At 63.7% G+C, this 57,671-nt stretch carries 45 protein-coding genes and 3 pseudogenes (1 of these 48 running past the window's edge); 19 read left to right on the forward strand and 29 right to left on the reverse strand.

The features are described 5' to 3' along the window. Positions 1 to 17: 17 nt before the first annotated feature. The 3 genes from DFS13_RS27085 (at position 18) to DFS13_RS27095 (ending at position 4,469) form a co-directional block, all read left to right on the forward strand. Positions 18 to 800: an alpha/beta fold hydrolase gene (locus tag DFS13_RS27085; protein WP_258399103.1), complete on the forward strand. Its 783-nt coding sequence runs from the start codon at positions 18 to 20 to the stop codon at positions 798 to 800. A 194-nt stretch (positions 801 to 994) separates the two neighbouring features. Further along, the gene (katG, locus tag DFS13_RS27090) at positions 995 to 3,205 is read left to right on the forward strand and encodes a catalase/peroxidase HPI (RefSeq protein WP_006492918.1); all 2,211 of its coding nucleotides are present in this window, start codon (positions 995 to 997) and stop codon (positions 3,203 to 3,205) included. 232 nt (positions 3,206 to 3,437) lie between these two features. After that, positions 3,438 to 4,469 carry an NAD(P)H-quinone oxidoreductase gene (locus DFS13_RS27095; protein ID WP_012493482.1) on the forward strand — a complete coding sequence of 344 codons (1,032 nt, stop codon included), beginning with the start codon at positions 3,438 to 3,440 and terminating at the stop codon, positions 4,467 to 4,469. Positions 4,470 to 4,536: 67 nt separating this feature from the next. On the opposite strand, the gene DFS13_RS27100 is transcribed toward DFS13_RS27095, so the two are convergent. Both DFS13_RS27100 and DFS13_RS27105 read right to left on the reverse strand, forming a co-directional pair. Then, positions 4,537 to 5,535, reverse strand: a complete 999-nt coding sequence (locus tag DFS13_RS27100) for an alpha/beta fold hydrolase (protein WP_048989384.1) — start codon at positions 5,533 to 5,535, stop codon at positions 4,537 to 4,539. Between the two features lie 151 nt (positions 5,536 to 5,686). Beyond that, the gene (locus tag DFS13_RS27105; RefSeq protein WP_012493484.1) at positions 5,687 to 6,493 is read right to left on the reverse strand and encodes a type 1 glutamine amidotransferase domain-containing protein; all 807 of its coding nucleotides are present in this window, start codon (positions 6,491 to 6,493) and stop codon (positions 5,687 to 5,689) included. Positions 6,494 to 6,878: 385 nt separating this feature from the next. Between DFS13_RS27105 and DFS13_RS40910 the strand changes: the two are divergent. The 3 genes and pseudogenes from DFS13_RS40910 to DFS13_RS27120 all read left to right on the forward strand — a co-directional run. After that, positions 6,879 to 7,133, forward strand: a pseudogene (locus DFS13_RS40910) (catalase); the annotation flags it as partial. Between the two features lie 2 nt (positions 7,134 to 7,135). Further along, positions 7,136 to 7,342: pseudogene (locus DFS13_RS40915) on the forward strand (ankyrin repeat domain-containing protein); the annotation flags it as partial. A 78-nt stretch (positions 7,343 to 7,420) separates the two neighbouring features. Next, the gene (locus DFS13_RS27120; RefSeq protein ID WP_012493485.1) at positions 7,421 to 8,344 is read left to right on the forward strand and encodes an SDR family oxidoreductase; all 924 of its coding nucleotides are present in this window, start codon (positions 7,421 to 7,423) and stop codon (positions 8,342 to 8,344) included. Positions 8,345 to 8,643: 299 nt separating this feature from the next. On the opposite strand, the gene DFS13_RS27125 is transcribed toward DFS13_RS27120, so the two are convergent. Continuing rightward, the gene (locus tag DFS13_RS27125; protein ID WP_227743165.1) at positions 8,644 to 9,006 is read right to left on the reverse strand and encodes a Xaa-Pro peptidase family protein; all 363 of its coding nucleotides are present in this window, start codon (positions 9,004 to 9,006) and stop codon (positions 8,644 to 8,646) included. 186 nt (positions 9,007 to 9,192) lie between these two features. On the opposite strand from DFS13_RS27125, the gene DFS13_RS27130 reads away from it, so the two are divergent. The 6 genes and pseudogenes from DFS13_RS27130 to DFS13_RS41230 form a co-directional block, all read left to right on the forward strand. Further along, positions 9,193 to 10,545 (forward strand): MFS transporter, encoded by a 1,353-nt coding sequence (locus tag DFS13_RS27130; RefSeq protein WP_227743193.1) that lies wholly within the window; start codon positions 9,193 to 9,195, stop codon positions 10,543 to 10,545. Between the two features lie 33 nt (positions 10,546 to 10,578). Beyond that, positions 10,579 to 11,769 carry an acyl-CoA dehydrogenase family protein gene (locus tag DFS13_RS27135; RefSeq protein WP_006490338.1) on the forward strand — a complete coding sequence of 397 codons (1,191 nt, stop codon included), beginning with the start codon at positions 10,579 to 10,581 and terminating at the stop codon, positions 11,767 to 11,769. Between the two features lie 31 nt (positions 11,770 to 11,800). Continuing rightward, positions 11,801 to 12,319: a flavin reductase gene (locus tag DFS13_RS27140; RefSeq protein ID WP_006490344.1), complete on the forward strand. Its 519-nt coding sequence runs from the start codon at positions 11,801 to 11,803 to the stop codon at positions 12,317 to 12,319. Between the two features lie 2 nt (positions 12,320 to 12,321). Beyond that, a complete protein-coding gene (locus tag DFS13_RS27145) occupies positions 12,322 to 12,996 on the forward strand; it encodes an ethyl tert-butyl ether degradation protein EthD (RefSeq protein ID WP_181461629.1) in 675 nt (224 codons plus the stop codon). A 43-nt stretch (positions 12,997 to 13,039) separates the two neighbouring features. Then, on the forward strand, positions 13,040 to 13,960 hold the full coding sequence (locus DFS13_RS27150; RefSeq protein WP_111442322.1) for a LysR family transcriptional regulator: 921 nt from the start codon (positions 13,040 to 13,042) through the stop codon (positions 13,958 to 13,960). 74 nt (positions 13,961 to 14,034) lie between these two features. Next, positions 14,035 to 14,216, forward strand: a pseudogene (locus DFS13_RS41230) (2Fe-2S iron-sulfur cluster-binding protein); the annotation flags it as partial. Here DFS13_RS41230 and DFS13_RS27155 read toward each other — a convergent pair. After that, on the reverse strand, positions 14,144 to 15,064 hold the full coding sequence (locus DFS13_RS27155; RefSeq protein WP_043206112.1) for a LysR family transcriptional regulator: 921 nt from the start codon (positions 15,062 to 15,064) through the stop codon (positions 14,144 to 14,146). The pseudogene DFS13_RS41230 and the gene DFS13_RS27155 overlap by 73 nt on opposite strands. A gap of 447 nt (positions 15,065 to 15,511) precedes the next feature. Here DFS13_RS27155 and DFS13_RS27160 point away from each other — a divergent pair, with 447 nt between their 5' ends. Then, a complete protein-coding gene (locus DFS13_RS27160; protein ID WP_232542567.1) occupies positions 15,512 to 17,233 on the forward strand; it encodes a carboxylesterase/lipase family protein in 1,722 nt (573 codons plus the stop codon). Between the two features lie 182 nt (positions 17,234 to 17,415). Here the strand turns inward: DFS13_RS27160 and DFS13_RS27165 are convergent, their stop codons facing one another. The 17 genes from DFS13_RS27165 to DFS13_RS27245 form a co-directional block, all read right to left on the reverse strand. Continuing rightward, positions 17,416 to 18,354 carry an MBL fold metallo-hydrolase gene (locus DFS13_RS27165; protein WP_111442323.1) on the reverse strand — a complete coding sequence of 313 codons (939 nt, stop codon included), beginning with the start codon at positions 18,352 to 18,354 and terminating at the stop codon, positions 17,416 to 17,418. A 77-nt stretch (positions 18,355 to 18,431) separates the two neighbouring features. Beyond that, positions 18,432 to 19,475, reverse strand: coding sequence for a 4-hydroxy-2-oxovalerate aldolase (gene dmpG, locus DFS13_RS27170; RefSeq protein WP_006498893.1), 1,044 nt, complete (start codon positions 19,473 to 19,475; stop codon positions 18,432 to 18,434). Next, on the reverse strand, positions 19,472 to 20,434 hold the full coding sequence (locus DFS13_RS27175) for an acetaldehyde dehydrogenase (acetylating) (protein WP_006490293.1): 963 nt from the start codon (positions 20,432 to 20,434) through the stop codon (positions 19,472 to 19,474). Before DFS13_RS27175 ends, dmpG begins: the two co-directional genes overlap by 4 nt. Positions 20,435 to 20,663: 229 nt before the next feature. Beyond that, on the reverse strand, positions 20,664 to 21,431 hold the full coding sequence (locus DFS13_RS27180; protein ID WP_006498891.1) for a 2-keto-4-pentenoate hydratase: 768 nt from the start codon (positions 21,429 to 21,431) through the stop codon (positions 20,664 to 20,666). Between the two features lie 14 nt (positions 21,432 to 21,445). Beyond that, positions 21,446 to 22,225, reverse strand: a complete 780-nt coding sequence (gene mhpD, locus DFS13_RS27185) for a 2-keto-4-pentenoate hydratase (RefSeq protein ID WP_006498890.1) — start codon at positions 22,223 to 22,225, stop codon at positions 21,446 to 21,448. Between the two features lie 30 nt (positions 22,226 to 22,255). After that, positions 22,256 to 23,041, reverse strand: a complete 786-nt coding sequence (trpC, locus tag DFS13_RS27190; protein ID WP_006490265.1) for an indole-3-glycerol phosphate synthase TrpC — start codon at positions 23,039 to 23,041, stop codon at positions 22,256 to 22,258. A 62-nt stretch (positions 23,042 to 23,103) separates the two neighbouring features. Continuing rightward, positions 23,104 to 24,195, reverse strand: coding sequence for a porin (locus DFS13_RS27195; RefSeq protein WP_060210897.1), 1,092 nt, complete (start codon positions 24,193 to 24,195; stop codon positions 23,104 to 23,106). 145 nt (positions 24,196 to 24,340) lie between these two features. Next, a complete protein-coding gene (locus tag DFS13_RS27200; RefSeq protein ID WP_006490332.1) occupies positions 24,341 to 25,579 on the reverse strand; it encodes a dienelactone hydrolase family protein in 1,239 nt (412 codons plus the stop codon). 51 nt (positions 25,580 to 25,630) lie between these two features. Then, positions 25,631 to 26,344: an SDR family NAD(P)-dependent oxidoreductase gene (locus DFS13_RS27205; RefSeq protein ID WP_111442324.1), complete on the reverse strand. Its 714-nt coding sequence runs from the start codon at positions 26,342 to 26,344 to the stop codon at positions 25,631 to 25,633. Next, on the reverse strand, positions 26,334 to 27,368 hold the full coding sequence (locus tag DFS13_RS27210) for an amidohydrolase family protein (RefSeq protein ID WP_006490340.1): 1,035 nt from the start codon (positions 27,366 to 27,368) through the stop codon (positions 26,334 to 26,336). The genes DFS13_RS27205 and DFS13_RS27210 overlap by 11 nt, the downstream gene beginning before the upstream one ends. Before the next feature lie 25 nt (positions 27,369 to 27,393). After that, positions 27,394 to 27,927, reverse strand: a complete 534-nt coding sequence (locus DFS13_RS27215; protein ID WP_048989370.1) for a 3-hydroxyanthranilate 3,4-dioxygenase — start codon at positions 27,925 to 27,927, stop codon at positions 27,394 to 27,396. A 48-nt stretch (positions 27,928 to 27,975) separates the two neighbouring features. Beyond that, positions 27,976 to 28,401 (reverse strand): RidA family protein, encoded by a 426-nt coding sequence (locus tag DFS13_RS27220; RefSeq protein ID WP_006490306.1) that lies wholly within the window; start codon positions 28,399 to 28,401, stop codon positions 27,976 to 27,978. Further along, positions 28,398 to 29,888: a 2-hydroxymuconic semialdehyde dehydrogenase gene (locus DFS13_RS27225; RefSeq protein WP_006490292.1), complete on the reverse strand. Its 1,491-nt coding sequence runs from the start codon at positions 29,886 to 29,888 to the stop codon at positions 28,398 to 28,400. Before DFS13_RS27225 ends, DFS13_RS27220 begins: the two co-directional genes overlap by 4 nt. Positions 29,889 to 30,005: 117 nt before the next feature. Further along, a complete protein-coding gene (locus DFS13_RS27230; protein WP_048989368.1) occupies positions 30,006 to 30,311 on the reverse strand; it encodes a zinc ribbon domain-containing protein in 306 nt (101 codons plus the stop codon). Continuing rightward, on the reverse strand, positions 30,308 to 31,474 hold the full coding sequence (locus DFS13_RS27235; RefSeq protein WP_048989366.1) for a thiolase family protein: 1,167 nt from the start codon (positions 31,472 to 31,474) through the stop codon (positions 30,308 to 30,310). Before DFS13_RS27235 ends, DFS13_RS27230 begins: the two co-directional genes overlap by 4 nt. Positions 31,475 to 31,498: 24 nt before the next feature. Beyond that, complete coding sequence (locus DFS13_RS27240; protein ID WP_080353751.1) at positions 31,499 to 32,854, reverse strand: MFS transporter; 1,356 nt, start codon at positions 32,852 to 32,854, stop codon at positions 31,499 to 31,501. Positions 32,855 to 32,963: 109 nt separating this feature from the next. Continuing rightward, entirely contained in the window at positions 32,964 to 34,586 is a 1,623-nt protein-coding gene (locus DFS13_RS27245; RefSeq protein WP_006490266.1) for an ATP-dependent acyl-CoA ligase, read from the reverse strand. Between the two features lie 86 nt (positions 34,587 to 34,672). Here DFS13_RS27245 and DFS13_RS27250 point away from each other — a divergent pair, with 86 nt between their 5' ends. The 3 genes from DFS13_RS27250 (at position 34,673) to DFS13_RS27260 (ending at position 36,754) form a co-directional block, all read left to right on the forward strand. Further along, the gene (locus tag DFS13_RS27250) at positions 34,673 to 35,581 is read left to right on the forward strand and encodes a LysR family transcriptional regulator (protein WP_006490331.1); all 909 of its coding nucleotides are present in this window, start codon (positions 34,673 to 34,675) and stop codon (positions 35,579 to 35,581) included. 388 nt (positions 35,582 to 35,969) lie between these two features. After that, positions 35,970 to 36,197, forward strand: a complete 228-nt coding sequence (locus DFS13_RS27255; protein WP_006490334.1) for a DUF2945 domain-containing protein — start codon at positions 35,970 to 35,972, stop codon at positions 36,195 to 36,197. Continuing rightward, positions 36,194 to 36,754, forward strand: coding sequence for a DUF488 family protein (locus DFS13_RS27260; RefSeq protein ID WP_060210899.1), 561 nt, complete (start codon positions 36,194 to 36,196; stop codon positions 36,752 to 36,754). Before DFS13_RS27255 ends, DFS13_RS27260 begins: the two co-directional genes overlap by 4 nt. Before the next feature lie 18 nt (positions 36,755 to 36,772). Here the strand turns inward: DFS13_RS27260 and DFS13_RS27265 are convergent, their stop codons facing one another. Genes DFS13_RS27265 through DFS13_RS27275 form a run of 3 tightly spaced genes read right to left on the reverse strand, consistent with a single transcriptional unit; the run spans position 36,773 to position 41,587 of the window. Then, on the reverse strand, positions 36,773 to 37,945 hold the full coding sequence (locus tag DFS13_RS27265; protein WP_058903380.1) for an HlyD family efflux transporter periplasmic adaptor subunit: 1,173 nt from the start codon (positions 37,943 to 37,945) through the stop codon (positions 36,773 to 36,775). Next, the gene (locus tag DFS13_RS27270; protein ID WP_006490348.1) at positions 37,942 to 40,161 is read right to left on the reverse strand and encodes a type I secretion system permease/ATPase; all 2,220 of its coding nucleotides are present in this window, start codon (positions 40,159 to 40,161) and stop codon (positions 37,942 to 37,944) included. Before DFS13_RS27270 ends, DFS13_RS27265 begins: the two co-directional genes overlap by 4 nt. Next, complete coding sequence (locus DFS13_RS27275) at positions 40,154 to 41,587, reverse strand: TolC family protein (RefSeq protein WP_230205442.1); 1,434 nt, start codon at positions 41,585 to 41,587, stop codon at positions 40,154 to 40,156. Before DFS13_RS27275 ends, DFS13_RS27270 begins: the two co-directional genes overlap by 8 nt. Here DFS13_RS27275 and DFS13_RS40920 point away from each other — a divergent pair. Continuing rightward, positions 41,472 to 41,885, forward strand: coding sequence for a hypothetical protein (locus DFS13_RS40920; RefSeq protein ID WP_230205444.1), 414 nt, complete (start codon positions 41,472 to 41,474; stop codon positions 41,883 to 41,885). The genes DFS13_RS27275 and DFS13_RS40920 overlap by 116 nt on opposite strands. Positions 41,886 to 42,097: 212 nt before the next feature. Here the strand turns inward: DFS13_RS40920 and adhA are convergent, their stop codons facing one another. Then, positions 42,098 to 50,200 carry a cable pilus-associated adhesin AdhA gene (gene adhA, locus DFS13_RS27280; protein ID WP_111442325.1) on the reverse strand — a complete coding sequence of 2,701 codons (8,103 nt, stop codon included), beginning with the start codon at positions 50,198 to 50,200 and terminating at the stop codon, positions 42,098 to 42,100. A 1,214-nt stretch (positions 50,201 to 51,414) separates the two neighbouring features. On the opposite strand from adhA, the gene DFS13_RS27285 reads away from it, so the two are divergent. After that, complete coding sequence (locus tag DFS13_RS27285; protein WP_006490854.1) at positions 51,415 to 52,152, forward strand: sulfite exporter TauE/SafE family protein; 738 nt, start codon at positions 51,415 to 51,417, stop codon at positions 52,150 to 52,152. A gap of 289 nt (positions 52,153 to 52,441) precedes the next feature. Next, positions 52,442 to 53,821: an amino acid permease gene (locus DFS13_RS27295; RefSeq protein ID WP_048989361.1), complete on the forward strand. Its 1,380-nt coding sequence runs from the start codon at positions 52,442 to 52,444 to the stop codon at positions 53,819 to 53,821. Between the two features lie 33 nt (positions 53,822 to 53,854). Here DFS13_RS27295 and DFS13_RS27300 read toward each other — a convergent pair whose 3' ends face one another. The 4 genes from DFS13_RS27300 to DFS13_RS27315 form a co-directional block, all read right to left on the reverse strand. Then, positions 53,855 to 54,433 carry an NnrU family protein gene (locus DFS13_RS27300; protein ID WP_034202058.1) on the reverse strand — a complete coding sequence of 193 codons (579 nt, stop codon included), beginning with the start codon at positions 54,431 to 54,433 and terminating at the stop codon, positions 53,855 to 53,857. Between the two features lie 300 nt (positions 54,434 to 54,733). Continuing rightward, positions 54,734 to 55,273, reverse strand: coding sequence for a TfoX/Sxy family protein (locus DFS13_RS27305; protein ID WP_006490858.1), 540 nt, complete (start codon positions 55,271 to 55,273; stop codon positions 54,734 to 54,736). After that, positions 55,270 to 56,379: a malate/lactate/ureidoglycolate dehydrogenase gene (locus tag DFS13_RS27310; protein ID WP_006498874.1), complete on the reverse strand. Its 1,110-nt coding sequence runs from the start codon at positions 56,377 to 56,379 to the stop codon at positions 55,270 to 55,272. The genes DFS13_RS27305 and DFS13_RS27310 overlap by 4 nt, the downstream gene beginning before the upstream one ends. A 60-nt stretch (positions 56,380 to 56,439) precedes the next feature. Next, positions 56,440 to 57,671: the 3' portion of a M20 family metallopeptidase gene (locus tag DFS13_RS27315; RefSeq protein WP_006490856.1), read on the reverse strand. It continues 223 nt past the right edge of the window; the window shows 1,232 of its 1,455 coding nt (coding positions 224-1,455); its start codon lies beyond the right edge, outside the window — the gene reads right to left on this strand; it ends in the stop codon at positions 56,440 to 56,442.

Below are 57,671 nucleotides of genomic sequence, written 5' to 3' on the forward strand. Positions count from 1 at the left end.
GCGAAGGTCGACCCGCGATCACTTCGTCGAGGCGCCCTGAAGCCCTATCATCGACTTGCCCCTCGGCGTCAACCCCGCACTGCTATAGATACCTGCTCTTTTTCCTGTCGCACGGGTACCGGGTCATCGCGCATGACCGCCGCGGTCACGGACGCTCCAGCCAGGTGTGGGACGGTCATGACATGGATCATTACGCGGACGACGTCGCCGCTGTCGTGAACCATCTCGGCGTGCAAGGCGCGGTTCATGTCGGCCACTCCACCGGCGGTGGCGAAGTCATTCACTACGTCGCCCGTCATGGCGAAGACCGCGTCTCGAAGGCCGTGCTGATCAGCGCTGTGCCGCCGCTGATGGTCAAGACAGACAAGAACCCGGGCGGCCTGCCGAAGGACGTGTTCGATAACCTGCAGGCGCAACTGGCCGCGAACCGTGCTCAGTTTTATTACGACGTTCCGGCCGGCCCGTTCTACGGCTACAACCGTGCCGGCGCGAAACCGTCGCAAGGCGTGATCTGGAACTGGTGGCGCCAAGGCATGATGGGCAGCGCCAAGGCGCATTACGACGGCATCGTCGCGTTCTCGCAGACCGACTTTACCGAGGACCTGAAGAGCACCACGATTCCCGTGCTCGTGATGCATGGTGATGACGATCAGATCGTCCCCTATGCCGATTCCGGCTTGCTGTCGGCGAAGCTCGCTCGGAACAGCACGCTGAAGACCTACAAGGGCTTCCCGCACGGCATGCCTACGTCCAACGCCGACACGATCAACGCCGATCTGCTCGCGTTCCTGCGAGGGTAATCGCGACGGGTGCCGGAAAAGAAACACGCCCGGCACCCGCCTGCCTCCTTCCGGGAAAGCACACTGCCTCCCCGAGAAACACTCACACATTATTCAAGTGTCCGTTCGCGCGGCTCACAGCACGCGGGAGCATTGCTCCCGGCGACCGCTCCGTGCATAGCGATACACCCACACGTCCTCATACAGAGGTGCTTATGTCGAACGAAGGGCAGTGCCCATTCAACCATGCCAACGGCGGCGGCACGACCAATCGCGATTGGTGGCCAAACGAATTGCGCCTGGATCTGCTCAGCCAGCACTCGAGTAAAACCGACCCGCTCGACCCTGGCTTCAACTATGCCGAAGCCTTCAACAGCCTCGACCTCGACGCGCTCAGGAAAGATCTGGCTGCCCTGATGACCGACTCCCAGGACTGGTGGCCGGCGGACTTCGGCCACTACGGTCCGTTATTCGTACGGATGGCCTGGCACAGTGCCGGCACCTATCGCATGGGCGACGGGCGCGGCGGCGCCGGGCGCGGCCAGCAGCGCTTCGCGCCGCTCAACAGCTGGCCGGACAACGTGAGTCTCGACAAAGCTCGCCGCCTGCTGTGGCCGATCAAGCAGAAGTACGGTCAGAAGATCTCGTGGGCCGATCTGCTGATTCTCACGGGTGACGTTGCGCTTACCACGATGGGATTCAAGACCTTCGGCTACGCCGGTGGCCGCGAGGACACGTGGGAGCCGGATCGCGACGTCTACTGGGGCAGCGAGACGACCTGGCTTGGCGGCGACCTGCGCTACGGCAAGGGCGGCGCCTGCGAATCGCAACACGGTGGCAACGCCGGGCGCAACCTCGAAAATCCGCTTGCCGCGGTGCAGATGGGCCTCATCTACGTGAATCCGGAAGGTCCGGACGGCAATCCCGATCCCGTCGCGGCAGCGTACGACATCCGGGAGGTCTTCGGACGCATGGCGATGAACGACGAAGAAACCGTGGCGCTGATTGCCGGTGGTCATGCCTTCGGCAAGACGCACGGCGCGGGTCCGGCCGACAACGTCGGTCTGGAACCCGAGGCTGCCGGTCTCGAGCAGCAAGGGCTTGGCTGGAAGAACAGCTTTGGCACCGGCAAAGGCGCGGACACGATCACGAGCGGCCTCGAAGTCACGTGGAGCGACACGCCGACTCAATGGGGCATGGGCTTTTTCAAGAACCTGTTCGGATACGAATGGGAACTCACGAAGAGCCCCGCAGGCGCTCACCAGTGGGTGGCGAAAAACGCCGAACCGACGATCCCGCATGCACACGATCCGTCGAAAAAGCTGCTGCCCACCATGCTGACCACCGATCTCTCGCTGCGCTTCGACCCCGTCTACGAGAAGATCTCGCGTCATTTCATGGACAACCCCGACGTGTTCGCCGACGCGTTCGCGCGCGCGTGGTTCAAGCTCACGCACCGCGACATGGGACCGCGCGCCCGATACCTCGGGCCGGACGTGCCGACCGAAGAGCTGATCTGGCAGGATCCGATTCCTGCGGTCGATCATGTGCTCGTCGACGACACGGACGTTGCCCCGCTCAAGGAGACGATCCTTGCCTCGGGGCTTTCCGTGGCCGAGCTCGTGTCCACCGCATGGGCGTCGGCATCGACATTCCGCGGCTCGGACAAGCGCGGCGGCGCCAACGGCGCGCGTATCCGCCTCGCGCCGCAGAAGGACTGGGCCGTCAACGAGCCCGCACGATTGGCCAAGGTTCTGAAAGTTCTCGAGCGCATTCAGGGCGAGTTCAACAGCACGCAGCCTGGCGGCAAGAAGATTTCGCTGGCCGATCTGATCGTACTGGCCGGCGGCGCCGGCATCGAGCAGGCGGCGAAGCGCGCTGGCCACGACGTGGTTGTGCCGTTCGCGCCCGGCCGGATGGACGCCTCTCAGGAACAGACCGACGCGCACTCCTTCGCGGTGCTCGAACCGGTCGCAGACGGTTTCCGTAATTTCGTCAAGGGCAAATTCGCGGTGCCGGCCGAAGCGCTGCTGATCGACAAGGCGCAACTGTTGACGCTGACCGCCCCACAGATGACGGCGCTCGTCGGCGGACTGCGCGTGTTGAACGTCCAAACCGGCGACGAAAAACACGGCGTTTTTACCGACCAGCCCGAAACGCTGACCGTCGATTTCTTCCGCAACCTGCTCGACATGGCGACCGAATGGAAGCCGATTGCCGGCGAAGACACCTATGAAGGACGTGACCGTCGGACCGGTGAGCTGAAGTGGACCGGTACGCGCGTGGATCTGGTGTTTGGTTCGAATGCCGTGCTGCGGGCATTGTCCGAAGTCTATGCGAGTGCAGACGGCGAGGCGAAGTTCATTCGTGACTTCGTGGCGGCCTGGGTCAAGGTGATGAATCTCGATCGATTCGATCTCGCCTGACAAAAAGCGGTGGTACATCGATGCGAGCGGGCTGCCGGGGGAACCGGCCCTGTCCGCTCGCATCCAGTGGCGATGACTATCGCTGTTCGGCCCGACATGGCAAGTGCCGGGCCGTGAAGCTCGTACGCGGAGGTACGACGCGACAATGCCGCTGTTCCGAATCGTACTACTGCTTCCGGCCCGGAGTCGGGCCGGCACGCAGTCGTCACTCCAAATCTATCCGAGAAACGCAATGCCTGCTGACGCTTTCACACCTCCTACCGAAATGACCGCGATCGAAATCGTCCATCCCGGCGGTCCCGACGTACTCGTTCCAGCCCGACGTCCGGTGCCGCGCCCCACCGACGAACAGGTCCTGATCCGCGTTCACGCCGCTGGCGTCAACGGTCCCGATGTCTTCCAGCGCAAGGGCTTCTACAATCCGCCACCGGGCGCATCGGACATCCCGGGCCTCGAGATCGCGGGCGAGGTCATCGACGTGGGGAGCGCAGTGAAGCGCTTCAAGCGCGGCGATGTCGTGTGCGCGCTCGTTACCGGTGGTGGTTATGCCGAATATGCAGTGGCCGATCACCGGGTCACCATGACGCTCCCGAAGGGACTTGGTGTCGTCGAAGCCGCGGCAATGCCGGAAACGTTCATGACGGTCTGGCTCAATCTTTTTCAGCGCGGCAAATTACAAGCCGGCGAGTCGGTTCTCATCCATGGCGGCGCTTCAGGTATCGGCACCACGGCGACAATGCTAGCCAAAGCATTCGGTGCGTCGAAGGTCATGACCACCGTCGGATCGGAGGTTCATCGCGAGGCCAGCCTGCGTCTTGGGGCCAATCACGCGATCAATTACCGGGACGAGGATTTCGTCGAAAAGGTGAACGAGTTCACGAATGGAAACGGTGTCGACGTCATTCTCGACATCATTGCCGGAGACTACGTCGCACGTAATTACACGATCGCTGCAATGAACGGCCGCATCCTGCAGGTGAGTGTATTGAAAGGCCCCGCCAAAGACCTCGATCTGTGGCCGATGATGACGAAACGCCTGACGCATATCGGTTCGACGCTGCGCTCACGAACACCCAACGAGAAAGCGGAAATTATTCGTGAACTGGAGATGCATGTCTGGCCGTTGATCCAGGCGGGAATGGTCAAACCCCAGGTTTACAAGACCTTCCCGTTGAAGGACGCGCGCGGGGCTCACGAGTTGATCGATTCCGGCGTGCACATTGGCAAGATCGTTCTCGTCACCGACGCGCTCCCGGCAGAGTGAGCCCGATCGACAGATCGGCGCGGTATCGGAAACAGGCGGCCTCTTGCTGGAGAGGCCGCCTTGACCTTTAGCTCTTGATGAACTTCAGAATGTCCGCGTTGATGACATCCGCATTGGTCGTCAGCATCCCGTGCGGGTAGCCCGGATAGATTCTCAACCTCGCGTTCTTGAGCAGCTTTGCGGACAGCACGCCGGCATCCTTGTATGGCACGACCTGGTCGTCGTCACCATGCAGGACCAGCGCCGGTTGCGTGATCTTCTTCAAGTCTTCGGTGAAATCCGTTTCCGAGAAGGCCTTGATGCAGTCGTATTGAGCCTTGATTCCACCCATCATGCCCTGACGCCACCAATTGCGGATGACGCCTTCGGACACCTTCGCGCCCGCCCGGTTGAAGCCGTAAAACGGTCCCGACGGCACGTCGAGGTAGAACTGCGCCCGGTTGGCGGCAAGCTGCTTCCTGAAGCCGTCGAAGACTTCAATCGGCGTTCCGCCGGGGTTGCGCTCGCTCTTCACCATGACCGGTGGCACTGCGCTGACCAGAACGATCTTTGAAGTCCGCTTCATGCCATGACGCGCTACGTAGGCAGCAACTTCCCCGCCCCCGGTCGAGTGCCCGATGTGGACGGCATTCCTGATATCGAGCGCCTCGGTCAGGTCCGCGAGATCGGCAGCGTAGTGATTCATGTCATTGCCGTCGGCTGTTTGCGTGGATCGCCCATGCCCACGACGATCATGGGCGATGACGCGATAACCATGCTCGACGAAGAACAGCATTTGAGCGTCCCAGTCATCCGCCGACAGCGGCCAACCGTGACTGAAGACGATCGGCTGGCCTTTGCCCCAATCCTTGTAGAAGATCTCGACGCCGTCCTTCGTCACGATCTTGTTACCACGGTCAGCCTCTCCTGCCGACGGATAAATCGGATGCTTGGCTGATGCGGCACCGGCCGTGCCACTCGAAGAAAACAAGGGCAGCGCCATCGAGGCAGCCGCTACTGCACCCGCTCCGATCATCAGTTCGCGACGAGATTTGCTGATGACGTCGACTTCATCCTTACCGCTCATGACAGCCTCCTTTGGTAATCGAAAAGCGGCTACACCTGACCACCCGATACCCGAGCCGCGTACGATCACGCTCCCGGTACCCCCCGTTGCGCAAACTCGATGACCACGCGCCCCGTTTCCTGCTACTTGCTCTGCCGGCATCGGCAGCCAGTCAATTCGTTTCCCTGAGCCGCTTGACGACCGCCTCGGCAATTTCCTTGCTCGATTGCGGGTTTTGCCCGGTGATGATGCGGTCGTCACTGACGACATAGGATGTAAAGGGAAGAAACGCCTTCTTGTAGCGCGCACCACGGCTCACAAGTGCATCCTGCAAGAAGAGCGGAACCTGTGACTTCATGCCGGACAGCGTCTCCTCCATGTCGGAGAAGCCCGTCACCGGCACGCCCGCGAGGAGAGACTTGCCTTCGGCGTCCTGGAGCGGCAACAACGCGGATACGCCATGGCAAACGGCCGAGACGACGCCCCCCTGACGATAAATCTGCTCGCTGACGGCCTTCAGCGCCGCGTTGTCGGGGAAGTCCCACAACGTACCGTGCCCGCCAGTGAAGTAGATCGCCTTGTAGTCGGCGGGATCGACGGCCGCGGCCGGCAAAGTCGCCTTCAATCGCGCCATGAAAGCAGGATCGGCCAAATGTGCGCGTGCCGAATCATCCAGGTAGAAAGACTTCAGGCTGCGCTCGTCGATCGGGACTTCACCCCCCGCCGGACTCGCAAAATCCATTTGCAGCCCGGCTGCCTGGGCGACGTCATAGAAATGCGTCAACTCGGTGAACCAGAGGCCGGTCGTATCCGATCGAGACGGATACTTCGAGTGATTGGTCATCACGACCAGAACCTTGCCGTTCAGCTGTGGCACGCCCTCGTTCCGCGCAACGTCGGCTGCATAGGCGTATCCGCCCGTCAGCACGGAAATCATGATGGCCAGGAGCCAATGCCTCAAAAGCCAACGCTTGAACATTCTCGATTCCTCATATAAGTCGGCGCGACTTCGGGTCGTGACTCGATCGCACCGCGCTGAAGCAACGACGTGAAAGGATGCAGACGAAATCCTAGGATTGAAGTTAAGTTGAATGTCAAGTGATCACGGCGCGCCATCGCCACACCGCCACGCGTCCGGATGCCGTGGCGCTCGGCCGCGTCCGTCTCGAGAATCAGCATCACCACCGATCGATACGACGTTGTCGTGTCGCCGATCCGGTCGCATGCCCGCACCAACCCGGCTTCGAACCGACTGAGCATCCATGGCCGTGGATCGCGTTAGCTGATGCAGGCAGGTGCCTCACCGACATAATTTTTATTAATTTAGCTTAGCTAAATACATTTTCGGCGAGAACGAGGAATGCCTTTCCCCGTCGCGGACAGTGCCGGGCATCGAGCCGTCGGGAGACCGAATACTGCAGGGTCGGATGTTCTCGCACACCGATACGCAGATGTACCGCCTCGGCGCGAACTTCAATCAGCCGCCGATCAACCGTCCGCGCGTACGCGTCACGAACAACAACCAGGACGGTGCGCTGAACTTCGGCGACCGCAAGGGCGAAGCGAACTACGAGTCGTCAACGCTGAACGAACTCGCGCAGAACCCGCGTGACAAGTCAGAACAGCGCTGTCGTTCGCCGCGCTGTTCGGCCGCCTCGACCTGCTGCCGGTACTCGTCGCACATGGCGCGAACCCGGATCACGTCGATGCGCTCGGTTGTACCGCGCTACAGAACGGGATCCTGCAAGGCAACGACGCCACGGTTGCCGCGCTCGAAAAGGTTGGCTCCGCACCGAGTGCGGATGTAACGTTGCGATCGTTGCCGTAACCGCTTGACTTTGAACTTGCCTTCAAGGTTAGCCTAGTGTCCATCGTCATTCGACACAAGGTCACGAAGGTATCCGACATGCAAACGATACTGGGAGCGAACGGTCAGATCGCCACGGAACTGGCGCGGGAATTGCGCCGCCTCAACACCGGCGAAATCCGCCTCGTCAGCCGCAATCCGCGCAAGGTCAACGACACCGATAGCTTGGTGTCGGCCAATCTGCTTGATGCGCGACAGACCGCCCAGGCGGTGAAAGGCAGTGACATCGTCTACTTCACGGCGGGCCTGCCCCCGGACACGGAGCTGTGGGAAACGCAGTTTCCGGTGATGTTGAAGAACGCGCTGGATGCGTGCCGCGCGGAAGGTGCTCGATTCGCCTATTTCGACAACACCTACATGTACCCGCAGAACAACCGGCTGCAGACGGAGTCGACACAGTTCGCGCCGGTAGGCCGCAAGGGCAAGGTGCGCGCGGCAATGGCGTCGATGGTGCTCGAAGAGATGGCGCGTAGCGACATCCCGGTGCTGATCGGCCGGGCACCCGAGTTCTATGGCCCGGGCAAGACGCAGAGCTTCACGAATGCGTTGGTCATCGACAAGCTGAAGGAAGGCAAGAAGCCGAAGGTGCCGTTGCGTGACGACACGCGGCGCACGCTCATCTGGACGCCCGACGCGAGCCGTGCGCTCGCGACGCTCGGCAACTCGCCGGACGCGTTCGGGCAGACCTGGCATTTGCCGTGCTGCGACGACCGGCCGACATACCGGGAGTTCGTCGACATGGCCAGCGCCGCGTTTGGACGACCGCCCGCCTATTCGATCATCGGGAAAGGGGCGTTTTGGATCGCGGGCCTCTTCTCCCCGCAGGTACGTGAGATCCGGGAGCTTCTGCCTCGCTACGAGCAGGACAATCTCTTCGATTCCACGAAGTTCAAGCGCCGATTCCCCGAGTTTGAGGTGACAACTTACCGACAGGGCCTTGAACTGATTCGACGGGAATTCTAAACGTTTGGGGCACGCGGACACCGTCACCCCCTCGTTGCGCGATCCAGCGGGCTTGGCGGGCTCACCGGGCTTAGTCGTGGGGCAGCGTCACACCCGCCTCAATAAAGGAACGTCAACGATGACGCGATTCAGCGATGCGCCGATCATCGGGCAGTCGCGACAGGCGTGACATCGACCGACCCGCCCCCAACCTCGTCGCCCCTGCCACCCACTCCCAGTCCTTCGGGCTGGCAAGATATCTCGCCGCCGGCCGGATGCGGTTCGTCTGCGCCTGCCCGACGGCGACCGCCGAGCGTTCTTCAAGAATGCATCGGAAGCGTCAGCGCACCGATGCTCACCGGGCCACCGGTCAGCATGACAGGGCCATCGTCGCCGATCAACACGGTGTCGGAATGGCGAAAGCCACCGATGCCTTCAACATAAATTCCGGGCTCGATGGTCAGGCACATGCCTGGCTCGATGATGCGTTCGTAACCGTCAGCGAAAAACGGCGCTTCGCGCCCGGTCACGTCCATACCGTGCCCAGTGCGGTGCAGCAGTCGGTCACTCATACCGGCGCGCCGGAAATACGTGCGCGGGCTTGAGTGCGGTCCGCGGTTGCTCATTGCACGCGGCAAATCGACCGAAAAGGTGACGGTCAACAAGCGCAGTTGATACGCCATGTAACGCAAGGGTTAGTACGTACGGCGGCGAGCGCGACATGCACCAGATTCATGTCGTCCATTTTTGTCTCGAATTTGACCGCGATTGTGGACGCTCATATCGTGGGGCACATCGAATCGATACGACTCGCGCCGCTTCTGGAGCATCAGGGAAGCGGGAACCATCACTTCATGTCTTCCCCCACCATGAACCCTGAAGCTCTGAACTCCGATCTGGGCGCGCTCGCTCATCCCCGATCCGCGCGGTCCGCGAGCAACGTGCGTCGTGCCGTTACCACGGCCGTACTCGGCCAAATCCTCGAGTGGTACGACTTCTTCTTGTACGGCACCGCGGCCGCGCTCGTCTTCGGCAAGCTGTTCTTTCCGGTCGGCACCGATCCGCTGACGGGCACCATCGCTGCATTCGGCGGGTTCACGGTCGGCTTTATCGCCCGGCCGATCGGTGGCGTGCTATGTGGCCATATCGGCGACCGGTACGGCCGCAAGGCCGTCATGACACTTACGCTGCTCACGATGGGTACGGCCACCGTCCTGATGGGCGTTCTGCCAACGTATCGGCAGGTCGGCATCGCGGCACCCGTCATGCTGGTGCTGTTGCGCATTCTTCAGGGGCTTGCCGCCGGCGGTGAATGGAGCGGCAGTATTTTACTGATCCACGAGAACGCGCCGCGATCCAGGCGCGGTGCACTCGCCGCCTGGAGCCCCTGTGGCGCCGCACTGGGCTTCGTATTGTCCACGGGCGCGTTCCTGCTGGCGAAAAACGTTCCGGCGGACGACTTCCACAGCTGGGGATGGCGCCTTCCGTTTCTGGCCAGCGCCGCACTCGTCGTCCTCGGCCTCTGGATGCGCCGCTCGATTGGAGAAAGCGCCGCGTTCGCCGAAGTGAAGGCGACGCGCCATGAAAGCCGGATGCCTGTCATCGAAGTGTTGCGCCAATGTCCGCGCGAAGTGCTCACTGTGTTCGGCCTGCGGTTTGGCGAGGGCGCGGCATCCTACCTCTTCTTCGCTTTCTCGATCACCTACGCGCAGTTTCTCGGCATCACGTCGAGCTGGATTCTCGGCGGTCTGTGCATCTCCATGCTGCTGATGATCCCCGTCTCCCTGTTCTTCGGCTGGGTGACCGACAAGGTCGGACGCAAGCCGGTCTATCTCGCCGGCGCGATCGCGATCATGCTGGTGGCATGGCCCTACTTCGTGCTGTTGGGTTCGGGCGAGTATTGGAAGGTAGTGGCCGCGCTTATCCTCGCCAACAGCGTCACGCTGGGCATTCTCCAGGGCGCACAGCCCGCGTTCATCAGCGAGATGTTGCCGGTGCACCTGCGCTTTTCGGGACTCGGCATCGGCCGCGAAGTCTCGTCCGTGCTCGGTGGCGGCCTCTCGCCGATGATCGCGACCGCGCTGCTCGCGCACTATCACAGCGCCGTGCCGGTCGCCATCTATCTGGGCGTACTCGGACTCGTGACCGTCGTCGCCACGTTGCTCGCACGCGAGACATTTCCGAAAGCGATGCGCGCTGCTGTTCGTCAGCAGCCCGAATGACATCCCCACACCAGCAACCGCGAGGTATCACTCATGCAAGACCTTCAAAGCGAAGCCATCATCGAATCGCATAACGACTATCCGCAGTATGCCGCGCCGCTATCGCTCGATGCGCTGATTGAAGAAGTCGAGCGTCGCCGTGACGAATTCGACAAGGTATCTCATGTGCCGCGCGATATGATCGGCAAGATGAAACGCGCGGGCATTTTTCGCGCGAGCACGCCGAAACGTTTCGGCGGCGATGCGCTGCCGCCGGCGCGCTTCCTCCAGATGCTCGAACGCATCGCGATTGCCGACGGCTCGACCGCGTGGGTCGCGGCGTTCGGCTCCGCCAATACCTACCTTGCGTCATTGCCGGTTGAAACGCAAGCGCAGATCTACGCATCGGGACCCGACCAGGTCTTCTCAGGGGGCTTGTATCCGCTGCAAAAGGCCGAGCGCGCACCCGGCGGCTTTCTCGTGTCGGGACAATGGCGCTTCGCCAGCGGCTGTAAAGGTGCGGACTGGATCGGCGTAGGAATCGGCGGTGTGCCTGCTGGCGCGGACGACAAGAACGCCGGCAAGCCGTTCACGGCGGTCTTTCCGGCAAGCGAAGTCGAGATCGTCGACAACTGGAACGTGGTCGGCATGCAAGGCACGGGCAGCCACGATCTGCGCCTGAAAGACAAATACGTCGACGAACAATGGACCTTCGTGCGCGGCGGCACGCCGCTGATCGATGAGCCTCTGTATCGGTATCCCGCCATCGCCTACCAGGCGCAGGTGCATGCGGCAGTCAACCTTGGCCTGGCGCGTGCCGCACTCGATCTGCTGGCGGGGATGTCTGGCGTGACGAAGACCACCACGGGCGCGCCACGTCTTGCCGATCGCGCGTACTATCGTTCAGGGCTCGCGCAGGCGGAAGCCCAGTTGCGCAGCGCGCGGGCATTCTTCTTCGAGTCCGCGGAAACATCGTGGCAAACGGTGCTGGCTGGCGATCCGGTGCTGCCCGCGGAAGCAAATTTGCTGCGTCTGTCTGCCACCCACGCGGCTCACACCTGTGCGGATATCGTGATGCAGGCGTACAAGATGGCGGGCATCGGCGCGATCTATCGCGAGAACCGCATGCAGCGTCTTGTACGGGACTCGATCGTCGTCACCCAACACGCTTTCCTCGGCGAAGGCAACTACGATGCATCGGGTGCGGTTTTCGTGGGTATTCCTCCCGTCACGCCGTATCCCTGAATATGCGCCTCTCCCCGAAAGGACAGCAGCCATGACCCACGATCAAGCGCGTGCACAGTTTCGCAACGCAATGGCCTCGCTCGGCGCGGCCGTCAACGTCATCACCACGGACGGCCCGCACGGGCGCTGCGGTATCACCGCAAGCGCCGTATGCTCCGTAACCGACACGCCACCAACGATGCTCGTCTGCATCAACCAGTCGAGTTATGTTCACGACGTACTGCTCGGCAATGGCCGCGCGTGCATCAATGTGCTGGGCGCGCACGCGCAGGCGCTGGCGCGTGTTTTCGCGGGCATGGACGGATGCTCGATGGAAGAGCGCTTTGCGCGCTGCGGCTCGCGCCCGGGCGCCCTGCAGCTCCCCGTGCTCGACGATGCGATCGCGAGTCTTGAAGGCCGCATCGTAGACAGCAAGCAGGTTGGCTCGCATTCGGTGCTTTTCGTACAGGTCGAACACATCGCCTCGCACGAAGACGGCGACGGCCTCGTGTACTTCGCCCGGCAGTTTCATCGGCTCGCGCGCGTGGCCGCTCCATGCGAGGTGGCGTGATCATGCAAGTCTGCCTGTTTCTGATCGGGGGGAGTGGACAGCCATCCCTGCTGGATGTCGCGCCCCTGCAGCGCACTGAAGGATTACGCGGCCTGGTCGTGCATGAACCGATAAGCCAACGGGTCGACCCGCGCATCGCACCAGCTGCCGATGCGCCGTCGAGCGTGCTGCAACTCTATTTCGACGAACTGGCGACGCTCGAGGCGGCCGCGGCCTGCGACGGTCCGATTCACCACGCTCTGCAGGCGCAATCGACAGTCGAGCACTTCACGCAGCAGGCTATGGCGGTACGCACCCTGGCACCATCCACGCCGGGGGGCGAAGCACGCGTGCAGCGGTGCACCTATCTCGTCGCTTACGACGGCCCGGCGGATGACTTCGACACATGGCTCGCGCATTACCTGCAGCATCACGCGCCGCTGATGTCGACCTTGCCCGCACTGCGCGAGCTGGAGATCTATACGCGCATCGACTGCACCATCGGCCTGCCGTGCGCGCGCGCGGAAGCGATGCAGCGCAACAAGGTCGTCTTCGACGATGCGTCGGCGCTCGCCGACGCGCTCGCTTCGCCGGTGCGCGACCTGATGCGCAGGGACTTCCACACCTTGCCGCCCTATCGAGGTGGTACGCCGCATTTTGCAATGCGCAGCACATACGGTAATCTCGCCACACATTGATGGCCGCATGGCGCGACCAGCGCTCGTTCGTGAGTCAACCCGTATGACGAAGCCCAACTCCGGTATCGCCGATCTGAACCTGCTGCGCGTGTTCCTTGCCATCTGGGATCTGCGCAGCCTGACCGCTGCCGGCGACCGTCTGGAATTGACCCAGCCCGCGGTGAGCCATGCCCTGCGGCGCTTGCGCACCATCTTCGACGATCCGCTTTTCGTGCGCACGCCCACCGGCATGGTGCCGACCGATGCCGCGCATCGGCTGTATCCGCCGCTCGCGCAGGCGTTGTCGATCATCAACGAGGCGGTCCAGCAACTCGCCAAGTTCAATCCCGCGACCGCCCGGCGCGTGTTTCGCATTTCGATGTCGGACATGTCGGAATTCTATTTTCTGCCGCCGCTGGTCGCGCTGCTGGAACGCGACGCGCGCGGCATTCGAATCGAAGTGGTCAATGTTCCGGTGGAATCCGTCAGCGCCGCCATGCGCGCCGGCGAAATCGATCTGGCGCTCGGCTACGTGCCGGGCCTCGACGCGGGATGCGTCAGCGAGACCCTATTCGTCGACGAGCATGTCTGCGTGGTGCGCGCCAATCATCCGCTAGGCAAGGCGCGGCCGACACGCGACGATCTGACCGCCTTGCGCTACGTCTACGCGAGCACCAACGCCACGGGCCATCGCATGGTCGAGCAATGGCTCGACGAGCTGAACTTCAAACGCGATGTCGTGGTACGGCTGCCGCACTTCGTCGTGGCGCCCGAAATCGTGATGAACTCGGACCTGGCGGTGATCTTCCCCAAGAGCCTTGCGCAGCGCTTCAATCGCGGGAGGGCCTTTCGCATTCTGCCATTGCCATTCACCCTGCCGCCCATCGAGATCCAGGTGCACTCACACACGCAATTCACGAGCGACCCGGGCGTCGCATGGTTGCGCGACACGATCTATTCGATGTTTCGTCAACCCGACGGCTGACGCGCATTGGCTGCGTCGATATCAGGCCATCCTTTCGGCGAATTCGACCGCGCCGACTGTCACCTTGACACTGTTCGTCATGCGAAGGCGTTTGCGGCTCCTGCATGGTGGACGTCGTGAGCGGCGAGCCGGAACATCGCGATCAGGTCCGAGTCAAGCGGAACGCTCCAGCTCCGACCGGGATCACATCGTTTTGAAACTCGCGAGGGTGTCGGTCATCAGGTCGCGCATCCACGCGTTGCCTTCATCGTCGTGAAAGTGTTCGTGCCAGTGCATCGTCACCGCGACTTTCGGCAACGGCACCGGCAGCGCGTAGATGTTGAACGCGTCGCCTTTGTTGAGAATACGCGCGAGTTTTTCCGGCAGCGTGGCGAACAGATCAGTGGCAGCCAGCACGCCGGGCGCCGCCACGAAATGCGGCAACACCAGCGCAATATTGCGCCCGACGCCCTGTGCGCGCAGCGCATCATCCAGCGCGTCATGGCTGTGTTCGAGCGAGCGAACCTGAACGTGCGACGCGGCAAGAAACTGCTCCAGTTTCAGTTTTTTGCCGTCGGGCAGATCGTCGCGTTTGCGCGTCATGCACACATACGATTCCTCGAAGAGCACGCAATGGCGCGTGCGTGGCAGTAGCGACGGCAGGTTGCCGATTGCGAAATCCAGCCGACTCGCGCGCAACGCTTCTTCGATTTCTTCGACCGGCAATGGCGCTACAACAAGTTTCACGCGCGGCGCGGCGTCATGCAGCACGGCGCAGATCGCTGGCAGATACGCCATCTCCCCCGCATCCGACAGCGACAGGCGAAATGTTCGCGTGCTGGTCGCCGGATCGAAGCGCTCGGCGTGACGCAACGCTTGCCGCACGGTGTCGAGCGCGCTCCCGACGATTTCGGCCAGCTCGAGTGCGACGGGCGTGGGCTGCATGCCCGTGCGGGTCCGGACGAACAGCGTGTCGTCGAACAAAGTGCGCAATCGCCCAAGCGAATAGCTGACCGCCGGTTGAGACAGTGCCAGACGCTCGCCCGCGCGCGTCAGACTGCGCTCTTCCACGATAGCCTGGAAAACGCGCAAAAGATTCAGATCGATATGGTCGATGGATGTCATGACGGACAGCTTGATACAGGGGCCGAACTGATTTGACGGCGCGCGGTGAAGCGATTTGACGCATGGTCATCGAAAAGCGAGACCGGTGTCAACGAGAGGATTCGCCGAGCGCATCGCCAGGCTCGCGTGACTCGCCCGTCAACCCGAGCGGACATCATGTCAAAGAGAGTCGTGCTCGTGAGCGATGCGGGCTAACTCGCGGGCTTGCACAACGTCTCAGCGGGGCTTCCGGCCTGATGACGGGACGCCCGCTTCGTCACGTCCGATCGGCATTGCTCACGGCGCACGTGCATGAACCCGATTCATGCCGGCCATTATTGGCCGGAATTTGACGGCATAAAGTCGTCCTTCGATACTCGATTCCGCTCTGCGCCGCAGCGCTCGCCGACACAAGAACCATGGTGACAATTAAAACGTTCCACGCTTGAACGATGGATTCAAGGAGAGATGACAGCCATGATTTCACGGAAACACAACCCGTTGAAAAAAGCCAAAGCCTGCGCTTCACCGATGCACGATAGCGGAAGGCGTTTGCCCGTGCTGTTCGTTTCGTCAACGCTCGCCGTCTTGCTGTCAGGTTGCGGCGGCGACGGCTCCTCCGTCACTTCGGACCCCACGATCGCCGTGACCGCCGACGGCGCCGTACAAGGCACCCTGAACAACGGCGTGATCGCATTCAAGGGTATTCCGTTCGCGGCTCCGCCAGTCGGCGACTTGCGCTGGAGACCGCCGCAGCCCGTGGCCGCATGGAGCGGCGTGCGCCAGGCCACGTCTTTCGTTCACGACTGCATGCAGACGAGCGGCCCGAACGCGACGCTGACGGTCACACCGTCTGAAGATTGCCTATACCTGAATGTATGGCGCCCGCAAAGCGGCAACGGCAAGAATCTGCCCGTCATGGTCTGGATTTACGGTGGTGCATACGTCATTGGCGGCACGTCGATGCCGACATATGACGGCACGCAGTTCGCCAGGCAAGGCGTCGTCATCGTCACCGTGAACTACCGTCTCGGCCGGTTCGGTTTCTTCGCACATCCGGCCGTGACGGCGGCCGCCGCGCAATCCGGCGAGATGTTGGCCAACTACGGCTACATGGATCAGATCGCCGCGCTCAAATGGGTACAGCGCAACATCGCGAACTTCGGCGGCGACCCGGCAAACGTCACGCTCTTCGGGGAATCCGCTGGAGGAGAATCGGTTCACAACCTGCTGACTTCACCACAGGCATCGGGACTGTTTGCAAAGGCGATCGTCGAGTCCGGCAATGGACGCGTCAACCAGTACTTCGGGCGCACGCTCTCGCGCAACGCGAAAACAGTCGGCGCGTCCGCGGAGGAACAGGGTTCCGCGTTTGCTGCAGGATTCGGCATCACCGGCAGCGACGCCCGTTCCTTGCACGCCTTGCGCGCGCTCTCGGCCGATCAGGTTCTCGACGGGCTGGACACTACGACGCTGAATACCGCACATAGCCTCGCGACGTTCTCCGGCAGTTCCATCATCGACGGCAAACTCGTGGTCGACGAACCCGAGAATCAGTACAAGGCCGGCCAGTTCGCGAAGGTTCCGCTCCTGCTCGGCGTCAACAATGCGGACCTCGGATTTGCCACGCGCGGACTCACGACCAAGGAGCAGGCCTATGCGATCTTCGGTCAGCAAAACCTGAGCGCGGCTGCCGCGGCGTTCGACCCGACGGGCACGGCGTCCGTTTCGACAGTGGAGAACCAGATCGCCCGTGTCATCACCATGGACGAACCCGCACGGTTCGTTGCACGAACCTTTACCGCGCGGGGTGTGCCGACTTATCTGTATCGCTTCTCGTACGTTGCCCAGTCGATACGCGGCAAGGTCAGCGGCGCGACGCATGCGGCCGAGATTCCCTATGTGTTCGACACGCTCTCCGCCGCGTACGGCACAGCCGTGGCCAGTCAGGACGAACAGGTCGCGCACGACATGATCGCCTACTGGACGGCATTCGCCAGAACGGGGAATCCTTCCGACGCCGGTCTGATTGCGTGGCCGATGTATAACGCCGATCTCGACAATCAACTGGCGTTCACGTCGGCGGGCACCTTGAGCGTTGACCAGCCGAATCCACTGAAAGCGCAGATCGATCTCGTCGAGCCGCTCAACGACACCGACCAAACAGCGAATCGTCAGTACCAGCCGTAGCCGCACGACTCGCGGAAATGCGGGTCGATGGTCGCGGCCAGGCACCGGATGCGCCATCGACGTCCTGCATCATCCTGCGCATGATGTGTGGGTTCGGATTGACGGAACCAGTCAACCATGTCGGCCGTTGCGCGTCGACATCACCGGTCCGCGCGCAATTTATCGAACAACGCCCCGATGTGCTAGGACATATTCAGAATCTTCTCCGAACTCATGAATCGAAAGGCGTAGGCAGTCCCCATGCGACAAATGAACCCCGCACACGGATAGGGAAAGTGCGCTGGCAAAATCAGCGTATCCGTGTCGGCATGTGCGTCAAAGAACGCTCGCCTGGCTTGGCGGGACTGATCGGGATCGACACAAAACCTCGTGCTCCAGTCCGGATTTTCCAATTGAAGCGCTGTGTGAAACAGGTCCCCGGATATAATCGCCCGCCTCCGATTGCTTTCAATGCAAACGCCGACGTGCCCCGGTGTGTGTCCGGGCAGCGGAATGACGCGAATGGACGAATCGATGACATGCCGGGAGTCGATCATATCGGCGAGTCCAGCCTCGAAAAGCGGCATGACGCTGTCCCCGATGTAGTCGCCGGTCCTTTCCAGCGGTGATCTCGCCAGCTCGCTCGACCAAAACCCGAATTCCTCGCTGACAAACAGATAGCGCGCGTTGGGAAACGTGGGGCGCCACCTGCCGTCAGCGTAGTAGGTGTTACAGCCGACATGATCGACATGCAGATGCGTGGAAAGCACCAGGTCGACATCCTCGACGCGGATGCCCGCCGCCTGCAACCGGCTCAGCCAGCCGAAACGGGCTTCATTGAATTCGCCTCGCGCTCGGGCCTTGCAGTCCCCGACGCAAGTGTCGACCATCAGCGTCGTCCCCTCGCTTTCAATGAGAAAACCCTGGATAGCGATGACGAGCCGCCCGCTGCCGACGTCGTAGAGTTTGGGATCCGCGGTCGCGATGGATGCCGACACGGACCGCTCCGTCGCGTCGGGATAGAGTTCCTGCCATCGGAGGAGCGGCGCGACCGACTCGGCGATCACGGTCACTTTGACGGCACCGACATTCAATTGATAGACAAACGGCTGATGCTGACGGGAAGCCGACAAGGTTCGCATGTTGGTTCACCAGAATCGAGTCGCAGCCATTCGCTGCGACTGTCGAAGAAACACGAGGCAACGCCGCCCACGGCAGCTCAATGCGCGTCGCTCGTGATCGGCTGTTGGCGCTTTAACAGATCCAGCGCGACGTCGACGATCATGTCTTCCTGGCCGCCGACCATCTTCCGCCTGCCGAGTTCGACCAGAATGTCGACGGTCTTCAGCCCATATTTGCCGGCGGCAACTTCCGCATGACGCAGGAAGCTCGAATAAACGCCGGCGAAACCGAGCGCAAGCGTTTCGCGGTCGACGCGTACCGGCCGATCCTGAAGCGGTCGCACAAGATCGTCAGCCGCGTCCATGAGCCGGTACAAATCGCAGCCGTGATTCCAGCCCTGTCGCTGTGCCGCCGCAATGAACACTTCGAGCGGCGCATTGCCGGCGCCCGCACCCATGCCGGCCAAGCTCGCATCGATGCGATCGCACCCCTCCTCCACGGCAACCAGCGAGTTGGCCACGCCGAGGCTCAGGTTATGGTGTGCGTGCATCCCGGTTTGAGTGTCGGATTTCAACACCGCCTTAAGCGCGCGAAACCTGTCCCGTACCTCATTCATGCCGAGCGCACCACCCGAATCAACCACATAAACACAGGTGGCGCCGAACGTTTCCATCATCTTCGCCTGCTCAGCCAGCTTCTGCGGGGTGGTCATGTGGCTCATCATGAGGAACCCCACCGCATCCATACCCAGCTCACGAGCAAAATCGAGATGCTGGCGGGATACATCGGCTTCCGTGCAATGCGTAGCCACGCGTACGACCCGTGCGCCGGCATCGAACGCATGCCGGAGATCATGGGTCGTGCCGATGCCGGGAATCAGCAGCGTCGCGATCTTCGCCTTCTTGACGCTTTGCGCCGCCGCCGCAATCCATTCGACATCGGTGTGAGCGCCGAATCCGTAGTTGAAGCTCGATCCCTGGAGCCCGTCCCCATGAGCAACCTCGATGCTGTCGACGCCGGCATCGTCGAGCGCCGCGGCAATCGCCCTGACATGGTCGACGCTGTATTGATGACGGATCGCATGGCTGCCATCGCGCAACGTGACGTCCGAGATGTAAAGCTTCTTTTCTGCTGAAGTCATCGCGCCGTCTCCTTGAAGCCGCGAGCGATGCCGGCGGCCATCCGGCGCCGGGCCATCATGTCTCCGCACGCGAGTGCCGCCGACGTCATGATGTCGAGGTTGCCGGCATAGGAAGGCAAATAGTGGGCTGCGCCTTCCACTTCGAGAAATACCGAGGTTTTCAAGCCGTGCCGCGGCCCGATGCCCGGCACGTTGAGCGGCATGTCCGGCGGCACCGCGTCGAATTGAACCGACTGCTTCAGGCGGTAGCCCGGAACGTATTCCTGCACGCTGCTCACCATTTCGGCGATACTCGCCTCGATAGCCGCCGGCTCCGCGTTTTCCGACAGCACGAATACGGTGTCGCGCATGATCAACGGCGGCTCCGCGGGATTGAGAACGATGATCGCCTTACCGCGCTCGGCGCCGCCAAGCTTTTCAATCGCGGCTCGCGTCGTCTCGGTGAATTCGTCAATATTCGCGCGCGTTCCCGGCCCGGCGGACCGGCTGGAGATCGACGCGACGATCTCCGCATAGTGGACTTTGGCGATGCGTGAAACAGCGGCGACGATCGGAATGGTGGCCTGCCCGCCGCACGTGACCATATTCATGTTTGTCGCGTTTTCTTCTTCCAGATTGATCGATGGAATCACATACGGCCCGATCGCGGCAGGCGTGAGGTCAATCACCTGAACCCCATGCGCCTGCAGCAATTCATTGTGACGTCCGTGCGCGCCCGCTGACGTCGCATCGAAGACGATATCGATCTCCTTGAATACGTCCAGCCGCAGCAAGCCGTCGATTCCTTCTGCCGTCGTCGCGACATCCATGCGTGCCGCACGCGCCAACCCTTCCGAATTCGGATCGACGCCAACCATGGCACCCATTTTCAGATGCCTGCCGTTTCGCATTATCTTGATCATCAGATCGGTGCCGATATTGCCGGGACCGATGATGGCGACCTTCACCCTGTCATTCATGTGCGACTCCCAAATGTGACGGTACGGCCAACCAGACTGCGCTGTCCGCCGCTGATGCGGACGGCAACGAACCTGCCGCACCCGTGATGCTCGAATCGTCTATCCGCGAGCGTGCGCGCCCGCAATCGCGACGCAGGCGCCTTCAGCGCTTCGCGCCGAAGTTGGCGCCCCCATCCTGCCTTCCGGAAAACATGACCGGTACCTTTGCGTCGAGAAGACCTGCGCCGCGTTACTTCCTGGTGTAGAAGCACGCACTGCCCAATTGTTCGATATCGACCGACACGTGCTGTCCGGGCCTGATCCATTCGGCCGGAGTCGCACCGCCGGCCATCACGATCCAGCCAGCCTGCAAAGGTTCGCCCGCTCGAGCTGAAAGCCGAGCGGCGGCTACGAGCGAACGCAACGGATGGCCCAGCAACGCCGCGGTCGATCCAACCTGCACGGCACGTCCATCGATATTCAGCGTGAGGCCGAGATTCGAAACGTCGACGCGAGGATCGCACCAGGGACCGAGGACGAAGCCGCTCGACGACGCGTTGTCCGCTATCACTTCCGGCAACGTGAACTTGAAGTCCTTGTAGCGAGAGTCGATGATCTCGAGCGCAGGCGCGATGGCCTCGACAGCGGCCAACGCTTGCGGTCCCGTCACGTCGCCGTCGAGCGATCGCTTCAGAACAAACGCAATTTCGGGCTCGACGCGCGGATGCACGAATCGCGCGACATCGATCGCCGTGCCTTCCTCGATCTGCATGTCGGCCGTCAAACGTCCCCAGATCACGTCTGACAGACCCATTTGAAGCATCTTCGCGCGGCTGGTAAAGCCCATCTTGACACCCACGCGTCGATGGCCGCGTTCGACACGGCGTTGTATCGACGCTGCCTGAATCGCATAAGCCATATCGAGCGGGAGCTGGCTTTCCGGGTCGAATTGGGCCACTTCGGTCGCATGGACTGCTGCCTCGTCGAGCAGCCTGGCGTATTCCATGGTGGTGATCATTGGCGTGCCTCGCTTCAATCGTGGTCAAAAACCGCACGGACGGAGCCGAGCCCGTTGATGCGCGTCTCGAATACGTCGCCGGGGCTGACGGCAACCATCGGACCCAAGGCGCCGGACAAGACCAGGTCGCCGGCCTTGAGCGGCGTGCCGAGCGCATGCATCATTCGCGCGAGCCATACGACAGCGTTGAGCGGGTTGCCCAGACATGCGGCTCCCGCGCCCACCGATACGAGTTCCCCGCACCGCTCCATCGCCATGCCGCAAAGACGCAGGTCGATACCCGACAGCTGGCGCGGACGGGAGCCCAGCACGTACGCGCACGACGATGCGTTATCGGCGATCGTGTCGGCGATGCGAATATCCCAGTCGGCGATGCGGCTGCCGACAATTTCAAGTGCCGGCAGCGCGTACTCGATGGCACCGAGCACATCCACGTGGCCTGGATCGCTTACCACGATATCGCGACCGATGACGAATGCGATTTCGGCTTCGATTTTCGGCTGGGTAAGGATTTCAGCCGGAATGGGTTCGCCGTCGCCGTAGCCCATGTGATCAAACAACATGCCGAAGTCCGGCTGATCGACCCCGAGCTGCTTCTGCACCGCCACGGAGGTCAGGCCGATCTTGCAACCAACGAGGCGCCGACCATCCGCCAGATGCTGGTCCGTGTTGATCCGCTGAATCGCATACGCGTCGGCGATGCTCAGTTGCTCGTATGTCTCGCGCAACGGCGCGATGTATTTGCGTGTCTTTGCCGCGTCACGCAGCGCGGCCGCCGCCTCTTGAATTCGCATGGCTTTCATGGACCTCTCAGCTGTCAGTGCCTAATAGAAGATCTGCTTGAGCGCGGCACCCGGGTTCTCGGCGCGAAGCAGCGCTTCGCCGACGAGGAAATGCTCCACGCCTGCTGAACGAAGCCTTCGTGCATCGTCCGCATTCCGAATTCCAGACTCCGAAATGACCATCCTGTCGCCGGGGATGAGCCGGCGCATCGCGACGGTTGTTTCGATATTCGTTGCGAAAGTCGCAAGATCGCGGTTGTTCACGCCGATCAGCGGGGTCTTCAACGTGAGTGCCGCGTCGAGCTCATGAGCGCCGTGAATCTCTACGATCACTGCCATGCCCAGTTCGGACGCGAGGCATTCGAGTTCCCGCATAGCGCCGCCATCGAGGACCGCCGCTATGAGCAAGATGCAATCGGCCCCCATCGCACGCGCCTCCCAAACCTGATAGGCGTCCACGATGAAATCCTTGCGAAGCACCGGCACGCTTGACGCATCGCGCGCAGCGCGAAGATCCGATGCACTTCCGTGGAAGAACACCTGATCGGTGAGCACGGAGAGGCAGGCGGCGCCGGCTTCCTCGTACGATGCCGCGATAGCCGCAGGGTCGAAGTCCGGCCGCAAAATCCCCTCGGACGGGCTCGCCTTCTTCACCTCGGCGATGACGCCGGTCAAGCCTTGCCTGGCCTTGTTGCGAAGCGCGGCGATAAAATCCCTTGAGTCGACAGTCGCCGCGATCTCGCGAAGCTCGGCTTGCGGCATGCACTCGGCTGCCAGCCGGACTTCACGAGTCTTGCGATCGACAATCCGGTCGAGAATCGTATTCATCCTGTTGTCCAAATCATTGCCGGGACCGTTATGGCCCGGCGCTCAATCAGCCTGATCCCGACTCAAAACTTGTGACGCACCCCTACCACCACGGCCGTTTGCGCATTCGTGCTCGATTTTGAAGAGAGGAACAACACGGCGGGGGCGTTGGATCCGGAGGCACGGATGTAGTTGACGTACGCATAGACGTCCGTTCGCTTCGAAAGGAAATAGTCGACGCTCACTTGTCCCTGGTTCCAGTGCGGATTCGAGACGACGCCACCGTAGCTGCCGTGCGTGTACAGGTAGGCAGCCGAGGCGAACAAGGCTGGCGTCAGCTTGTACACGCCGACGACGCTAAGGTTGTCCAGATGCAGGCTCGTGCTATCGAGATAGTTGTAGCGCACGTCGGAAACGATGGCGCCGAGGCTGAGTTTTTCGGACTCGTACTCGGCCCCCCCGGCAATCACGCGCTGTTTCCGTACGCCCACCGACGAACTGAGCGGGCTGGTATGGAACAGCTGGAACGGAGCACCTGCGTAGTCGTCGCTCACCGCGCCATTTGGATTGCCCGTGCCCGGATGGTCGATTTCGACGAAGACCAGCGCATATCGTTGCGTATGCTGGTCGAAATTGACGCCTGCGCTGAACGCACGGTTCTGCTGGAAGCTGCCGGCCTTGTTGCTGAACGCGTACAGGGATTCGAATCCGAAGCCGCCCCAGACCGGGCTCGTATACTTGACGGCGTTGCTGTAGCGGAAGTTGCCTTCGATATTGTCGTTGCTGCCGACACTGACGCCAAGGCCTGGACCCATGGCCTGTGGTTCGATACGATCCAGGTAATCCCACAGCACGTCGTACTGTCGACCGAAAGTAATTTTCCCGTACGTCGGACTCGACAGCCCGACAAACGCCTGCCGCCCGAACATCCGGCCGCCTTGCCCCAGTTTGCCGCTGTTGCTATCGAAGCCGTTCTCCAGGACTCCGATAGCGGACAGACCGCCGCCCAGATCTTCGGTCAATCTGAATCCCAGGCGATTGTTCTGATTGGCTCCGCTAATCATTGTCCAGTTGCTGTGCCCGCCCTGATTGCTGACATAACCGAGCCCGTTCGAGATGATTCCGTATAGGGTCACCGAGCTTTGCGCCGATGCCGAGGTTGACGCAACCGCCATAACCGCCAGTAGTCCTGACTTTAGTTTCATGATGGAACCCGTGTGGTTGATGCGCCGCCACGCGGCGCGATTTTCCTTCTAAAACCAGGCTCGACCAGCGGATCCTGCTGCGCCCGCGATTACGCGCCCCGCTGTCTACGGAACCTCAGATCGGCTTGCCTTCGCTCGACGCCCACTTCGTCATCAGCTCGTTGCTCGGCAATGTCTCGTCTATCAATTTCTTCGCGGTACGGATGCCGGCAACCGGCAGTCCCGTGGGATCCAGAACACCGATCTGGACGAGCACCGAAGCCTGGTCCCAGTAAATGTGCTCGTTGTACAGCTTGTCGCCACGGAAGCAGATGACTGCCAGCATCGGAATCTCGATGTACTTGCCGGTCGGCGCGAGTCCGGGCAGCATCCAGTCGATCTCGCGGTCGTGGGTGGCACAGAAAATGAATTCATCGACGATACGGTCCGCGCCGATGGTGCGCGAGATCGGAATGAAATGCGTGTCCTTCGGATTGGCGTGAACGAAGTGATACTTGTAGAACCGTTTGAGATCGTCGTAGCCAACGCCTCCCGTCATGGTCGGCACATGGTTGACGTATGGCGCGGGAACCATGGTCGGCAAGATCGAATCGACGTCGCGCGAATCGAATTCGTGATAGCAGTGCAGCTCCCACAGCGCGTTCAGGTCATAGACGGGTCCGAGCACTTTACGCAACAGCGCGATGGTACGCGAATAAGCCATCATCGCCGCCGGCTTGTCGAAATGCTCGCGTTTCGGGGTCGCGAAAGCGTGATCGCACCCGGGATACACGTATTGCTCGACCGCAGGCAGCGCGGAAAGCGCCGACTGGATCGGCTCGCGTGTTGCCTCGGGGCACAGCGCGTCTTCACCGGCGAAATGAAAAACCATCGGGCATCGAATCGACGGCACCTCTTCCAGATATGCATCGAGCCCCACACCGTAGTAACTCACGGCGCAGTCGATGTCCGTGCGAGCGGCCGCCAGCATCGCGAGTTTGCCGCCCAGGCAATAGCCGACGGCGCCGACCTTTCCGGCGTGCTGCTCGAGCGAGCGGAGGGTCTTGATCGTCGATGCGATGTCGGTGATTGCCCTGTCGACATCGAACTCGTCGTTATATCGCAGCGCCGTGGCGAAGTCCTCGCCGGTGTAGCCGAGGTCGACACCATGCTTCATGCGCCAGAACAGATCGGGCACCAGCACGACATACCCTTCCTCGGCAAACCGATCGGCCGTTTCCTTCATGTAGTCGTTGATGCCGAAGATTTCCTGCAACAGGACCAAGCCGGGGCCGGAACCTTGTCGGGGCCGCGCGAGGTACGCGGAAAAGGCTTCGCCATTGCCGGCGTCAATGTCAATGTATTCACCGTTCATCATCTCTTCGTCCTTTGCTCAATGCAATGTCGTTGCGATTCTCGGAGTCGCTCAAGGCGTCAAAAGGCGCGCGTGCAGCGCCTGGCGATCCGCGGCGAGTCCCTGCGCGATTTCTTGTGCCATCGCGCCCATGTAGACCTCGTCCGCTCCGCCTTCCAATGCGGCCAGCACGGCGTCGACTGCTTCTCGGACCGCAATCTTCGGAGGGGGAACGTTCCGGCTCATTTCCGTGTCGATCGGTCCGGGCAGCACGGAGATGACCCGAACGCGATGCGGCGCGAGTTCGGCGCGTGCGCCTTCCGTCATTCGAAGCGCCGCAGCCTTCGATGCACTCAACGACGCCATGGACGGCAGCGCGACGCGCGCGAGTATCGAAAGAACGTTGATGATGGCGCCGCCATTCGATTTGAGTGCCGGTGAAAATGCACGCATCATGTTCAACGTCCCGAAGTAGTTCACTTCCATTTCGGCACGCGCCGCTTGCGGGTCATGCGCTTCCAGTACCGGTTGCATCCGGTTCAGCCCCGCGTTGTTGATCAGGAGCGTGATGTCCTTGGCACGCGACGCCGCCCTCGCCACCTGCTCGACGTTCGTGATGTCTATTTCAACCGGCACGACGCGCGGACCAACGTCCGAAAGACATTCCTTTTTCCGGACGCCCGCATAGACCTTGCGCGCGCCCCGCTCCAGCAACGCTTCAAGCAAGCCCGCACCTAGCCCACGGTCGGCACCCGTCACACATGCCACGCAGCCTTCAATTTGCATGACGACCTCCCGAACCGGGCTCGGGCGCCAGATTGAAAAAGCGTTGCGCATTCACGCCGAGGATTTTCTCCTTCGCCGCGTCGCTCAATTGCGGATGATTCGCAACCAGATCGCCCACGACCTTCTCTCCGAGCGGGAACGGATAGTCCGAGCCGAGCAACACGCGGTCTTCGCCCATCGTCTCCACGAGCAACTGCAACGCACCATCGCTGAAAACGGCGCTATCGACATGGAAACGATCGACATACGAAGCGGGTGGATTCGGACAATTCTCGCGTACGATGTCTCGTTGCTCCCACGCGTTCTGCACGCGCCCCAACAGGAACGCAAAGCTGCCGCCGCCATGGGCGAAGCAAAGTTTGAGCGTCCTGGGAATGCGCTCGAACGCGCCCGAGAGAATCAGCGACACGATGCTCAACTGTGTTTCGGCCGGCATGGCGACCAGCCAGGGCAACATCCACTTTTTCATGCGGCCATCCGTCATCATGTCCCACGGATGCACCAGAACCGGTATGTCGTCATGTGCGCAATGCGTAAGAAACGTCACCAGTTGATCGTCGTCGAGATCGCGCGGGCCCAGGTGATTGCCGATCTGCACGCCACGATGACCGGCACGGCGCGCACGCGAAGCTTCCCGACAGGCCAGTTCGACGTCCTGCAGCGGCACTTGAGCCAGCGGCATCAGGCGCTGCGGTGCGTGCGAGCAAAATTCCAGCGCGCGATCGTTCATTCGCGTGGCCCATTCATGCGCCGCGACCGCGTCGTACCGGTAGCCGAACATCACGGGCGTCGCGCACATCAGCTGGATGTCCACGCCGCATCGATCCATTTCGGCAATGCGCGTGGCAGGGTCCCACAACGCACGATAGACGGGCCGGAAATCACGCTCTCCGGTCATGATCGTCCCGGTGGCGCCGTCCGGATCGACCCGGAGCCACGGCGCATGCTCGGGATCGAGCGTCCTTGCTTCTTCCCGCGTAATACGCGGAAAAAAGTGGGAATGCATATCGATTCGCACTGTCATGTTGGTTCGCTTTGGACAGGTTCGGTTAATCGGTTCGGCCCTGCTTGCCCGGATGGACGACGCCGCAGCGTGGGCAGCGGCGCTTCTCTTCCGATTCGTAAAAGGCATCGAAGAGCGGCGGCAGATCGTTGACGATGCTCTTGAGCTGCAGTTCGACGCGATGAACGCGCTCTCCGCATGCATCGCAATACCACTCGAATCCGTCCACGGTGCCTTCCGGACGTTGGCGCTCTATCACGAGGCACGCGCTACCCGACTCCGGCCGCTGCGGCGAGTGACGTACGTGCGGCGGCAACAAGAACACATCGCCTTCCTTCAGTTCAACGCGCTCGCGCTTGCCGTCGATCCAGAGATTCAGGTATGCGTTGCCGCGCAGTTGATAGAAAAACTCTTCGAGCGGATCGTCGTGGTAATCGGTTCGACGATTCGGCCCGCCCACCACCGTGACGATGAAATCGCTGTCTTGCCATACCTGCTGGTTGCCAACCGGCGGCTTCAACAGATGCGCGTGTTCGTCGATCCAACGTTGAAAGTTGAATGGCTTTCCATAACTCAGCATGCTCGTCTCACTCAAAGTGATCGGTATGTCGATCCTGCGGTTCGCATTTCAGCGTGCGGGTACGTATGCAACTGCCTTCATCTCGATGAGCAGGTGCGGATGAGGTAACTGATGAACGGCGACAGTCGTTCGTGCGGGCCCCGACTCGTCGAAATACTCCGCGTACACTTCGTTGTAGCCACCAAAATCGCTCATGTTCACGAGGAACGCCGAGATTTCGACGAGATTCGACAGGTCCGCGCCCTCGCTTTTCAGTATGTCGCGCATGTTTTCGATGACGGCGCGCGTCTGTCGGCGAATATCGAGCGCGGCAGTGCCGAATTCGTCGGCTGACGCGCCATCTATCGTGTTGTCCGGGCGTCGTGAACTGGTGCCGGAGACGAACAGAAAATCGCCGGCTCGCGTGATATGCGGGAAGCGCCCACGCGGCGTGGCCTTGCCCGGCACGACACGCGCTGAAGTCGTCGGATTCATGCAATCCTCACGCAAACGTTCGTCAATTCGGAATAGAAGTCGAGCGAATGGCGGCCCCCCTCGCGTCCCAGTCCTGACAGTTTGGTGCCACCGAAGGGTGTGCGCAGATCGCGCACGAACCACGCATTGACCCACACGATGCCCGTCTCGATCTGCTTCGCGACGCGATGGCCGCGCGCAAGCTGCGTCGTCCAGATGCTTGCGGCAAGACCATAAGCACTGTCGTTGACGCGCTTCACGACCTCCGCTTCGTCGTCGAACGGCGCGATGTGGCACACCGGTCCGAAAATCTCTTCCCGTACGCATCGGGCGGAATCCGGCAAGCCCGTCCAGATCGTCGGCATCACAAACGCGCCGTCGTCCCGTGCATCGCCGAAGCTCGGGGCGCCACCACCGGTCACGACCGTCGCGCCTTCTTCGACGGCAAGACGAAAATACGAGAGCACCTTGTCGCGATGGCCGCGCGAAATGAGCGGTCCCATCGTCGTGGCGGGATCTTCCGGCGCGCCAACGCGCAATGCTTGCGCCTGTTCCTTGAGCGCCGCGACGAAGCGCTCGAAGATCGGCCGCTCCACATACACCCGCTCACTGCACAGGCAGACCTGGCCGGCGTTCGTGAAACTGGATCGAAGGACGCCGGCAACCGCGGCATCGAAGTCCGCGTCCGCGAACACGACGGCCGCGTTCTTGCCGCCCAGCTCGAACGAAACCTCTTTCACGCCGTCCGCAACGGCCTTCATGATCGTGCTGCCGGTGCGCGACTCGCCCGTGAACGTGATTGCACTGATATCCGGATGACGCGTCAGGAATTCGCCGGCCGCGTTCTGGCCGTGCCCATGAATCAGATTGAAGACGCCGGGTGGCAAGCCGACGTCGTGCATGACTTCGGCGAGCAACGTTGCGGAGCTGGGTGTCTCCTCGGAGGGCTTGGCGACCACACAGTTGCCCATTGCCAGCGCCGGCGCCACCTTCCACGTGAACAACAGCAGAGGCAGGTTCCACGGCGATATGATGCCGATCACGCCGAGCGGCTTGCGCGTCACGTAGTTGATCAGCTCGCTGCCGTCCGCCGCATGCGTTTCGAAGTACTCACCGCTCGCGGTGCGGACAAGGTCGGCAAAGGTCCGGAAATTGGCAATGCCACGTGCGATGTCGAGGGTGCGGGCCTGCGCGACAGGCCGACCGGTATCGGCGACTTCCGCCGCCACGAATTCGTCGAAGCGGGCCTCGATGCCGTCCGCGATCTTATGCAGCCATGCCGCCCGTTGCGCGGGCGTCGTGTCGCGCCAGCCGGCCTTCTGCGCCGCGTGAGCCGCCTGTACGGCGCTATCCACGAGCGCCGCATCTGCTTCGCAAACGTCGGCAAGCTTGCGACCGTCGACCGGACTGAGGTTTGGAAAGGTTGTGCCGCTCGCCACAAACTCACCGTTGATGTAATGGCGCAACAACTGCCGGTCGCGCGAGGTCGAATTCAATTGAGTTGTCACACCCTTCTCCTGCTTGATTAATTTTGCCGTTCCGTGCACATGTCCGAGCGCGCTTGGATCCTGACGCCTTCCCGCCGGCGCCACCGGCATCGTTCAACGAACCGATTTCCACCTGGGTCACGCGACGGGCAGCGCAAGAACACCGTTCTGTTCGTCGACTGCAAGGCGGACGCAGTCGCCAGTCCGCACTGCGCATTCGAGTCGCGCGATGACGGTCGGGCCAGCATCCGTCGTCACGCTTGCAAGAAGCACGTCGCCGCCGTCTTGCGCGCCGACGCGCCGGCGCACGGTCGTCAATTCGCCGACACGGCCGTGTTCGACCACTCGCTCGCGCCACTCGGCGCCGCCGCATTCGAAACAGAAATAGCGCGCAGGAAACACCGTCGAACCGCACTGCGTGCACTGGAATACCTCGAGTTTCATTGCACACCCCGCTCAACCGCTTCCAGCACGACGGCATTCGCACACATGCCGTAGCGATACTCGACCATTCCATAGCCACTCACGACCGCGAGCCGAGCATTCGGCACCTGCCGCTCCCCCGCACGTCCGCGCAACTGGGTCAACGCCTCCACGAGCCCATGCATGCCGCCCGCGGCTCCCGCCTGCCCGGCGGACAGTTGACCACCGGATGTATTCACCGGCAGGGTGCGCGATTCGACGCGCGCGATCATTGCGCGCAAGTCGCCGTCGGGCGCGAAGCCGAGATCGTCCAGTTGCGCAATCGCCATCACGGGATAGTCGTCGTAGACCGAAACCATGTCGATGTCGTCGGGCGCGACACCTGCCTGTCGCCACAATTCGCCGGCAATCGCGGACAATGAAGTCCGAGTGCCATCCCCCGTCTGGTGATCGCTGTTGTAGCGGCATTGCAAGGAGCGCACACGGACGTTCCTGGCCTGACGCACGAGATCGGCGCGCGCGATGATCACGGCATTGGCGCCGCTCACAACCGGGACGCAATCGAATCGTCCCAACGGATCGGCGATGATCGGTGCTTCGAGATAGTCTTCGATCGTCAGCGGCGTTCGATAGACTGCGTTCGGGTTCAGCGCCGCCCACGCCCGTTGCGCCACGCACAGCGCCCCATAGTCGCGGCGGGTCAGGTCGTGACGCTTCGCGTGACGTTGCGTGAGCATCGCGAACAGTCCGTTCGGTCCACCGAGGTCGAGCGGCCGTAACCAGGTGCGCGTCGTCAGGTTGTAGTGATCGACCAGTTGCTTGAAGTCAGCCGGCTCGAATCGATCGCCGGACACCAGCGCAATCACGTTCGCGTCGCCGTGCTGAATCGCGCGTATCGCGTGCTGCAGCATGTTGATGGCGCTTGCTCCACCGTGACAATCGTCCATGCTCCAGCGCGGGCTCAGCCCGAGCCGCCACGCGAGGTCGATGGCATGGTCCGGAGCCAGCGTAAAAGACGCGACGCCGAGTCCGTCGACGTCCTTCGCCGAGAACCCCGACTCGTCGAGGGCAGCGGCGAACGCCCGGGCAAGCAGGTCGCCAGTGGAATCCGACGGAGCGTGTCGCCTATACGGTACTTCCACCCCGGCTGTCAGCAGGACTTCGTCGCATTTCTCGAGTGTCATATTCGATCTCCTTGAGCGCGACGATCAACGCTCGCGACGGGCAACCGTCTCGTGGGTGAACAACAGCGAGATCACGGTGATCATCCCGAGGGCCGCCATCAGCAATGCCACCGGCCAGGCTGCGTGGTAGTGCGCAAGCAGCGCCGTCGCCAGCATCGGTGACAAGCCGCCTGCGAAGACCGACGAGACCTCGTGACCGAGCGCCATACCCGAGTAACGCACTTCCGTGCTGAACAGCTCGCCCATCAACGCGGGTTGCGTGCCGAGCATCGCGCCGTGACACACGGCATTACCGAGCAGGAAGGCCAGCCAGATGAGCGCCGCGACCTTCGTATCGAGGAGCCAGAAAAACGGAAACGCGATGATCACGACGCCGACAGCGCCGATCATGTACACGGGCTTGCGGCCCAACCGGTCGGACAGGCGGCCCCACAACATCAGCGTGACCAGTTCCACGGCCATCGAGACGATCACGCCAGCGAGCATGATCTGGTTCGGTACGCCGATGAATTTCCCATAAACGAGCGCAAACGCAATGACGATGTATGAAGCGCCGTTTTCCGCCACGCGCAGCCCCATTGCCATCAGCACTTCCTTCGGATGCTTGCGGATCACGTCGAGTACCGGCATCCGGGCTCTTCTTCCCTCGGCCTCGGCCTTCGCGAATTCGGCGCTTTCAGGCAACTTCGAACGGATATAGACGCCCACTCCGAAAATCGCGATCGACAGCAGGAACGGAATCCGCCAGCCCCACGACATGAACGCGTCCTTCGGCAACATCTGCACGAGGAAGAAAACACTAGCCGACAGCACGAAACCGCCGCCGACGCCGATCTGGCTCATGGACGCGTAAAATCCGCGCCGTTCAGGCGGCGCAGACTCGCTGATCATCAGCACTGCGCCACCCCATTCCCCGCCAGCAGCGACGCCTTGCAATATGCGCAGGACCATCAGCAGCACCGGTGCCCACAGCCCGACCTGCGGGTAAGTCGGCAGGAAGCCGATCAGGAACGTCGCACCGCCCATGATCGACAGGGTCCACACGAGCGCACTCTTTCGACCATAGCGGTCGCCGATATGCCCAAACAGCGCGCCACCCAACGGACGAGCGGCGAACCCGACGGAGAAGCCCGCGAATGCGACAAGCGTGCCCACGAGCGGATCGGTTCCTTTCGGAAAGAACAGCTCGCCAAAAACGAGCGCTGCGGCAGTGCTATACAGGAAAAAGTCATACCACTCGAGCGCGTTCCCCGCGACGGACGCGAACACGATTCGCCGCAGGGACCTTTCGTCGACAGAGACCGCTGCGGGCTCGGGCGCCACTTGAGGGGGCGTGCTCGCGGCAGAAAACGTTCTCATGCTGGCCATGGGAGGCTCCATGTGTACATTCGAGATGTACTGATTGCTGCTGTCTCAGTTGCCAAGCGTCGACGAATCGCCCTGTCGCGAACTTGTCCGCCGCGCCTTCCGGAAAATAGTGACCGTCGCGTCATCGACGCTTGAGCTGGTATCCAGACATTTCCAGATCCCACGTCGTGGCAGTCACGCCGGTCTCCCGTAACTTGAACTTCTGGATCTTTCCGTTTTCCGTCTTCGGCAGTTCTTGCTGGAAGTCCAGATAGCGCGGCACGGCGAAGTATGGCAATCGCGGTTCGCAGTAGCGGATCAGATCGAGTGGCTCCAACGCCTCGCCGTCTCGCAGGCCGATGACTGCCATCACCTCGTCTTCAGCGAGCGTCGACTTCACGGCAAACACCGCTGCCGTCTCGACCGAAGGATGGCTCAACAGCACTTGCTCGACCTCATATGACGAGATGTTCTCGCCGCGGCGGCGGATCGCATCCTTCTGACGATCGACGAAACGGAAATAGCCGTCGGCCTCGCGTATGACGCGGTCACCCGTGTGAAACCACAGATTGCGCCAGGCCTTCACCGTTTCGGCCGCCATGCCCAGATAGCCGTTCGCAAAGGAAAACGGCTCGTTGGCGCGCAGGATCAGTTCGCCCGGCTGGCCGTCAGGTACCGGCCGATCGTGCTCGTCGACGACACGCGCTTCGAAGCCTCGAGCCAGCCGGCCCATATATCCCGGGCGTCGAGCGCTCGCGACGCCGCCGATCACTGCATTGGTTTCCGTCGAGCCGTACCCGTCGATCAGGGCAATGCCGCAGCGAGCCGTGAATTCTTCCTGGAAATGTCCCGGCACGCCCGGCGCGAGCGCGACGCGTACCCGATGTCCACGCTCGCTCGCAGTTGCCGGCCTGCCCAGCAGAATGGGCACCATCGCACCGAGAACGAACGTAACGGTTGCTTGCGTGGCCACCAACGCGTCGAAGAAGCCGCTCGCGGAGAAACGCCGGCCCACGACGAGTTGAGCATCGTGCAACATGGCCTGGAAAAAGCTGTTGAGTGCGTTTGTATGAAACAGCGGCAAGCACGTGTACAGAACGTCGCCTGCGACAACGCCGAGATCATGCGCCGTGTTGTATCCCCACCAGTAGAACTGGGCATGCGGGCAGATCACCCCTTTGGACAACCCCGACGTACCGGAGGTATAGAGCACGGCAAAAGCATCGCCGTCTTGGACGTTCGCGGCCGGAACCGACTCTGCTGCCGGGGGGAGCGGTGTCGTGCTGTAACGGGGCGCAAGCGAATTCGCCACCGGTTCGTCGATCAGCCAGATGTGCTCGAGGGGAAGATCTCGCGCGTCGAGCGCGTGCACGACGTCTACAAGATGCGCTTCGGCGACCAGCAAGCGCGCGCCCGAGTTACGCAGGATATGCTCGAGTTGCGGACCGCGCGAGGCGGTGTTGATCGGCACGACCACCGCGCCGAGCCAGCCGCAGCCGAGGACGACTTCCATGAATTCGGCACGGTTTCCGCAGAGCAATGCGACGCGATCACCGCGCTTGATGCCATGCGCGGCCAGTGTACCGGCTCGGCGCGCCGCGATCTCGATGGCATCGGCGCCGCTCCATACCGTGGTTCCGTCCGAAAATAGCGGTCCCTCGGCGTTTCGGGCAACGCGCGCTGCCAGCAAGGCCGGCAGCGTGCGCGACGAAACAACCGCTGGTTCGTCTGCACGCTGTTCGACGATCGTATCTGTCAGTTCCATGAACACTGGCCTCTCCTATGTGTGAGGCCAGTCTAGGTTCCGCTAAGATATCGGTCAAATCGATCAATTTTAGGGTGTACATAGACGTGATCAATTTCCATAGCATCGATCTCAACCTGCTGCGCGTGTTCCAGGTGATTCTCGAAGAGCGCAGCCTCACGCGTGCAGCGCAGCGGCTGCACTTGTCACAGCCCACGATCAGTTATTCGCTGGGACGTCTGCGCTCGCTGTTCGACGATCCTCTTTTCGTTCGCACGCCGGATGGAATGTTGCCCACGGCGACCGCGGAAAGATTGGCTGTCCCGCTCAGCAACGCCATCGCGTCGATCCGCGAAGCCTTGCGGCAAAGCGAAGAGTTCGACCCTGCGACGAGTACGCGCGAGTTTCGCCTGGCAATGTCCGACATTGGGGAACACGTTTTCTTGCCGCGCATTTGCGAGAAATTGCAACGCGTTGCACCGGAGGTGCGGCTAGCGGCCGAGCAAGTGCCGCTGCGCGAGGTCGAGGAGAAACTGCGACTTGGGCAGATCGATCTCGCTATCGGCAACCTTCCGTCGCTCATGCCGGTCACAAACCACGCGCTGTTGTTTCGCGACGAGTTCGTGTGCATGACGCGAAAACGCGCCGGGCTACCGGCCCGGAAGTTGTCACGACAGAAGTTTCTGGAATTTCTGCATGTGAGCGTCACAACCAGCGACAGCAGCCATCTTGCGATCGACGATATTTTGCGCACGCAGGGTTTGCACCGGCGTATTGCATTACGCGTACCCCATTTCACGGTTGTTCCACAGATTCTGCAGCGCACGGACTGGATGGTGACGCTCCATAAAGGCGCGGCGCTCATGTTCAATGAAACGGGCCAGTTCTCGATCTATCCGATACCTGCGGAAATTCCCGACATTGAATCCACCGTTCATTGGCATCGCAACTTCGACAATGACGAAGGAATCTGTTGGCTCCGCGAGCTCGTCATCGAGACGCTGCATCGCGGTTGACTCCGCATCGAAATTGTTCGTCGCTTCAGCCGGGTCGACCACCCGCGTCATTGCCGCGATAGCCAGCTGGGCCAGGCGCTGATCGAGTCATTTCGTCCCGGGATATCACCCCGATTCCTCCCACACATTGCTGTTCCGAACCCGGCTACCGCCGTACGGACAACGGACGTGAACGTTGTTGCCGGCGCCTCGTCGGATATATGGCGTTACACAAGACACGCCGGCTTCCGCTCAAGCACATTCGCCCGGGTGGCGGAAATCGCGCTACTCTCGTTCACGCATCCAGTTTGTCCTGAATTCATCGATGTTCTGCCTCGCGGCCTCCGGCGCGCACCGCCAAGGCCGCAGACCGACCCACCGCGTATCGACACGAGGAGGCACACCCGGCATGACCACCCCATTCAGGCTGGGCGACCACGTCCGCTGGAATTCCGAGGCCGGCTACGTGACCGGCACGATCATCGCGATCCATACCGCCGACTTCGACTACAAGGGGCATCGCCATCGCGCGTCGCCCGACGATCCGCAGTACGAGATCAAGAGCGACCGGACCGACCACATCGCCGCGCATCGCGGCCGCGTGCTCGAACGCATCGCCGGCAAGGACGACGCATGACGCTCCCGTTCTACACGATCGGCCATTCGAACCGCACGCTCGACGCATTCGTCGACCTGCTCGATGCGGTCGAGATCACGCTGCTCGCGGACATCCGCAAGATGACGCGTTCGCGCACCAATCCGCAATTCAACGAAGCGACGCTGCCGGACGCGCTCGCCGCCGCCGACATCGCGTACGAACACATCGCCGAGCTCGGCGGCCTGCGCGGCAAGTCGCGCGGCGTACCCGACGACGTCAACGGTTTCTGGACCAACCGCAGCTTTCACCGCTACGCGGACTATGCGCTGTGGCCGGCGTTTCATGCGGGCCTCGACCGGCTGGTCGCGCACGGGCACGAGCAGCGCTGCGCGATCATGTGTTCGGAAGCCGTGTGGTGGCGCTGCCACCGGCGCATCGTGTCCGACTACCTGATCGCGCGCGGCGAAACGGTGCTGCACATCATGGGCCGCAACCGCGTGGAGCCCGCGCGGCTCACGGCCGGCGCCGTGATCCGGGACGACGGCACGATCGTGTATCCGGATGCCGAACGCAACGACTCGGCGTCGCACCCATGATCGTGCCGCGCCGGCGCGTTAGCGTTCGCGCAACGCCTCGGCTGCGCGGTTCAGCGGCTTGACCAGGTAGTCGAACACGGTGCGGCGCCCGGTGCGGATCTCCGCGGTGGCGACCATGCCCGGCAGGATCGGATGCCGCTTGCCGTCGCGGGTTTCCAGATACGCGTGCTGCGTGAGCACGTAGACACGGTAGTAATACACGCGCCGGTCGACCTGGTCTTCGATCGTGTCGGGCGAAATCCGCTCGACCTTCGCCGGCAGCGACCCGTAGATCGACGACTCGAACGCCGTGATCTTCACGGTCGCCTCCTGCCCCGGATGAATGAATGCGATGTCGCGCGGGCTGAGGCGCGCCTCGATCAACAACTGGTCGTCGAGCGGCACGATCTCCATCAGCATGCCGCCCGGCGGAATCACCCCGCCGACCGTCGACACCCGGATGTCCTTCACGATGCCGCGCGCCGGCGCGCGAATCACGGTTCGCCGCAATTGATCGGCACGCCCTTCGCGAACCTTGAGCAGCGGTTCGAGATCGGCCATCGTCTTCGAATAGTCGGCTTTCAGCGCGACGTAGTATTCGCTCTGCGCCGCTGCGAGCTTCGTCGAGAATTCGGCGGCCTTCTGGCGCAACCGGAGCACCTCGACCTCGTTGGTCGCGCCGGTTTTCAACAGCGGCAACGCAATCCGGAGCTCGTCCTCGGCGAGCCGCAACTGTTCGCGCAGGTTGGCGACGTTCTCGCGAAACGCGCGCCGGTTTGCGACGAACAGCTGACGCTCACGCCCGGTCACGGCCTTCTCGTTCGCCAGTTCCGCCGGGAATTCGATGCCGGGCAGGTCGTTCATCTCCGCATACAGCCGCGCGGCACGCCCCTGCAATGCGGTGATCCGTTCCAGCGTTTCCTCCATCGACGAGCGCGCGAGCACCGGATCGAGCGTCGCGAGCCGCTGGCCCGCGTCGACGACATCGCCTTCGCGCACCGCCAGTTCCAGCAGGATGCCGCCTTCGAGACTCTGGATGACCTGCCCTTTCGATGCCGGCGTGACCTTGGCTTCGCCGACCGCGACTTCGTCGAGGTTCGCGAACGCGGACCACACGAGGAAGATCGCCAGCGCAGCAACGATCAGCCACAGCATCCGCCGGGCGGGTGCCGCTTCGCGTGCGCGATGCGCCGACCACGGAAAATCGCTCATCGTGCCTCTCCCGCCATCTGCGCCGGCAACGGGCTCGACTCGCCAGCCGGCGCGCGCGAAGCCGCCGCCGGCTCCGGCGTGCCGGCGCCGCGCAACGCTGCCAGCACCTCGTCTTTCGGACCGTCACGCACCACGCGCCCGCCATCGAGCACGATGATGCGATCGACGATCGACAGCACCGGATAACGATGCGTCGCGACGATCAACGTGCGATGGCCGAGCCACTGCCGCAGGCGCTCGACGATCGCGCGCTCGGTCGCCTCGTCGAGCGACGCGGTCGGCTCGTCGAGCAGCAACACGTTCGGCGCGCGCAGAATCACGCGGGCCAGCATCAGCGCCTGCTTCTGGCCGCCGGACAGGCCGAGGCCGCTTTCGCGCAGTTTCAGGTCGAGGCCGTGCGGCTGCCGCAACAGCAACTGGTCCGCGCAGGCGACCTTCATCGCCGCGAGCATCGCATCGTCGGTAGCGAGCGGATTCGCGATCAGCAGGTTCTCTCGCAGCGTGCCGTAGAAGAGACTCGATTCCTGCAGCAGCATCCCGACGTCGCGACGGACGTCAGCGACGTCGATCAGCGGCAGTGGCGTGTCGTTGAACAGGATGCGCCCCTGCACCGGCGTCGCGAGTCCGCCGAGCAGCCGCAGCAGCGTCGATTTGCCCGCACCGACCCGGCCGAGAATCGCGATCCGCTCGCCCGGCTCGATCGACAGATTCGGAATACCGAGCACCGGCTTTGCCTGCGGATCGAAGCTGTATCCGACCTGCTCGAAGCGATATCGGCCGACGAGCGCCGGCTTGTGATACGCATCGACCGCCGGATCATGATCGACCGGCAGCGCGAGCAGGTTGTCGAGCCCCTTCTTGCCCGCGCGTACGTTCTGGATGCGCGACAGCACGGCGGGAATCTGGCCCAGCGGGGCGATCGTGCGGCTCGTCAGGATGGAACAGGCCAGCACGGCGCCGAACGACAGGCTCGCGTCCAGGATGCCGTACACGCCGGCGACCAGTACGCCGGCGTACGCAAGCTGCTGCACCGTCTGCGCGAGATTGACCAGCAGACCGGCCAGCCGGCGTTGTTGCAAGCCGATATCGGCATTCACGCGATTCGTCCGCGCCCACAGCTGCCGGAATCGCGGCTCCGCCTGCAACGCCTTGATGTCCTCCGCGCGATAGATGGCCTCCATCAGGATCGCGTTGCGCAGCGCCGATTCCTCGAGCCCCTGGTTCGACAGCTTCGCCAGCGGGATTTGCGCGAGCACGCCCGGCAGGATCAGCAGCGGGATCGCCGCGAGCGGCACGAACGCGAGCGGCCCGCCGAGCAGCCAGATGATGAACAGGAACGTGATGACGAACGGGATGTCGATCAGCACGCCCATCGTGCTCGACGTCAGCAGTTCGCGCAGCTGTTCGAGGTCGCGAAGCTGGGCGACCAGCGTGCCCGGCGAGCGCGGCCGCGCGTCGTTGCGGATATCGAGCACGCGCGCGAAGAACATCGCGGACAGCTTGAGATCCGCCTGCTTGCCGAAATGATCGGCGATCGATACGCGCGCGGTACGCAGCAGCAGTTCCAGCGCGAGCGCGAGCACGACGCCTGAAGCCAGCACCCACAGCGTGTGCGTCGCCCGCGCCGGGACCACACGATCCCACACCTGCATCGCGAACAGCGACGTCGCGATCGCGAGCAGATTGCCGAACAGCGAGCCGGCGCCGAGATCGAGCAATACCTTCCATTGCGCCGAGAACAGATCGTGCAACCAGGTGTCGGGTTTGGCGGACAGGTAGCCGTCGACGCGTTCGTCACGCCGCGCGACCCGCTCGTGGACGATCAACATGCGGGCCGGCCACGCCGGCGCCGGCGCGTCCAGATCGATCGCGCGTTCGACCGGCTTGCCGTCGAAGACGAACTGGACGACCGCACGCCCCGCCGCGACCGATACGATCACGCCGACATGCGCATCGTCGAACACGGCGAGCGCCGGCAGCATCGCCGGCGTGAGCCGTGCCGGCGGCAACGCGACGAACTGCGCGGCCAGGCCCGCGGACGCGGCGACTTCGATGACGGCGGCGTCCGGCTCCGCGACGCTCGCCCACGACGCCGCGCCACGGACCTGCTCGGGCGAAACGGCGAGACCGAGATGCCGTGCCGCGAAAATCAGCGGGTCGGTCCAGCGCGCGATATCGGCGCCGGCATCGCGCCCGGCGCGAAACGCATCATTCATGACGACTCCCCTCGTGTTCGCGCAGCAATTCGACGAATTTGCCGACTGCCACGTATGCCTTGATGCGCGCGATCGCGCCGTCGGCCAGTGCGTTGATCGCCTCGACTTCCGATTCGAAGATGTCGCGCTCCGGATTCACGACGTCGGTCAACGTACGCTTGTTCAGGATGTATTCCTGCCAGTACAGGTCGCGCGACGCGCGCGACAGCGCGGTCACTTTCTCGTAGCTGTTCAGGCGCGCGGCCGCGCCGGACGCTTCGATTTCCGCCGACTTGAGCGCGCTGCGCGTGACGAGCCGCCGGTTCTCGAGGCTTTCGCGGTTCGCGCGCAGTTCGGCTTCGGCGGCCGCGATCTGGTGTTTCGCCAGGCCGCCGAGCGAGTAGTTGCCGCTCACCGCAAAACCGATCCATGTGTCGTTGGTGGCGTTCGGGCGGCCGCTCGATATCGAACGGCTCGCGCCGATGCCGATCGACGGAAAGCGCTCCGCCTGCGCGACCCGCACGCGCGCATCGGCCGCATCGACGGCCGCCGCCGCGGCAAGCACCGACGGCGTGCGTTCGATGTCGCCGCCGGCGTGGCCGAGATCGCCGACGAAATCGACCGTGCCGCCGAGGGGCGCCACGCGCCGCGGGCGGGCGCCGATCAGTTCGGTGAGCTTCGCGGCGGCGACGTCGAAGCGCGTGTTGGCCTTCAGCACTTCCGCCTGTGCATGCAGGATCGCCAGTTCGACCAGATTGCGGTCCGACGAAACCGACAGTCCGGCCCGCACGCGATCGAGAATCTTCGTGCGCGTGTCGCTCAGCGCGGCGACCTGGCGCCGCGCGGCGGCGACGACGTCCTGGCTCGCGGCCAGTTCGATGAACGTCGACGCCGTCTGATACGCAACCGTCTCGATCGTGTCGGCCAACTGGTACTGCTTCTGGCTGCGCGTCGAGTCCGCCGCGGAAATCCGGCCCGACGTACGGCCGAAGTCGTACAGCAACTGCGACACGCCGATCGAGGCGCGCGTGCCGGTGCGGTTGCCGTTGCTGCCGAAACTGCCGCCATAGCCGGGGCGCACGCCATAGTCGATCTTCGGGTACCAGGCCGCTTTCGCGACCTCGACCTCCGACAGGCTTTGCGCCACTTCCGCATGCGCGCGACCGATGTCCGGATGGCGCGCGATCGCGACGCCGACCGCGTCGCGCAGCGTCAGGCGATCGAGCGCGATGCGCAGCGTTTCGCCCGATGCGCCGGCGGAATCCTCTGCAACCTCGGGATCCGCTGCGTGCGCGGCGGCGGGCGTGTCGAATGCGTCCGGCAGATCCGGCGTGATCGTCGTCACCCCGTCGTGCGGCAACGGCACCGGTGATGGCAGGTCGCCCGGCGCCATCGCGCGGGACAGGTTCGCGAGGACGATGCGCCGTGCCGGGTCCGCAGGCGGCAATGGCGGCGCCAGGCGCCGGCGCGGGGCGGCAGCGGCGGCGGCGGGCATGCCGGCCGGCAACGGCACGAACGACGGCGCCATCGCGGTGTGCATCGCCGGAGCGGCACCCCGGGGAGACCCCGGCGGCAACGAACGCGCGGGAGATGCCGCGGCAGCCTGGGCCGCAGGAGCCGGCACGCGGACCGCGGTCTCGAACGAATCGGTCAGTCGGCCGCTCGGCAGCGGCGACGACGATGACGCGAACGCCACCGAGGCGGTATCGAACAGCGCGATCGCGAACAACACATGGCCTGGATGAAAAACGGCACGCGCCGCGCGAGCGGCGCGACGCACTGTGAATCTGGAGCAAGCGGTTGTCTTGAGCATCATCGGGACGCCGGCGGCGAGCCGTCCGGCAAAGCTGGCCCCGCGCATGACGCGGGAACGGATATGCGTCGGGCGAGCCCGCGTCGCGATGCGAACGGGCCTGCCGTGTCGGGGAGGCAGGCCGGCCTCCCCGGGGCGCTGCGGTCAGACGATGATCTGATGGTTCGCGAGCAGGCTCTCCAGGTTGGTCGTCACGTTGTTCAGCGTGACGAGGGTTTCGGAACCGAACGCCGTCCCGGCGCCGTCGCGGTCGATGCTGATCACCGTATCGGCGCCGACGTTCGTCACCGACAGGAACTGCCCGATCGTGTCGCCCGCATCGATCGCGGGCACGCCGTCCACGTAGTGCGCGGGCCCGTCCGCGTCGGCCGTGTAGCCGACCAGCAGCTTCGACAGATCGATCTTGTCGCCGCTCGTATCGGTGGGGCCGCTTGCCAGCTGGAAGTCGGTGATGACGTCATGGCCGTTGCCGCCGGTGTTGTCCGCGCCGACGACTTCCCACAGGAACACGTCGGTGCCGGCGCCGCCCGTCAGCGTGTCGTTACCGGCGCCGCCGATCAGGATATCGTTGCCGTTGCCGCCGTTCAGCGTGTCGTTGCCGGCGCCGCCGCGCAGCAGGTCATTGCCGTCGCCGCCGTTCAGCACGTCGTCGCCGCCATAGCCGTACAGTCGGTCGTTGCCGGACGTGCCCGTGACGGTGTCGCTGCCCGACGTCCCCTCGATGATCGACGCCGACTGCGTCGAGCCGAGCAGGCTCGCGTTCAGCAACTGACCGGCGGTGGCCGATGCGGACAGCCCTGTCTTGTCGGTCGCGGAGATCGTCACGCTGTCGAGCGCGCTGATGCTGATCAGCCCGCCGTTCAGCGTGATCGAACCGAGAAACTCGTTGAGCCTCAGGTTGTCGATCGGGCCGCCGTCGGTCGCCGTGATCGTCAGGTCGGACGACGGCCCGATGATGCCGAGGATCCCGGGGTTGTTGACGACGTTGAAGTGCAGCCCCAGTTCGTTCGCCAGCGCCTGGTTCGCGTTGAATTGCAGCGCGCCGAGGCCGAGCAATCCGCCGTAGTGCAGCGTCACGTGATCGAGGTTGTTGTTGTAGTCCGATGCGGAGAACGCCTGCTGCGTGCTGAAATCGATCAGGTTGAGCAGGTTCGCGCCGATGATCCCGAGCAGGTTCCCCGACGCCTGCGCCGATACGACCGGTGCGACATTCGGATCGATCGTGAAAAGCTGCGACGTCGTCGGGCCGAGGTTGCCGGCGGCATCGACCACGCGCACCGTCGCCGTGTAGTTCGCCGCGGACAACACGCCCGGCGTGTACCAGGTCCAGTTCGTGCCGTTGACGGTCGCGTTGGTCCAGTGGGCGCCGCCGTCGAGGCTGACCTGGACGACCTCGCCCGCACCGAGCGCAGCATTCAGCGTGCCGCTCAGGGTCGGGGTCGTGTCGCCGGTGATCCAGTCGTTGGGCACGCCGGTGTTGTCGGTCAGGGTCGTCAGCGTGGCCGTCGCAGTCGGTGCGGTCGTATCGACCGTGATCGCGAATGCCGTGCTCGGGGGGCTCACGTTGCCGGCCGTGTCCGTGGCAGTCACCGTAATCGAGTGCGCGCCTTCACCCAAGCCTGTGGCCGGCGTGAACGTCCAGTTTCCGGATGGGCCCGCTGTCGTCGTACCCAACAACGTCGTGCCGTCATAGACGCTCACCGTGCTGCCTGCTTCCGCCGTACCGGCAAGCGTCGGGGTCGTGTCGTCCGTCGTCGCGCCAGTCGTCAGCAGGCCAACGATCGAGCCAACGTCGTCGGTCACGGTGCCGATGATCGGCGCGGCCGGCGCCGTCAGGTCTGAAACCGTTACCGACGCGGACGGGCCGGTGTTGCCAGCCGCGTCCGTGGCGGTCACGCCGATCACCGTGCCGATCGGCAGCGGGGTCGACGGCGTGTACGTCCACGCGCCACTCGGGTCGGCCGTCACGGTGGCGTCCGGCGTGCCGTCACCGTTCGTATCGATATTGACCGTCGCGCCCGCTTCCGCCGTACCCGACAGCGACGTACCATCGGTCGCGTTCACAGTCGGTAATGCAGGAGCCGTCGTATCGATCGTCAGGTTGAAGGCCGTGCTCGGGGGGCTCACGTTGCCGGCCGTGTCCGTGGCAGTCACCGTAATCGAGTGCGCGCCCTCTCCCAAACCCGTGGTCGGCGTGAACGTCCAGTTTCCGGACGGGTCTGCTGTCGTCGTGCCCAGCAACGTCGTGCCGTCATACACGCTCACCGTGCTGCCTGCTTCCGCTGTACCGGCAAGCGTCGGGGTCGTGTCGTCCGTCGTTGCGCCAGTCGTCAGCAGCCCGACGATCGAGCCGACGTCGTCGGTCACGGTGCCGATGATCGGTGCGGCCGGCGCCGTCAGGTCTGCAACCGTTACCGACGCGGACGGGCCGGTGTTGCCAGCCGCGTCCGTGGCGGTCACGCCGATCACCGTGCCGATCGGCAGCGGGGTCGATGGTGTGTACGTCCATGCGCCGCTCGGGTCGGCTGTTACGGTAGCGTCCGGCGTGCCGTCGCCGTTCGTGTCGATGTTGATCGTCGCGCCCGCTTCCGCCGTACCCGACAGTGACGTACCGTCGGTCGCGTTCACAGTCGGTAATGCAGGAGCCGTCGTATCGATCGTCAGATCGAAGGTCGTGCTCGGGGGGCTCACGTTGCCGGCCGTGTCCGTTGCGGTGACGGTCAGGCTGTGTGCACCCTCACCCAGTGCGGTAGTCGGCGTGAACGTCCAGTTTCCGGACGGATCTGCCGTCGTCGTACCCAACAACGTCGTGCCGTCATACACGCTCACCGTGCTGCCTGCTTCCGCTGTACCGGCAAGCGTCGGGGTCGTGTCGTCCGTCGTTGCGCCAGTCGTCAGCAGCCCGACGATCGAGCCAACGTCGTCCGTGACGCTAACAACGATCGGTGCCGCAGGCGCCGTCGTGTCACCCGTCACCGTCACCGAGGCAGACGGCCCCGTATTGCCCGCCGCGTCGGTAGCCGTCACGCCGATCACCGTGCCGATCGGCAGCGGGGTCGACGGCGTGTACGTCCACGCGCCGCTCGGGTCGGCTGTTACGGTGGCGTCCGGCGTGCCGTCGCCGTTCGTGTCGATGTTGACCGTTGCGCCCGCTTCGGCCGTGCCCGACAGTGACGTACCGTCGGTCGCGTTCACTGTCGGAATCGACGGAGCTGTCGTATCGATCGTCAGGTTGAAGGCCGTACTCGGAACACTCACATTGCCGGCCGTATCCGTTGCGGTGACGGTCAGGCTGTGCGCGCCCTCTCCCAAACCCGTGGTCGGCGTGAACGTCCAGTTTCCGGACGGATCTGCCGTCGTCGTACCCAGCAACGTCGTGCCGTCATAGACGCTCACCGTGCTCCCTGCTTCCGCTGTACCGGCAAGCGTCGGGGTCGTGTCGTCCGTCGTTGCGCCAGTCGTCAGCAGGCCAACGATCGAACCAACGTCGTCCGTGACGCTAACAACGATCGGTGCGGCCGGCGCCGTCGTGTCACCCGTCACCGTTACCGAGGCAGACGGCCCCGTATTGCCCGCCGCATCGGTAGCCGTCACGCCGATCACCGTCCCGATCGGCAGCGGGGTCGACGGCGTGTACGTCCACACGCCGCTCGGGTCGGCTGTCACGGTGGCGTCCGGCGTGCCGTCGCCATTCGTATCGATGTTGACCGTCGCACCCGCTTCGGCCGTGCCCGACAACGACGTACCGTCCGTCGCGTTCACTGTCGGAATCGCCGGAGCCGTCGTATCGATCGTCACGTTGAAGGCCGTGCTCGGAACACTCACGTTGCCTGCCGTATCCGTTGCGGTGACGGTCAGGCTGTGTGCACCCTCGCCCAGTGCAGTAGTCGGCGTGAACGTCCAGTTTCCGGATGGGTCCGCTGTCGTCGTGCCGAGCAACGTCGTGCCGTCATACACGCTCACCGTGCTGCCTGCTTCCGCTGTGCCGCTCAATGTCGGCGTCGCATCGTCAGTACTGCCGCCGGAAATGATCGCACCAACAACAGAGCCCACGTCGTCCGTCACGGTGCCGATGATCGGTGCCGCAGGCGCCGTCGTGTCACCCGTCACCGTTACCGAAGCAGACGGGCCCGTATTGCCGGCCGCATCGGTAGCCGTCACGCCAATCACCGTACCAGCCGGCAGCGGGGTTGACGGCGTGTACGTCCACGCACCGCTCGGGTCGGCTGTCACGGTGGCGTCCGGCGTGCCGTCGCCGTTCGTATCGATGTTGACCGTTGCGCCCGCTTCGGCCGTGCCCGACAGCGATGTACCGTCGGTCGCGTTCACAGTCGGTAATGCAGGAGCCGTCGTATCGATCGTCAGGTTGAAGGCCGTGCTCGGAACACTCACATTGCCGGCCGTGTCCGTGGCGGTGACGGTCAGGCTGTGCGCGCCCTCACCCAGTGCGGTAGTCGGCGTGAACGTCCAGTTTCCGGACGGGTCTGCTGTCGTCGTGCCCAGCAACGTCGTGCCGTCATACACGTTCACTGTGCTCCCTGCTTCCGCCGTACCGGCAAGCGTCGGGGTCGTGTCGTCCGTCGTCGCGCCAGTCGTCAGCAGCCCGACGATCGAGCCAACGTCGTCCGTGACACTAACAACGATCGGTGCCGCAGGCGCCGTCGTGTCGCCCGTCACCGTCACCGAGGCAGACGGGCCCGTATTGCCCGCCGCATCGGTAGCCGTCACGCCAATCACCGTACCAGCCGGCAGCGGGGTTGACGGCGTGTACGTCCACGCGCCGCTGGGGTCGGCTGTTACGGTGGCGTCCGGCGTGCCGTCGCCGTTCGTATCGATGTTGACCGTTGCGCCCGCTTCGGCCGTGCCCGACAGCGATGTACCGTCGGTCGCGTTCACAGTCGGTAATGCAGGAGCCGTCGTATCGATCGTCAGGTCAAAGGCCGTGCTCGGGGTGCTCACATTGCCGGCCGCATCCGTTGCGGTGACGGTCAGGCTGTGTGCGCCCTCACCCAAACCCGTGGTCGGCGTGAACGTCCAGTTTCCGGACGGATCTGCCGTCGTCGTACCCAACAACGTCGTGCCGTCATACACGCTCACCGTGCTGCCCGCTTCCGCTGTGCCGCTCAATGTCGGCGTCGCGTCATCAGTACTGCCTCCGGAAATGATCGCACCAACAACAGAGCCTACGTCGTCCGTCACCGTACCGATGACCGGCGCACCCGGTGCCGTCGTATCCCCCGTCACCGTTACCGAAGCAGACGGGCCCGTATTGCCCGCCGCATCGGTGGCCGTCACGCCGATCACCGTACCAGCCGGCAGCGGGGTCGAGGGCGTGTACGTCCACGCGCCGCTCGGGTCGGCTGTTACGGTGGCGTCCGGCGTGCCGTCGCCGTTCGTGTCGATGTTGACCGTCGCACCCGCTTCGGCCGTACCCGACAGCGACGTACCGTCGGTCGCGTTCACCGTCGGTAATGCAGGAGCCGTCGTATCGATCGTCAGCTCGAAAGCCGTGCTCGGAACACTCACATTGCCTGCCGTGTCCGTGGCGGTGACGGTCAGGCTGTGCGCGCCCTCTCCCAAACCCGTGGTCGGCGTGAACGTCCAATTTCCGGACGGGTCGGCCGTCGTCGTACCCAACAACGTCGTGCCGTCATACACGCTCACTGTGCTGCCTGCCTCCGCTGTACCGCTCAATGTCGGCGTCGCGTCATCAGTACTGCCGCCGGAAATGATCGCACCAACAACAGAACCCACGTCATCCGTCACGGTGCCGATGACCGGCGCACCCGGTGCCGTCGTGTCACCCGTCACCGTTACCGAGGCAGACGGGCCCGTGTTGCCTGCCGCATCGGTGGCCGTCACGCCGATCACCGTACCAGCCGGCAGCGGGGTCGAGGGCGTGTACGTCCACGCGCCGCTGGGGTCGGCTGTTACGGTGGCGTCCGGCGTGCCGTCGCCATTCGTATCGATGTTGACCGTCGCACCCGCTTCGGCCGTGCCCGACAACGACGTACCGTCCGTCGCGTTCACTGTCGGAATCGCCGGAGCCGTCGTATCGATCGTCAGATCGAAGGCCGTGCTCGGAACACTCACGTTGCCGGCCGTATCCGTTGCGGTGACGGTCAGGCTGTGTGCACCCTCACCCAGTGCAGTAGTCGGCGTGAACGTCCAGTTTCCGGATGGGTCCGCTGTCGTCGTGCCGAGCAACGTCGTGCCGTCATACACGCTCACTGTGCTGCCTGCTTCCGCTGTACCGCTCAATGTCGGCGTCGCGTCATCAGTACTGCCGCCAGAGGCAATCGCACCAACAACAGAGCCCGCATCGTCCGTCACCGTACCGATGACCGGCGCACCCGGTGCCGTCGTATCGCCCGTCACCGTTACCGAAGCAGACGGGCCCGTATTGCCCGCCGCATCGGTGGCCGTCACGCCAATCACCGTGCCAGCCGGCAGCGGGGTCGAGGGCGTGTACGTCCACGTGCCGCTCGGGTCGGCTGTTACGGTGGCATCCGGCGTGCCGTCGCCGTTCGTATCGATGTTGACCGTCGCACCCGCCTCCGCCGTGCCCGACAACGACGTACCGTCGGTCGCGTTCACTGTCGGAATCGACGGAGCTGTCGTATCGATCGTCAGGTCGAAGGCCGTGCTCGGAACACTCACGTTGCCGACCGTGTCCGTGGCGGTGACGGTCAGGCTGTGTGCACCCTCACCCAGCGCGGTGGTCGGCGTGAACGTCCAGTTTCCGGACGGGTCTGCTGTCGTCGTGCCCAGCAACGTCGTGCCGTCATACACGCTCACCGTGCTGCCTGCTTCCGCTGTGCCGCTCAATGCCGGCGTCGCGTCGTCAGTACTGCCTCCGGAAATGATCGCACCAACAACAGAACCCACGTCATCCGTCACGGTGCCGATGATCGGTGCCGCAGGCGCCGTCGTGTCACCCGTCACCGTCACCGAGGCAGACGGCCCCGTATTGCCCGCCGCATCGGTGGCCGTCACGCCGATCACCGTCCCGATCGGCAGCGGGGTCGACGGCGTGTACGTCCACGCGCCGCTCGGGTCAGCCGTCACGGTGGCGTCCGGCGTACCGTCGCCATTCGTATCGATGTTGACCGTCGCGCCCGCTTCCGCCGTGCCCGACAGCGACGTACCGTCCGTCGCGTTCACCGTGGGCAGCGCGGGAGCCGTCGTATCGATCGTCAGCTCGAAGGCCGCGCTCGGGGTGCTCACGTTGCCGGCCGCATCTGTCGCAGTCACCGTAATCGAGTGCGCGCCCTCGCCCAAACCCGTGGTCGGCGTAAATGTCCACTTCCCGGACGAATCCGCTGTCGTCGTTCCCAGCAGCGTCGTGCCGTCATACACGCTCACCCTGCTACCCGCTTCCGCGGTACCGCCGAGCGTCGGCGTCGTATCGCTCGTCGCACCGCCGATCGTCACCGGATGTTGTGCATCGTCGCTGACGGCCGTAATCGCAGGCGTTTCCGGCACGATCGTATCCACCACGATCCCCACCGTGCTCAGCTCGCTCGTATTGCCGCTACTGTCGGTCTGCGTCACGGTGACCTGATGGGCGCCCTCCGGCAACGTACCGGGCGTGTACGACCAGCGCCCGTTCGCGTCCGCAGTCACCGCACCGATCGTCTGACCATCGACCTGGATCGTCACCGTCGTGTTCGGCTGAGCGCCCGAACCCGCGATCGTCGGCGACGCCCGCCCCGTGACGATATTGCCGTTGCCGTCGGTCGACTGCCCATCGATCGAATCGATCGCCAGTCGCGCCGGCCCGGTCGGCGCTCCTCCGCCACTGGCGCCGCTACCGCCGTCATCCCCACCGCCGCCGCTGGCCGCGGCTGCCGCAATGCCGCCGGCCGCGGCGACGCCGCCGAGTATTCCGAGCAGCGCACCGGTCGACAACCCGTCGCCGATCGGCGCATAAGTGAGCGCCGCATCGACGATGCCATCGCCGGTCGCCTGCAGTGCGGGGCCGAACTGCACAAGAAATCGCCCGTCGTCCTGAACGAAGACGAGATTGTGATAATCCGCGCCGTTCTCGAAGAACGCCTGAACGCGCACTGTTCGGCCGTCCTTGAATTCGACGACCAGGTCGTTCCCCGAACGCGCATAGTTGGCCACGTCCTCTTTGTGGGCCGACAGCAGGAAATTGGCCGGGCCTCCTGGCGACGCGACGACCTGCGACCCGTTGGCGACCGGAACATCGACGTGATTGCTCAAGACCGACGAGGAAACCATTGCCCGACTCCTTGTAGATGGATGTGACAAAACCTGGCCCGTCGATGACAGGCAAACGTTCAACCAAACAGGCGCGACGGAGCACGACGCGAATTCGCGCCGCTGCAAACCGGGTATCCGGCTCGCGCGGGACGCAACGAGCCGCTAGCCCGCCCGAGGCGGCCTATGCCGGAAAAGGAAAAATGGAGCCGGGGCTGCTACGGAATCAGGGATGAGTCCAGACGGCCGGAACAGCCGTTCGCCCTGCGTGCCGGGAAATGGCCCAATACAACGCGCCAGTCCGACGGACATACGTGTTTGATGGCCCTCGCGCCGCGGGTGTTGTCCACGCGGCGATTTTTTGTTTGATATTGGATCTGCATTTCTACCGCCCTCGCCATATTAGTTATTTCCTTTTATCGCGAATCATCAACAATTCGCTTGATCAGGGCGAATTGCCGCGGTGCACCATCACTCTCTCTATGTACCGCTCGTGCCTGCGTTTAGATTACACCGGTCTTTCACGTACATGATTGCACTCCACTGGCACTTTTACAAATATTTTCAGCCTTTCTTTCGCATATTTCCCGCCGCTTATAAAAACATAAACAATTGTCTGGATTGGTTCTCCTTATTCGCTGTCGTGGCAATGAGTCATCGCGATGCGGGTTATCCCCGAAAGCACCGCTGGAAACCGAATGTTTTCGGCCCAGCCGGTGCGACAAGGCGTATGCACGCACGCTCGCACCCAACGCTGCAGGGTGAAAAATGAAATCGAACCTCACCATGCAACTATATTGAGATCGAGCATTTCGACGCGTCGGATCCTGCCAAAAACCTCTTCGACGACAAGGATTTTCGCGAGACGCTTCTCTCTTCCCGACATTCACTCAAAAACTTCCGACATCCGGGCGCTTCCGACCCCAGCATCCGTTTCTGCCTGGATGCCCGGAATCCAATTCAACTTTCACCGCAACCCTGTCCGCTCATACCAAAAAACCCGTCTCCCGAAAACCACACCCGATGAATCCAGAAACGAAATAAACGACCTGGTCTTTATTAATTGAATCGTCGCCGCAGACAATCGATGCTCATTTCGTCCGCGTCCTGGCCGCCATCGGCACGCCGCGTATCGTGCGTGCATCGGCCGCGGTCCTGAATTACCATCGTGCATCCCCGCCCGGCAAGCCTGGCCGTTCGCGGTTCAAGGTCGGAATATCCCGGATCAATCGATCGTGCTCGCCCTCATCATCCTCGCCGGCCTGTGGGCCGGCCTGCAGAACGCTCTCGCCGGCGGCGGCTCGTTCGTCACGCTGCCCGCGCTGATCGTGTCGGGGATGTCGCCGCTCGCGGCCAACATCACGTCGACGGTCGCACTGTTCCCCGGCCAGGTCACGACGGGCTGGGCGAGCCGGAACATGGTGAGCGGCGTGGGCAGGCTGCCGTTTCGCGCGCTGTTCGCGATCAGCGTGGTCGGCGGCGCGCTCGGCGGGCTGCTGTTGCTGAAGACGCCTTCGTCGATCTTCTCGCGCCTCGTCCCGTGGCTCGTGCTGTTCGCGACGATCGTGTTCGCATGGGGCAGCTTCTTTCGCAAGCCGGGCGCGGGCACGCAACATCTCGGCCCTGTCGCGGCCGGGGCCTCGCAGTTCCTGATCGCGATCTACGGCGGCTACTTCGGCGGCGGCATCGGGTTCCTGATGATGGCCGCGCTGACGATGGCCGGCCTGCCGCCGCGTCGCGCGATGTCGACCAAGAACGCGCTCGCGGGCGTGATGAATGCGTCGGCGGTCGTGCTGTTCCTCACCTCGCCGCACCTTCACTGGCGCGCGGCGATCGCACTCGGCGGCGGCGCCATCGTCGGCGGCCTGCTCGGCGCATGGGCGCTGCATCGCGTCAACGAACGCGTGCTGCGAATCGCGATCGTCTGCATCGGCGTGCTGCTGACCATCGGGTTGTTCGTCAAACCGATCTGACCCACGCCCACGCCTGCCGCGATCGCGGCAATTGATGAGCAAACCGCAAGACGTCTTTCGCATATCTCGTTTGCCGTCGCGGCAGTGTCCGCCGACAATCCGGTTTGTCGCCATCATCGCCCTCTCGCGGGCACCGACCGGCACACCGTGGCCGCCATTTCGATTCACCGCCGGCGGCCCCGCACATCGCGTCACACACGCTCCCTCGACATCGGCGCCCCGCAGCGGCAGAACGCTTGCCGCCGCGCCGCCCGATACGTTCCCGGCCAACAATAACTAGAGGTAGGAGATGCAGGACAACTCGTTGAGGCAAAGCCTCAAGCAACGGCACATCACGATGATCGCGCTCGGCGGCGTGATCGGCGCGGGCCTGTTCGTCGGCTCCGGCGCGATCATCGCAACGGCCGGCCCCGCGGCGATCCTGTCGTACCTGATCGGCGGCGTGATCGTCACGCTGGTCATGTTCATGCTCGGCGAAATGGCGTCCCGCAATCCCGACAGCGGATCGTTCTCCACGTATGCGAGCAGCTATCTCGGCGAATGGGCCGGCTTCGCGGTCGGCTGGCTGTACTGGTTCAAGTCGATGATGACGATCACCGTCGAAGCGATCCTGCTCGGCGCGATCCTCCACGATTTCCTGCCGTGGCTGCCGATCTGGGGCGGCGCGCTGTTCATGCTCGTCACGCTGATCGCGAGCAACGCGTATTCGGTGCGCTCGTTCGGCGAAGCCGAATACTGGCTGTCGTTCGCGAAGGTCGCGACGATCATCGTGTTCATGGCGCTCGGCGCGTCGATCCTGCTCGGCTTCCAGCCGCGCATTCCCGCACCGGGGCTCCTGAACCTCACGGATCACGGCGGCTTCATGCCGAACGGCATCTCGCCCGTGCTCGCCGGCGTGATGGTCGTGATCTTCTCGCTCGGCGGCAGCGAGATCGCGGCAGTGGCCGCGGGCGAATCGGAAAACCCGAGCAGGAACGTGATCCGCGCGATCAAGAGCGTGATCGTGCGCGTGATGGTGTTCTACGTCGGCTCGGTGTCGATCCTGATCCTGTGCATGCCGTGGACCGACAAGGCCAACCTGAAATCGCCGTACGTATCGCTGTTCGGCATGGCAGGCTTCACGGAGGCCGCCGTCGCGATGAAGATCGTGCTGTTCGTGTCGTTCATGTCGGTGATGAACTCGTTCCTGTTCTCGAACTCGCGCATGCTGTTCTCGCTGAGCCAGCGCGGCCACGCGCCCGCGGTGTTCGGCCGCACCAACGCGAAGGGCGTGCCGATGAACGCGCTCGTGCTGTGCCTCGCGATCTGCGTGTCGATCCTCGGCATTCACTTCGTGAGCGGCGGCGACCTGTTCCTGATGCTCGCGAAGAGCAGCGGCGCGTTCGTGATGATCGTGTGGATCTTCATCATCGTCGCGCACTTCGCGATGCGCCGGCAGACGAAGCACGAGCAACGCGATCCGACGGCGTTCCGCGCGTGGTTCTATCCGGTATCGAACTGGGTCGCGCTGCTGGCGCTGGTCGCCGTGCTGGGGTCGCAGGCGTTCAACCCGGATTCGCGCTTCCAGTTCTGGTTCACGGTGCTGACGGCGCTCGCGATCGTCGCGGCGTACTTCCTGCGGCGCAAGCAGCCGTCGTTCGGGCAGGCCGCCGGCGCGAAGGGGCGTTGACCGGCGGGAGGCCGACCGGCGTGCGCGTTCCGTTCAGCCGAACGGCCGCACGCCGATCAGCGGGCCGTGCAGGAACAGCGCGAACACGGCCCAGGCGACGAGCCCGGCCGCCACGGTTGCGAGGTCGCCGGCCAGCCCGCCGGCCGGATAGCGGACACCGTCGCTGCGATCCCGCGCACGCGACACGACGAAATCGACGATCGACCACACGAAGAACGCACCGAACAGCACGACCGCATGTACGGTGCCGTTCACGAGCAGGTGCGCCACTGCCCACACCATCACGCCGGCCAGCATCGGATGCCCGACGAGCGTCTTGATCCGGTTGCGCGGCACGTAGGACGCGGCGATCAGCACGAACGCGACCGCGGTCAGCATGCCCGTCAGGTGGCGCACGCCGACCGGCGACACCCACAGCAACGTCGCGCCCGCGCGGGCGATCCCGTACCCCCAGATGATCAGCACGAAGCCGACGATCGACGCGATCGCGTAGCCGCCCTTCCAGCCTTTCTCGCCGATCCGATCGATCGTCGCGGACCGCCAGCCGTCGGCGACGATCCGGATCGAGTGCACACCGAGGAAGATCGCTAAACCGAGAATCAGGACGAGCATCGGCTGTCTCCGTCTGGAATGATGAGTGGGGAAGCGTGCCGCGCGGCGTACGGTGCGCCGTTCGCGGGCCGGCGGCGAGGCCGGCGCGGGTCGCGCGACGCAGGGCGCAGCCCGCGCCGATCATAAACGTCGGGGCCGCCGTTGTGAAGCACGCAGGATGTGCGGTGCGTCACGCTCGATGCGTTCATGCGCCGGATCGCGCGGGCCAGCCGCCCGCGCGGCGTGCTGGTCGGCCGCGACGAGGCGGTCTGAAAGAAAGGAAAGCGAACCTTGCGAGGCTGTCGCGCCGCGCGGCCGGTATTACGTCTGCTTGCGCTTCGCTGCCGGTTTCGGTGCCGGCGCGGATGATGATTTCGATGCCGGTTTCGCTTTCTGCGCCGACGCCGGTTTCGATGCGGATTTCGCCGCTGGCGTGGATGCCTTTTTGGGCGCTGGTTTCGCTGCAGGCTTCGGCGCCGCCCTCGATCCCGTCTTCGACACCGCCCGCGCCTTGCGCTTCGGCGGCCCGGCCAGCAGCGCCGCGCGATACGCGCTGCGGCACCAGTCGAACAGCGCGCCCGCATCCTCGAGCACGTCGGCCGGCGTTTCGTAATAGCCCTCGAGCGAGACGGTGCGCGTGGGCCGCGCATACGAGAACGGCCCCATCCCCGCCGCGACGAACGCCGGGCGATTCACGTCGTCGACACGCAGGAACAGCGACCCGCGCGACAGGAAGCCGAACATCACGCCGTCGAGCCGCAAGGCCGCCCCGCTGAAGAACCGTGCTACGGCGACCGTACCGAGCGGCGCAAGCTGATACGCAATTTCCTCGCCGTGCGCCTTCTCCGCCTGCCAGCTCATGCGGACGCCTCGCAGCGCTGCGTCCACGCATCGAACTCGGCCGCGTCGACCCCGACGGCCGCCGCGCTCTCGCGAATCTGCCGCCACGTTGCGCGGTCGACCGGAATCCCGGCCGTGCCGCGTGCGGCGCGGCTCGCCTCTTCCGGCTCGCCGGGCACCTGCACCGGCGCATCGCCGGCCCGCGGCGACGCCTTCGCCCACGCGACGAACGCATCGGCTTCGCGTTCGGCATCGGCCGCGTCGAACGCGTTCGGATCGATCAGCACCGACAGCATCCCGTTGACGATCGCGCTCGTCTTCTGCAGCGTATCGCCGTACGTCGTATGCCCGCCCACCAGCGCGCCGCCGAAGATCTCGCACATCGCCGCGAGCGCATAGCCCTTGTGCAGCCCGAACGGCAGCAGCGCGCCGAACGGCTGCTCGTGCATCACGGCCGGATCGTCGGTCGGCTGGCCGCGATGGTCGATCAGCGACCCGGCCGGCACGCGCTTGCCCTGGTTGTACGCGACACGCGTCTTGCCGTACGCGATCGCGCTCGTCGCGAAATCGAGCAGCAACGGCGGCTTGCCCGCCCGCGGATACGCGGCGCAGAACGGATTCGTGCCGAAACGCGGATCGGTGCCGTGCAGCGGCGCGACCAGCAGGTCGCCCGGCACGTTGACGAAATGGAACGACACGAGCCCGGCGCGCGCGCACTGCTCGGCCCAGTGCCCGATGCGGCCGAGGTGATGAACGTCGCGCAGCCCGATCGCGCAGATGCCCATGCGCCGCGCGCGCTCGATTCCTTCGACCATCGCCTCGAACGCGATCACCTGGCCGAAGCCGCGCCCGCCGTCGATCGTCAGCACCGCGCCGCCGTCGCGGACGATCGACGCGTGCCCGTTCAACTGCAACTGCCCTTCGCGCCACGACGCGACGTAATTCGGGATCATCCCGATCCCGTGCGAATCGTGGCCCGCGAGATTCGCGCCGACCAGGTGATCGGCGACCAGCGTCGCCTCGCGCGGGTGGCTGCCGGCCCGTTCCCAGAGTGCCGCGACGAAGGCATGCAGCGGTTCGGCGCGCATGCGCAGCGGTTCGGTATCGGGCGTCGGCAGTGCGGTCATCGGCAACACTCCATCAAGGCGGTTCGGGTCGGGCAATCGGTACGTCGAACGTTGCGCCGATCAGCGCGCGGTCGCGATCACGTCGGCAACGGCCGCGGTGAGCTTCTTCGCATACGGTACGTGCAGGAACTCGTTCGGGCCGTGCGCGTTCGACTTCGGCCCGAGCACGCCGCACACCATGAATTGCGCTGCGGGGAAGCCTTCCTGTAGCACGTTCATCAGCGGGATCGTGCCGCCGAGGCCCATGTACGCGCAGTCGGCGCCGAAGTGGCGGCGCGACGCGGCGTCGAGCGACGACGCGAGCCACGGCGCGAGATCCGGCGCGCTCCAGCCCGTCGCGGCGCCGGCGTCCGGCTTGAACGTGACCTTCGCGTTGTACGGCGGATCGAGTTCGAGCAATTCCTTCAGTTGCTGGACGGCCTGCGCGGCGTCGACGAGCGGCGGCAGCCGCAGCGACAGCTTGAATGCGGTGCGCGGACGCAGCACGTTGCCCGCATCGGCGAGCGCCGGCATGCCGGCCGCGCCCGTCACCGACAGCGACGGACGCCACGTCGAATTCAGCAGCGCCTCGCGCGGATCGGTCGTGGTCGGCAGCACGGGCTTGCCATCCTGGCCGCACGCCCACGGCAGCCCCTTCCACACCGTGTCGCCGAGAATCGCGGCAGCGGCCTCGGCTTCGCGCACGCGGCTCGACGGAATCTCGCAATGGAACACGCCCGGCAGCAGGTTGCCGTTCTTCGCGTCTTCGAGGCGCTCGAACAGCTGGCGCATCACGCGGAAGCTCGACGGCGCGATGCCGCCGTAGACACCCGAGTGGACGCCTTCTTCCAGCACCTCGACCTGCAGGTCGCCGGACACAAGGCCGCGCAGCGACGTGGTGAGCCACATCTGGTCGTAGTTGCCGGCGCCCGAATCGAGGCACACGACGAGCGACACCTGACCGAGCCGGTCGCGCAATGCGTCGACGTACGGCAGCAGGTCGTAGCTGCCCGACTCCTCGCAGGTCTCGATCAGGCCGACGCAGCGCGGCCGCTCGATGCCCTGCTCGTCGAGCGCGCCGAGCGCCGCGAGGCTTGCGTAGATCGCATAGCCGTCGTCCGCGCCGCCGCGGCCGTACAGCTTGCCGTTCTCGAACTTCGGCGTCCACGGGCCGAGGTCCGCGCGCCAGCCGTCGAATTCGGGCTGCTTGTCGAGGTGGCCGTACAGCAGGATCGTGTCGGTGCTGCCCGAGCGCGTGGCCGGAGACTCGAAGAAGATCACCGGCGTGCGGCCCGGCAGGCGCACGATTTCGA

The sequence above is a fragment of the Burkholderia sp. 28_3 genome (assembly GCF_003253915.1).
GTDB lineage: Bacteria > Pseudomonadota > Gammaproteobacteria > Burkholderiales > Burkholderiaceae > Burkholderia > Burkholderia cenocepacia.

Bases quoted from the DNA above. Each gene is read 5' to 3' on its own strand.
- katG (WP_006492918.1), top strand. From the start codon at position 995: ATGTCGAACGAAGGGCAGTGCCCATTCAACCATGCCAACGGCGGCGGC.
- DFS13_RS27095 (WP_012493482.1), top strand. From the start codon at position 3,438: ATGCCTGCTGACGCTTTCACACCTCCTACCGAAATGACCGCGATCGAA.
- DFS13_RS27100 (WP_048989384.1), bottom strand. From the start codon at position 5,535: ATGAGCGGTAAGGATGAAGTCGACGTCATCAGCAAATCTCGTCGCGAA.
- DFS13_RS27105 (WP_012493484.1), bottom strand. From the start codon at position 6,493: ATGTTCAAGCGTTGGCTTTTGAGGCATTGGCTCCTGGCCATCATGATT.
- DFS13_RS27120 (WP_012493485.1), top strand. From the start codon at position 7,421: ATGCAAACGATACTGGGAGCGAACGGTCAGATCGCCACGGAACTGGCG.
- DFS13_RS27125 (WP_227743165.1), bottom strand. From the start codon at position 9,006: ATGGCGTATCAACTGCGCTTGTTGACCGTCACCTTTTCGGTCGATTTG.
- DFS13_RS27130 (WP_227743193.1), top strand. From the start codon at position 9,193: ATGAACCCTGAAGCTCTGAACTCCGATCTGGGCGCGCTCGCTCATCCC.
- DFS13_RS27135 (WP_006490338.1), top strand. From the start codon at position 10,579: ATGCAAGACCTTCAAAGCGAAGCCATCATCGAATCGCATAACGACTAT.
- DFS13_RS27140 (WP_006490344.1), top strand. From the start codon at position 11,801: ATGACCCACGATCAAGCGCGTGCACAGTTTCGCAACGCAATGGCCTCG.
- DFS13_RS27145 (WP_181461629.1), top strand. From the start codon at position 12,322: ATGCAAGTCTGCCTGTTTCTGATCGGGGGGAGTGGACAGCCATCCCTG.
- DFS13_RS27150 (WP_111442322.1), top strand. From the start codon at position 13,040: ATGACGAAGCCCAACTCCGGTATCGCCGATCTGAACCTGCTGCGCGTG.
- DFS13_RS27155 (WP_043206112.1), bottom strand. From the start codon at position 15,064: ATGACATCCATCGACCATATCGATCTGAATCTTTTGCGCGTTTTCCAG.
- DFS13_RS27160 (WP_232542567.1), top strand. From the start codon at position 15,512: ATGACAGCCATGATTTCACGGAAACACAACCCGTTGAAAAAAGCCAAA.
- DFS13_RS27165 (WP_111442323.1), bottom strand. From the start codon at position 18,354: ATGCGAACCTTGTCGGCTTCCCGTCAGCATCAGCCGTTTGTCTATCAA.
- dmpG (WP_006498893.1), bottom strand. From the start codon at position 19,475: ATGACTTCAGCAGAAAAGAAGCTTTACATCTCGGACGTCACGTTGCGC.
- DFS13_RS27175 (WP_006490293.1), bottom strand. From the start codon at position 20,434: ATGAATGACAGGGTGAAGGTCGCCATCATCGGTCCCGGCAATATCGGC.
- DFS13_RS27180 (WP_006498891.1), bottom strand. From the start codon at position 21,431: ATGATCACCACCATGGAATACGCCAGGCTGCTCGACGAGGCAGCAGTC.
- mhpD (WP_006498890.1), bottom strand. From the start codon at position 22,225: ATGCGAATTCAAGAGGCGGCGGCCGCGCTGCGTGACGCGGCAAAGACA.
- trpC (WP_006490265.1), bottom strand. From the start codon at position 23,041: ATGAATACGATTCTCGACCGGATTGTCGATCGCAAGACTCGTGAAGTC.
- DFS13_RS27195 (WP_060210897.1), bottom strand. From the start codon at position 24,195: ATGGCGGTTGCGTCAACCTCGGCATCGGCGCAAAGCTCGGTGACCCTA.
- DFS13_RS27200 (WP_006490332.1), bottom strand. From the start codon at position 25,579: ATGAACGGTGAATACATTGACATTGACGCCGGCAATGGCGAAGCCTTT.
- DFS13_RS27205 (WP_111442324.1), bottom strand. From the start codon at position 26,344: ATGCAAATTGAAGGCTGCGTGGCATGTGTGACGGGTGCCGACCGTGGG.
- DFS13_RS27210 (WP_006490340.1), bottom strand. From the start codon at position 27,368: ATGACAGTGCGAATCGATATGCATTCCCACTTTTTTCCGCGTATTACG.
- DFS13_RS27215 (WP_048989370.1), bottom strand. From the start codon at position 27,927: ATGCTGAGTTATGGAAAGCCATTCAACTTTCAACGTTGGATCGACGAA.
- DFS13_RS27220 (WP_006490306.1), bottom strand. From the start codon at position 28,401: ATGAATCCGACGACTTCAGCGCGTGTCGTGCCGGGCAAGGCCACGCCG.
- DFS13_RS27230 (WP_048989368.1), bottom strand. From the start codon at position 30,311: ATGAAACTCGAGGTATTCCAGTGCACGCAGTGCGGTTCGACGGTGTTT.
- DFS13_RS27235 (WP_048989366.1), bottom strand. From the start codon at position 31,474: ATGACACTCGAGAAATGCGACGAAGTCCTGCTGACAGCCGGGGTGGAA.
- DFS13_RS27240 (WP_080353751.1), bottom strand. From the start codon at position 32,854: ATGGAGCCTCCCATGGCCAGCATGAGAACGTTTTCTGCCGCGAGCACG.
- DFS13_RS27245 (WP_006490266.1), bottom strand. From the start codon at position 34,586: ATGGAACTGACAGATACGATCGTCGAACAGCGTGCAGACGAACCAGCG.
- DFS13_RS27255 (WP_006490334.1), top strand. From the start codon at position 35,970: ATGACCACCCCATTCAGGCTGGGCGACCACGTCCGCTGGAATTCCGAG.
- DFS13_RS27260 (WP_060210899.1), top strand. From the start codon at position 36,194: ATGACGCTCCCGTTCTACACGATCGGCCATTCGAACCGCACGCTCGAC.
- DFS13_RS27265 (WP_058903380.1), bottom strand. From the start codon at position 37,945: ATGAGCGATTTTCCGTGGTCGGCGCATCGCGCACGCGAAGCGGCACCC.
- DFS13_RS27270 (WP_006490348.1), bottom strand. From the start codon at position 40,161: ATGAATGATGCGTTTCGCGCCGGGCGCGATGCCGGCGCCGATATCGCG.
- adhA (WP_111442325.1), bottom strand. From the start codon at position 50,200: ATGGTTTCCTCGTCGGTCTTGAGCAATCACGTCGATGTTCCGGTCGCC.
- DFS13_RS27295 (WP_048989361.1), top strand. From the start codon at position 52,442: ATGCAGGACAACTCGTTGAGGCAAAGCCTCAAGCAACGGCACATCACG.
- DFS13_RS27300 (WP_034202058.1), bottom strand. From the start codon at position 54,433: ATGCTCGTCCTGATTCTCGGTTTAGCGATCTTCCTCGGTGTGCACTCG.
- DFS13_RS27305 (WP_006490858.1), bottom strand. From the start codon at position 55,273: ATGAGCTGGCAGGCGGAGAAGGCGCACGGCGAGGAAATTGCGTATCAG.
- DFS13_RS27310 (WP_006498874.1), bottom strand. From the start codon at position 56,379: ATGACCGCACTGCCGACGCCCGATACCGAACCGCTGCGCATGCGCGCC.